General features: G+C 39.2%; 58 protein-coding genes and 2 tRNA genes (1 of these 60 only partly in view). 20 read left to right on the top strand and 40 right to left on the bottom strand.

Annotation, left to right across the window (positions count from 1 at the left end; all coding sequences use genetic code 11):
• The 15 genes from pcaF to ACOQO5_RS05195 all read right to left on the bottom strand — a co-directional run.
• Positions 1-295 carry the beginning of a 3-oxoadipyl-CoA thiolase gene (gene pcaF, locus ACOQO5_RS05265; RefSeq protein WP_420580640.1) on the bottom strand. It extends 911 nt beyond the left edge of the window, so only the first 295 of its 1,206 coding nucleotides appear in the window; it begins with the start codon at positions 293-295; the stop codon falls past the left edge of the window.
• A 3-nt stretch (positions 296-298) separates the two neighbouring features.
• The gene (paaI, locus tag ACOQO5_RS05260) at positions 299-712 is read right to left on the bottom strand and encodes a hydroxyphenylacetyl-CoA thioesterase PaaI (RefSeq protein WP_420580639.1); all 414 of its coding nucleotides are present in this window, start codon (positions 710-712) and stop codon (positions 299-301) included.
• On the bottom strand, positions 712-1,869 hold the full coding sequence (locus ACOQO5_RS05255) for a 3-hydroxyacyl-CoA dehydrogenase NAD-binding domain-containing protein (RefSeq protein ID WP_420580638.1): 1,158 nt from the start codon (positions 1,867-1,869) through the stop codon (positions 712-714). Before ACOQO5_RS05255 ends, paaI begins: the two co-directional genes overlap by 1 nt.
• Before the next feature lie 87 nt (positions 1,870-1,956).
• Positions 1,957-2,316, bottom strand: a complete 360-nt coding sequence (locus ACOQO5_RS05250; protein ID WP_420580637.1) for a four helix bundle protein — start codon at positions 2,314-2,316, stop codon at positions 1,957-1,959.
• 45 nt (positions 2,317-2,361) lie between these two features.
• Complete coding sequence (locus tag ACOQO5_RS05245) at positions 2,362-3,141, bottom strand: enoyl-CoA hydratase-related protein (RefSeq protein ID WP_420580636.1); 780 nt, start codon at positions 3,139-3,141, stop codon at positions 2,362-2,364.
• Positions 3,142-3,163: 22 nt separating this feature from the next.
• On the bottom strand, positions 3,164-3,658 hold the full coding sequence (gene paaD / locus ACOQO5_RS05240; protein ID WP_420580635.1) for a 1,2-phenylacetyl-CoA epoxidase subunit PaaD: 495 nt from the start codon (positions 3,656-3,658) through the stop codon (positions 3,164-3,166).
• Positions 3,652-4,407 (bottom strand): 1,2-phenylacetyl-CoA epoxidase subunit PaaC, encoded by a 756-nt coding sequence (gene paaC / locus ACOQO5_RS05235; RefSeq protein ID WP_420580634.1) that lies wholly within the window; start codon positions 4,405-4,407, stop codon positions 3,652-3,654. Before paaC ends, paaD begins: the two co-directional genes overlap by 7 nt.
• A 4-nt stretch (positions 4,408-4,411) precedes the next feature.
• Entirely contained in the window at positions 4,412-4,702 is a 291-nt protein-coding gene (gene paaB / locus ACOQO5_RS05230; protein ID WP_412071665.1) for a 1,2-phenylacetyl-CoA epoxidase subunit PaaB, read from the bottom strand.
• Between the two features lie 14 nt (positions 4,703-4,716).
• Positions 4,717-5,655, bottom strand: a complete 939-nt coding sequence (gene paaA, locus ACOQO5_RS05225; protein ID WP_420580633.1) for a 1,2-phenylacetyl-CoA epoxidase subunit PaaA — start codon at positions 5,653-5,655, stop codon at positions 4,717-4,719.
• A 50-nt stretch (positions 5,656-5,705) separates the two neighbouring features.
• A complete protein-coding gene (paaE, locus tag ACOQO5_RS05220; protein WP_420580632.1) occupies positions 5,706-6,779 on the bottom strand; it encodes a 1,2-phenylacetyl-CoA epoxidase subunit PaaE in 1,074 nt (357 codons plus the stop codon).
• Between the two features lies 1 nt (position 6,780).
• Positions 6,781-8,124, bottom strand: a complete 1,344-nt coding sequence (locus ACOQO5_RS05215) for an FAD-dependent oxidoreductase (RefSeq protein WP_420580631.1) — start codon at positions 8,122-8,124, stop codon at positions 6,781-6,783.
• The gene (locus ACOQO5_RS05210) at positions 8,121-8,708 is read right to left on the bottom strand and encodes a TetR/AcrR family transcriptional regulator (protein ID WP_420580630.1); all 588 of its coding nucleotides are present in this window, start codon (positions 8,706-8,708) and stop codon (positions 8,121-8,123) included. The genes ACOQO5_RS05215 and ACOQO5_RS05210 overlap by 4 nt, the downstream gene beginning before the upstream one ends.
• Positions 8,709-8,792: 84 nt before the next feature.
• Positions 8,793-9,338, bottom strand: a complete 546-nt coding sequence (locus tag ACOQO5_RS05205) for a YfiT family bacillithiol transferase (protein ID WP_420580629.1) — start codon at positions 9,336-9,338, stop codon at positions 8,793-8,795.
• Positions 9,339-9,432: 94 nt separating this feature from the next.
• Positions 9,433-9,729 carry an SCP2 sterol-binding domain-containing protein gene (locus ACOQO5_RS05200; RefSeq protein WP_420580628.1) on the bottom strand — a complete coding sequence of 99 codons (297 nt, stop codon included), beginning with the start codon at positions 9,727-9,729 and terminating at the stop codon, positions 9,433-9,435.
• Position 9,730: 1 nt separating this feature from the next.
• Positions 9,731-10,804 (bottom strand): glutaminyl-peptide cyclotransferase, encoded by a 1,074-nt coding sequence (locus ACOQO5_RS05195; protein ID WP_420580627.1) that lies wholly within the window; start codon positions 10,802-10,804, stop codon positions 9,731-9,733.
• A gap of 144 nt (positions 10,805-10,948) precedes the next feature.
• Here ACOQO5_RS05195 and ACOQO5_RS05190 point away from each other — a divergent pair, with 144 nt between their 5' ends.
• Positions 10,949-11,788, top strand: coding sequence for a universal stress protein (locus ACOQO5_RS05190; protein ID WP_420580626.1), 840 nt, complete (start codon positions 10,949-10,951; stop codon positions 11,786-11,788).
• A 2-nt stretch (positions 11,789-11,790) separates the two neighbouring features.
• On the opposite strand, the gene ACOQO5_RS05185 is transcribed toward ACOQO5_RS05190, so the two are convergent.
• On the bottom strand, positions 11,791-13,041 hold the full coding sequence (locus ACOQO5_RS05185; RefSeq protein ID WP_420580625.1) for a cation:proton antiporter: 1,251 nt from the start codon (positions 13,039-13,041) through the stop codon (positions 11,791-11,793).
• Positions 13,042-13,284: 243 nt separating this feature from the next.
• On the opposite strand from ACOQO5_RS05185, the gene ACOQO5_RS05180 reads away from it, so the two are divergent.
• Both ACOQO5_RS05180 and ACOQO5_RS05175 read left to right on the top strand, forming a co-directional pair.
• Positions 13,285-13,830, top strand: coding sequence for a DinB family protein (locus tag ACOQO5_RS05180; protein WP_420580624.1), 546 nt, complete (start codon positions 13,285-13,287; stop codon positions 13,828-13,830).
• A gap of 252 nt (positions 13,831-14,082) precedes the next feature.
• Positions 14,083-14,517 carry a hypothetical protein gene (locus ACOQO5_RS05175; RefSeq protein ID WP_420580623.1) on the top strand — a complete coding sequence of 145 codons (435 nt, stop codon included), beginning with the start codon at positions 14,083-14,085 and terminating at the stop codon, positions 14,515-14,517.
• Here ACOQO5_RS05175 and ACOQO5_RS05170 read toward each other — a convergent pair.
• The 3 genes from ACOQO5_RS05170 to ACOQO5_RS05160 are packed head-to-tail and all read right to left on the bottom strand — an operon-like array spanning position 14,514 to position 16,124.
• A complete protein-coding gene (locus ACOQO5_RS05170) occupies positions 14,514-14,939 on the bottom strand; it encodes a c-type cytochrome (RefSeq protein WP_420580622.1) in 426 nt (141 codons plus the stop codon). The two genes, ACOQO5_RS05175 and ACOQO5_RS05170, sit on opposite strands and share 4 nt — an antisense overlap.
• Positions 14,939-15,601, bottom strand: a complete 663-nt coding sequence (locus ACOQO5_RS05165) for an SCO family protein (RefSeq protein WP_420580621.1) — start codon at positions 15,599-15,601, stop codon at positions 14,939-14,941. Before ACOQO5_RS05165 ends, ACOQO5_RS05170 begins: the two co-directional genes overlap by 1 nt.
• A complete protein-coding gene (locus tag ACOQO5_RS05160; RefSeq protein ID WP_420580620.1) occupies positions 15,594-16,124 on the bottom strand; it encodes a CopD family protein in 531 nt (176 codons plus the stop codon). Before ACOQO5_RS05160 ends, ACOQO5_RS05165 begins: the two co-directional genes overlap by 8 nt.
• A gap of 150 nt (positions 16,125-16,274) precedes the next feature.
• Between ACOQO5_RS05160 and ACOQO5_RS05155 the strand changes: the two genes are divergently transcribed.
• Positions 16,275-16,919, top strand: a complete 645-nt coding sequence (locus ACOQO5_RS05155; RefSeq protein ID WP_420580619.1) for a Crp/Fnr family transcriptional regulator — start codon at positions 16,275-16,277, stop codon at positions 16,917-16,919.
• Positions 16,920-16,925: 6 nt separating this feature from the next.
• Here the strand turns inward: ACOQO5_RS05155 and topA are convergent, their stop codons facing one another.
• A complete protein-coding gene (gene topA / locus ACOQO5_RS05150) occupies positions 16,926-19,445 on the bottom strand; it encodes a type I DNA topoisomerase (RefSeq protein WP_420580618.1) in 2,520 nt (839 codons plus the stop codon).
• Between the two features lie 115 nt (positions 19,446-19,560).
• On the opposite strand from topA, the gene ACOQO5_RS05145 reads away from it, so the two are divergent.
• Together ACOQO5_RS05145 and ACOQO5_RS05140 are read left to right on the top strand one after the other, a co-directional pair.
• The gene (locus ACOQO5_RS05145; RefSeq protein WP_420580617.1) at positions 19,561-20,061 is read left to right on the top strand and encodes a SixA phosphatase family protein; all 501 of its coding nucleotides are present in this window, start codon (positions 19,561-19,563) and stop codon (positions 20,059-20,061) included.
• 2 nt (positions 20,062-20,063) lie between these two features.
• Entirely contained in the window at positions 20,064-21,083 is a 1,020-nt protein-coding gene (locus ACOQO5_RS05140) for an agmatinase family protein (RefSeq protein ID WP_420580616.1), read from the top strand.
• Between the two features lie 3 nt (positions 21,084-21,086).
• Here ACOQO5_RS05140 and ACOQO5_RS05135 read toward each other — a convergent pair whose 3' ends face one another.
• The 4 genes from ACOQO5_RS05135 to der form a co-directional block, all read right to left on the bottom strand.
• Positions 21,087-21,254 carry a hypothetical protein gene (locus ACOQO5_RS05135; protein WP_420580615.1) on the bottom strand — a complete coding sequence of 56 codons (168 nt, stop codon included), beginning with the start codon at positions 21,252-21,254 and terminating at the stop codon, positions 21,087-21,089.
• Between the two features lie 208 nt (positions 21,255-21,462).
• The gene (locus ACOQO5_RS05130) at positions 21,463-22,128 is read right to left on the bottom strand and encodes a hypothetical protein (protein ID WP_420580614.1); all 666 of its coding nucleotides are present in this window, start codon (positions 22,126-22,128) and stop codon (positions 21,463-21,465) included.
• 136 nt (positions 22,129-22,264) lie between these two features.
• Positions 22,265-22,879 (bottom strand): SprT-like domain-containing protein, encoded by a 615-nt coding sequence (locus ACOQO5_RS05125; RefSeq protein ID WP_420580613.1) that lies wholly within the window; start codon positions 22,877-22,879, stop codon positions 22,265-22,267.
• 2 nt (positions 22,880-22,881) lie between these two features.
• Positions 22,882-24,198 (bottom strand): ribosome biogenesis GTPase Der, encoded by a 1,317-nt coding sequence (gene der, locus ACOQO5_RS05120; RefSeq protein ID WP_420580612.1) that lies wholly within the window; start codon positions 24,196-24,198, stop codon positions 22,882-22,884.
• Between the two features lie 319 nt (positions 24,199-24,517).
• Here der and ligA point away from each other — a divergent pair, with 319 nt between their 5' ends.
• From ligA to dapA, 3 genes are read left to right on the top strand one after another with little or no spacing between them, the layout of a single operon-like run.
• A complete protein-coding gene (gene ligA, locus ACOQO5_RS05115; RefSeq protein ID WP_420580611.1) occupies positions 24,518-26,527 on the top strand; it encodes an NAD-dependent DNA ligase LigA in 2,010 nt (669 codons plus the stop codon).
• A gap of 10 nt (positions 26,528-26,537) precedes the next feature.
• Positions 26,538-27,056, top strand: coding sequence for a DUF6913 domain-containing protein (locus ACOQO5_RS05110; protein ID WP_420580610.1), 519 nt, complete (start codon positions 26,538-26,540; stop codon positions 27,054-27,056).
• Complete coding sequence (gene dapA / locus ACOQO5_RS05105; protein ID WP_420580609.1) at positions 27,049-27,942, top strand: 4-hydroxy-tetrahydrodipicolinate synthase; 894 nt, start codon at positions 27,049-27,051, stop codon at positions 27,940-27,942. Before ACOQO5_RS05110 ends, dapA begins: the two co-directional genes overlap by 8 nt.
• A gap of 32 nt (positions 27,943-27,974) precedes the next feature.
• Here the strand turns inward: dapA and ACOQO5_RS05100 are convergent, their stop codons facing one another.
• Together ACOQO5_RS05100 and ACOQO5_RS05095 are read right to left on the bottom strand one after the other, a co-directional pair.
• On the bottom strand, positions 27,975-28,151 hold the full coding sequence (locus ACOQO5_RS05100) for a histone H1 (protein ID WP_318171512.1): 177 nt from the start codon (positions 28,149-28,151) through the stop codon (positions 27,975-27,977).
• Positions 28,152-28,257: 106 nt separating this feature from the next.
• On the bottom strand, positions 28,258-29,505 hold the full coding sequence (locus ACOQO5_RS05095) for an aminotransferase class I/II-fold pyridoxal phosphate-dependent enzyme (RefSeq protein WP_420580608.1): 1,248 nt from the start codon (positions 29,503-29,505) through the stop codon (positions 28,258-28,260).
• A 169-nt stretch (positions 29,506-29,674) separates the two neighbouring features.
• Here ACOQO5_RS05095 and accC point away from each other — a divergent pair, with 169 nt between their 5' ends.
• Genes accC through ACOQO5_RS05080 form a run of 3 tightly spaced genes read left to right on the top strand, consistent with a single transcriptional unit; the run spans position 29,675 to position 33,032 of the window.
• The gene (gene accC, locus ACOQO5_RS05090) at positions 29,675-31,162 is read left to right on the top strand and encodes an acetyl-CoA carboxylase biotin carboxylase subunit (protein ID WP_420580607.1); all 1,488 of its coding nucleotides are present in this window, start codon (positions 29,675-29,677) and stop codon (positions 31,160-31,162) included.
• 18 nt (positions 31,163-31,180) lie between these two features.
• The gene (locus tag ACOQO5_RS05085) at positions 31,181-32,482 is read left to right on the top strand and encodes a DUF1015 domain-containing protein (protein ID WP_420580606.1); all 1,302 of its coding nucleotides are present in this window, start codon (positions 31,181-31,183) and stop codon (positions 32,480-32,482) included.
• Complete coding sequence (locus ACOQO5_RS05080; RefSeq protein WP_420580605.1) at positions 32,457-33,032, top strand: Maf family protein; 576 nt, start codon at positions 32,457-32,459, stop codon at positions 33,030-33,032. Before ACOQO5_RS05085 ends, ACOQO5_RS05080 begins: the two co-directional genes overlap by 26 nt.
• Positions 33,033-33,159: 127 nt before the next feature.
• Here ACOQO5_RS05080 and ACOQO5_RS05075 read toward each other — a convergent pair whose 3' ends face one another.
• From ACOQO5_RS05075 to ACOQO5_RS05060, 4 genes are all read right to left on the bottom strand, one after another.
• Complete coding sequence (locus ACOQO5_RS05075) at positions 33,160-33,612, bottom strand: hypothetical protein (protein ID WP_420580604.1); 453 nt, start codon at positions 33,610-33,612, stop codon at positions 33,160-33,162.
• A 94-nt stretch (positions 33,613-33,706) separates the two neighbouring features.
• The gene (locus ACOQO5_RS05070) at positions 33,707-34,996 is read right to left on the bottom strand and encodes a citrate synthase (protein ID WP_420580603.1); all 1,290 of its coding nucleotides are present in this window, start codon (positions 34,994-34,996) and stop codon (positions 33,707-33,709) included.
• A gap of 75 nt (positions 34,997-35,071) precedes the next feature.
• Positions 35,072-35,899, bottom strand: coding sequence for a prohibitin family protein (locus ACOQO5_RS05065; RefSeq protein WP_420580602.1), 828 nt, complete (start codon positions 35,897-35,899; stop codon positions 35,072-35,074).
• A gap of 90 nt (positions 35,900-35,989) precedes the next feature.
• Entirely contained in the window at positions 35,990-37,246 is a 1,257-nt protein-coding gene (locus ACOQO5_RS05060) for an asparagine synthetase B (protein ID WP_420580601.1), read from the bottom strand.
• Positions 37,247-37,368: 122 nt separating this feature from the next.
• On the opposite strand from ACOQO5_RS05060, the gene ACOQO5_RS05055 reads away from it, so the two are divergent.
• Both ACOQO5_RS05055 and ACOQO5_RS05050 read left to right on the top strand, forming a co-directional pair.
• A complete protein-coding gene (locus ACOQO5_RS05055; RefSeq protein WP_420580600.1) occupies positions 37,369-38,598 on the top strand; it encodes an ABC transporter permease in 1,230 nt (409 codons plus the stop codon).
• A 76-nt stretch (positions 38,599-38,674) separates the two neighbouring features.
• Positions 38,675-39,445: a hypothetical protein gene (locus tag ACOQO5_RS05050; protein ID WP_420580599.1), complete on the top strand. Its 771-nt coding sequence runs from the start codon at positions 38,675-38,677 to the stop codon at positions 39,443-39,445.
• 84 nt (positions 39,446-39,529) lie between these two features.
• Here ACOQO5_RS05050 and ACOQO5_RS05045 read toward each other — a convergent pair whose 3' ends face one another.
• The gene (locus ACOQO5_RS05045; RefSeq protein ID WP_420580598.1) at positions 39,530-40,921 is read right to left on the bottom strand and encodes a sodium-dependent transporter; all 1,392 of its coding nucleotides are present in this window, start codon (positions 40,919-40,921) and stop codon (positions 39,530-39,532) included.
• A 158-nt stretch (positions 40,922-41,079) separates the two neighbouring features.
• The gene (locus tag ACOQO5_RS05040; protein ID WP_420580597.1) at positions 41,080-42,495 is read right to left on the bottom strand and encodes a TonB-dependent receptor; all 1,416 of its coding nucleotides are present in this window, start codon (positions 42,493-42,495) and stop codon (positions 41,080-41,082) included.
• Positions 42,496-42,668: 173 nt separating this feature from the next.
• On the opposite strand from ACOQO5_RS05040, the gene ACOQO5_RS05035 reads away from it, so the two are divergent.
• Entirely contained in the window at positions 42,669-43,202 is a 534-nt protein-coding gene (locus ACOQO5_RS05035) for a hypothetical protein (protein ID WP_420580596.1), read from the top strand.
• 49 nt (positions 43,203-43,251) lie between these two features.
• Here the strand turns inward: ACOQO5_RS05035 and ACOQO5_RS05030 are convergent, their stop codons facing one another.
• Positions 43,252-44,133, bottom strand: a complete 882-nt coding sequence (locus ACOQO5_RS05030; protein WP_420580595.1) for a YncE family protein — start codon at positions 44,131-44,133, stop codon at positions 43,252-43,254.
• 94 nt (positions 44,134-44,227) lie between these two features.
• On the bottom strand, positions 44,228-44,662 hold the full coding sequence (locus tag ACOQO5_RS05025; protein WP_420580952.1) for a peptidylprolyl isomerase: 435 nt from the start codon (positions 44,660-44,662) through the stop codon (positions 44,228-44,230).
• A 97-nt stretch (positions 44,663-44,759) separates the two neighbouring features.
• Here ACOQO5_RS05025 and ACOQO5_RS05020 point away from each other — a divergent pair, with 97 nt between their 5' ends.
• On the top strand, positions 44,760-45,764 hold the full coding sequence (locus ACOQO5_RS05020; RefSeq protein ID WP_420580594.1) for an amidohydrolase family protein: 1,005 nt from the start codon (positions 44,760-44,762) through the stop codon (positions 45,762-45,764).
• A gap of 106 nt (positions 45,765-45,870) precedes the next feature.
• Here the strand turns inward: ACOQO5_RS05020 and ACOQO5_RS05015 are convergent, their stop codons facing one another.
• Together ACOQO5_RS05015 and ACOQO5_RS05010 are read right to left on the bottom strand one after the other, a co-directional pair.
• Complete coding sequence (locus ACOQO5_RS05015) at positions 45,871-46,713, bottom strand: universal stress protein (protein ID WP_420580593.1); 843 nt, start codon at positions 46,711-46,713, stop codon at positions 45,871-45,873.
• Positions 46,714-46,814: 101 nt separating this feature from the next.
• The gene (locus ACOQO5_RS05010) at positions 46,815-47,324 is read right to left on the bottom strand and encodes a pathogenesis-related family 1 protein (RefSeq protein ID WP_420580592.1); all 510 of its coding nucleotides are present in this window, start codon (positions 47,322-47,324) and stop codon (positions 46,815-46,817) included.
• A 455-nt stretch (positions 47,325-47,779) separates the two neighbouring features.
• On the opposite strand from ACOQO5_RS05010, the gene ACOQO5_RS05005 reads away from it, so the two are divergent.
• On the top strand, positions 47,780-48,376 hold the full coding sequence (locus ACOQO5_RS05005; RefSeq protein WP_420580591.1) for an EF-hand domain-containing protein: 597 nt from the start codon (positions 47,780-47,782) through the stop codon (positions 48,374-48,376).
• Between the two features lie 228 nt (positions 48,377-48,604).
• Here ACOQO5_RS05005 and ACOQO5_RS05000 read toward each other — a convergent pair.
• Both ACOQO5_RS05000 and ACOQO5_RS04995 read right to left on the bottom strand, forming a co-directional pair.
• Positions 48,605-48,677: transfer RNA gene (locus tag ACOQO5_RS05000), tRNA-Lys, on the bottom strand.
• A 137-nt stretch (positions 48,678-48,814) separates the two neighbouring features.
• Positions 48,815-48,887, bottom strand: a tRNA-Lys gene (locus ACOQO5_RS04995).
• Between the two features lie 74 nt (positions 48,888-48,961).
• On the opposite strand from ACOQO5_RS04995, the gene ACOQO5_RS04990 reads away from it, so the two are divergent.
• Positions 48,962-49,708 (top strand): SH3 domain-containing protein, encoded by a 747-nt coding sequence (locus ACOQO5_RS04990; RefSeq protein ID WP_420580590.1) that lies wholly within the window; start codon positions 48,962-48,964, stop codon positions 49,706-49,708.
• Here ACOQO5_RS04990 and ACOQO5_RS04985 read toward each other — a convergent pair.
• The gene (locus ACOQO5_RS04985; protein ID WP_420580589.1) at positions 49,701-50,522 is read right to left on the bottom strand and encodes an SDR family oxidoreductase; all 822 of its coding nucleotides are present in this window, start codon (positions 50,520-50,522) and stop codon (positions 49,701-49,703) included. The genes ACOQO5_RS04990 and ACOQO5_RS04985 overlap by 8 nt on opposite strands.
• A 125-nt stretch (positions 50,523-50,647) precedes the next feature.
• Here ACOQO5_RS04985 and ACOQO5_RS04980 point away from each other — a divergent pair, with 125 nt between their 5' ends.
• Complete coding sequence (locus tag ACOQO5_RS04980; RefSeq protein ID WP_420580588.1) at positions 50,648-53,128, top strand: DUF5686 and carboxypeptidase regulatory-like domain-containing protein; 2,481 nt, start codon at positions 50,648-50,650, stop codon at positions 53,126-53,128.
• Here ACOQO5_RS04980 and ACOQO5_RS04975 read toward each other — a convergent pair whose 3' ends face one another.
• Complete coding sequence (locus tag ACOQO5_RS04975) at positions 53,129-55,705, bottom strand: gliding motility-associated C-terminal domain-containing protein (protein ID WP_420580587.1); 2,577 nt, start codon at positions 55,703-55,705, stop codon at positions 53,129-53,131.
• A gap of 158 nt (positions 55,706-55,863) precedes the next feature.
• Here ACOQO5_RS04975 and ACOQO5_RS04970 point away from each other — a divergent pair.
• A partial coding sequence (locus ACOQO5_RS04970) for a TRAM domain-containing protein (protein WP_420580586.1) occupies positions 55,864-56,784 on the top strand: 921 nt, incomplete at its 3' end.

The following is a 56,784-nucleotide window of genomic DNA, read 5'->3' as shown; positions in this document are numbered from 1 at the left end:
GAATGATGGATGATAAGCCCGAGGAGCATAGCCTATTTACGGTTTCGCCAGGGACAGAGTAAGGTAGGCCGGCCAACAGTCCGGCCATCCGTGCTACATTTCTATTGTCTTCTCCCGCTTGATTGGCACAGCCTAGGATACAATCATCAATAAGTGCTGGTTCAAGTGATTCATTTCTAGCCATTAATTCACGAATGACATGAGCAGCCAAGTCATCTGTCCTTACTGGGCTTAACGCCCCTCCAAATTTTCCAATCGGCGTTCTAACGCCATCTATGATATACGCTTCTTTCATATATTAATTACCCCATGGGGTATCTTTTCTAAATACTGTTCCTTTAAATAAGGCCACCACTTCATTGTTTTGATTGGTGACTGTGATGCTGTAAATACCCAGACGATTGGACAAATTGTCCTCTTTTGCTATAGCAGTCAACTGATCTCCTTCATTCACCGCTTTGGTGTGAGATATAGAAGTCTCTATTGAAACCGCATGTCGTCCCTGGGAATTGGATGCAAAAGCAAAGGCACTATCGGCTAAAGAATAAGTAATTCCACCGTGTGCTATACCAAATCCATTGAGCATATTACTTTTTACAGTCATGCTGATTTGCGCAAAACCTTGCTCAATTTTCTCCACAGTAATTCCCATCCATTGACTAAAAGTGTCATGGGCATACATTTCATCCACTATGGCTTTTGGAGTAATCATTAATAAAAAGTCCTTTTATCTCTCACCATTCTACGGAGTAATGGGCTGCAACGGTATCTGTCTTCCAGATATTCGTCGTACAGTTGATCCATTAGCTTCACGCAATCATCAATCCCAAATTCGTCCCCCCAGCGTAACAACCCAGCAGGATAATTTACTCCTTTCGTCATAGCCAAGTCAATGTCCTCTTTACTAGCAATATTCCAGAAAAGTGCATCAGCAGCTTCATTGATCAGCATGACTAATATTCTATTGAAAATCTGAGTACCTAGCGTTTTATCGAAGTAAGGTTCTGGTTTGGTGGCACCTTCGGAATAATCATAATAACCTTTACCTGATTTTCTACCTAAATATCCAGCTTCAGCTAGTCGTTTTTGCGTAAAGGCGGGTTTATATCTAGGGTCATAGAAAAAAGATTTGAACACTGTCTCTGTGACGGTATAATTGATGTCATTGCCAATGAAGTCCATCAAAGTAAAAGGCCCCATCCGGAAACCACCGATTTCGGTCATTGCCCAGTCGATCGTAGCCACATCGGCAATGCCTTCTTCTAATATCCTAAGGGCTTCACCATAAAAAGGTCTAGCCACTCTATTGACGATAAAGCCTGGTGTGTCTTTGGCTAGTACGGTGATTTTGCCCCAGCTATCAATGATCGATCTAGCTTCCTTTAACACAGTTTCATCCGTTTGAACTGCGGGTATGATTTCTACTAAGGGCATCAATGGAGCCGGGTTAAAAAAGTGGATACCTAACACTCTTTTTGGATTGTCACAAGCGCTTGCAATAGCTGAAACAGATAGGGAAGAAGTATTCGTGGCAATTATGCAGTTGGTGCCAACAATACTTTCCAGCTCTCTGAAGATTTGTTTTTTGATGTTTAAATCCTCTATGATAGCCTCTATTATAAGTTCACAAGAACTAAACTCCTTTAATTGATCAGTAAACTGAATGCGATCGAGAATGTCTCCGGCTTCAGATGTCGTTAATATGCCCTTTTCGGCCATACGGTCCAATATCTTCTTTAGACTCTTTTGTGCCTTTTCGAGCATGGGCTTGCTACTATCCAGCAATATGACTTCGTGACCAGCTGTAGCTGCTACTTGTGCGATGCCGCTTCCCATAGAGCCGGCGCCGATGATTCCGATTACTTTCATTTTATAGAGTCAAGATTTTAGATGTTAGATTCAAGACTTTCATGTTTTAAATTCCAAAATTCAAAAGACAAGCTCCAAAGGTTACTTCTAGTCTTTTGAGTTTCTAATCATTGCTGAGAAAATTTTTTTAAGTTCTATTGCTTCTTGATGAAGTTTTTCAACTTTATTTTGATTTTTGAGGTCATCCGTTTCAAACAATAGTTTTAGCCAATAGGCTGATTCCTTTGCTTCTTTCCTACAAATTTTTGCTCTGAACCTAAAGTCTTTGGGACTGAGCCCTTCATTGGCTTCAATGTAATTGGCGCCTACTGATCCAGAAGCACGAAGAACTTGCTTTATATCGTCCATGTTGTAGATGCTTGTTTTGATATTCCTCATTTCAAATCTGACCTTTTTTGCAAACTCATAGGTTCTGTCTTCCAGATCATATTTTTTAATTTCGGTCATGGTTGGTTTTTGTTTTTTGGAATTTGTTTTTTGAGATTTTCCCAGTTACCTCCCCACAAACTCTGGTTTTCGTTTTTCTAAAAAGGCATTCACGCCCTCTTTGTAATCTTCTGTTTTTCCTGCTTTGGATTGATATATTTCTTCCTGGTCTAATTGCTCATTGAGGTTGTTGGTAAATCCAGCATTTAAAAGTTTTTTGGTGTACACCAATCCTTTCGTTGGCATTTTGGCAATAGTCTGTGCGATCTTCAATGATTCTTCCTCAAACTCTTCTGGATTGAATACTTTATAGAGCATGCCTAATTGTTCGGCAACAGCAGCGGATACTTTATCTCCCATCATCATCAGGGCGCTTGCTTTTTGGAATCCGATGAGTTTGGGAAGAAAATAGGTTCCACCGCTATCTGGTATTAATCCAATTTTACTGAATGCCTGAATGAATGAGGCTGTTTCTACTGCAACGACTATATCGCAAGCCAAAGCCAAATTTGCACCAGCTCCAGCTGCCACACCGTTTACCGCGCAGATAATCGGTTTCTCGATTTCACGTAGACGACGAACAATAGGGTTGTAGTGCTCTGCTACTATGTTTTCGATGAAAGGAGCATCAGATGCAGTGACTTCAGCTAAATCCTGACCTGCACAAAACGCTTTGCCATTTCCGGTAAGGTAAATGGCTCTGACTGCATCATTTTGACCGCATTGGTCTAATAGCTCCTGAAAACCAAGGGCCATCTCTCGATTGAAACTGTTGAAGACATCTGGCCGGTTGAATCGGATGAATGCGATGCCATCTTTGATTTCGTGCTGAAGTGTTGGGGTCATTATTGTTTGTTTCTTTTTTGGGTTAAATACATTTAAAGTAATCGAAGGGTTCCAGGCAATCTTTGCATTTGTACTGGGCCTTGCAAGCGGTTGAGCCAAATTCGCTGATTAGCTCAGTATTTTCGGAATTGCATTGTGGACAGGGTACGATTTCGTCCTCCAAAAACAGCGCTCGTTTGGATGTGCTTCCCTGTGGTGGTGCAATGCCATAAGCTTTAAGTTGCTCCCTGCCATTTTCTGTTAGCCAATCCGTAGTCCATGCTGGCTGCAATACGGTTTTTACCTCAACATCCTGATAGCCTTCATTTAGCAGACATTTTTTGATATCTGCCTCAATGGTATTCATGGCCGGGCATCCGGAATAGGTGGGGGTGATCGTAACTACCAAATGATCAGTTACTTCAATTTTTCTGATCACTCCCATGTCTACTACAGACAATACAGGTATTTCAGGGTCCATCACCTGGCGCAGACTTTCAAGAACCTGCTCGGATGATATGGTTTTGGTTTTTACCATTCAGCGCCTGGATAAGCTCTTTGTAAGTGCTGCATTTCTGCTAATAAATAACCTAAATGTTCGGAGTGCATACCATTTTTACCTCCTGTTTGATTCCAGGTACTTTCCGGTATTGTCAAAGTAGCTTCACGCAAATGGGATTCGATTTCTTTCTTAACCGGTTCCGAAATTTTTATTAAATCAGCCCCGATGCCTGCGTCTGCCATTTGTGTATCTAATTCATCCATGGTAATGCTTTCGTAGGCATATGACCAAAAATGATTCAGGGCCATCTGTATTTTTTCATGACTCACGTCTGTGCCATCACCCAGTCTTAACACCCACTGACCACTCCATCTTTTGTGATATGTGACTTCTTTGATGCTTTTTTGAGCGACAGACGCAATGCCTTCATCCTTGCTAGATGCTAACTCATTCAATAAATGAAAATGAAAAACATCGAACAGATATTGTCGCATAATGGTATATGCAAAATCGGTGTTCGGTTGTTCTACCAATAGCAGGTTTTTGTACTCCCTGTCGTTTCTTAGGAATGCGATATCGTCTTCAGACTTTTCCCCTTCAGTCAAATCAGAAGCATATTGATAGTAGTTTCTGGCTTGACCGATCAGGTCAAGGGATATATTGGTCAGCGCAATGTCCTGTTCTAAAACAGGGCCATGTCCGCACCATTCGGCTAGTCGCTGCCCAAGAATCAGGCAATTATCTGCTAATCGTAGGACGTAGTTATATGTATTTTGATCTTTCATCTGCCTACATGTTTTTTAGTTCTTCCGGCAAATTGTAGAATGTTGGGTGGCGGTAAACCTTGCTTTGTGCAGGCTCGAATAGTTCTGCGCCTTCTTCAGGGTCTGAAGCGGTGATTTCACTAGAAGGCACTACCCAAATGCTAACACCTTCACTGCGACGTGTATAAACATCTCTGGCATTCTCTACTGCCATTTCAGCATCAGCGGCGTGAAGGCTGCCAACATGTTTATGATTGATACCTGACTTGCTTCTTATAAATATTTCCCAAAGGGGCCAATTCTTGTTGCTCATGATTTTCGATTTTGGGGTTATGCTGCTGATTTTTTCTTTCTTTTCTCTGAATAGGCTAGTGCTGCTTCTCGCACCCAATCGCCATCTTCATAGGCTTTTTTTCTAGTAGCCAGCCTTTCTTTATTACAAGGGCCATTGCCTTTTACCACTGACCAGAATTCGTCCCAGTCTATAGGGCCGAAGTCATAGTGCCCTTTTTCTTCGTTCCATTTCAAATCTGGATCTGGAATAGAGATGCCAAGTATATCCGCTTGCGGCGCAGTGGCGTCTATGAATTTTTGTCTCAATTCATCATTAGTGAACCTTTTAATCTTCCAGTTCATGGACTGTGCCGTATGCGGAGAGTCGGCGTCGTTGGGGCCAAACATCATGATCGAAGGCCACCACCATCTGTTGAGGGCATCTTGTGCCATGGCTTTTTGCTCCGGTGTTCCATTACACAGCTTCAGCATGATTTCATAACCTTGTCGCTGATGGAAGCTTTCTTCTTTACATACACGTACCATCGCTCTGGCATAAGGTCCGTATGAACACCGGCAAAGTGGCACCTGATTCATAATAGCCGCACCATCCACTAGCCAGCCAATGGCTCCCATATCAGCCCAGGTGAGGGTAGGGTAGTTGAAAATGGAGGAATACTTCGCTTTGCCAGTATGTAGTTGGTCCAATAGATCGTCTCTTTCTACGCCTAAAGTTTCGCAGGCACTGTAGAGATACAATCCATGTCCCGCTTCGTCCTGCACTTTGGCCAAAGCTGCTACTTTTCTTCTGAGGGAAGGAGCACGGGTGAGCCAGTTGCCTTCCGGCAGCATGCCTACGATCTCCGAATGGGCATGCTGAGAGATTTGTCTGATCAATGTTTTTCGATAGTCATCGGGCATCCAATCTTTGGGCTCGATTTTCTCCTCGGCGTCTAGCTTGCGCTGAAATTCTTTTTCTAAATCTATGGTACTCATCTTTTTGGGCTTTCTATAAATTTACTCAATATCCTGTCGTAATTCAACGTCTAATTTTCGTCGAAACTTAAGACCACTTTGTCTGTCTTAGGATGCGCCTGACAACTCAGGATATATCCTCTCTCAATCTCGTCTTCTTCCAAAGCATAGTTTACTGCCATGTCGACTTCTCCTTCGAGAAGTTTGGCCTTGCAAGTACAGCAAACGCCTCCTTTGCAAGCGTAGGGGAGGTCGGCTCCTTTTTTAGCGGCTGCGTCCAAAATAGAATCGTTGCTGTTGTAGTCAAAATCCATCTTGACGCCGTCTATCTGAATAGTGACCTTACACTTCACTTTTTCGTATGATTCTTTTTTCTGGCCTGAGCTAGTTCCTAACTTTCCTACTGGGCTGGTGAACAATTCGATGTGAACTTTTGATTTGTCTACACCTAGTTCAACAAGTGCTGCCTGTATGCCAAGCATCATAGGTTCAGGTCCACAGATAAAGAATTCGTCTATCAACTTCAGATCAAAAATGGTTTTTGAAAAAGCAGTCACTTTCTCTTGATCCACAAACCCTTCAAATAGCGGAAATTCTGTATGCTCTTCACTAAACACATGAAAGATGTTTAATCGTTCCATGTAGGTGTTTTTCAGGCCTTCAATTTCTTCTTTGAACACAATGGAGTCCGTACCTCTATTGGCATAAATCAAAGTGAACTCACTATTTGGTTCGGTATCCATGACTGATTTTAGAATGGAGATAATTGGGGTAATTCCACTCCCTCCAGCAAAACCAACATAATTTTTGACATGCTCTTCTTTTAGCTCTGTATTGAAGCTGCCTGATGGTGGCATGACTTCCAACTCTTCACCTTCTTCTAGTTTGTCATTGGCATAAGTGGAAAATGCACCGCCGTCTACCTTCTTGATTGCAACTTTCAGCCTATTTTCTTTCGGACTGGTACAAATCGAATAGGATCGTCGAACATCCTCGCCGTCGATAATTTTTTTAAGAGTTACATGTTGACCTTGCTTATAACTGAACAGGGGTTTATGCTCTTTAGGTACATCAAACTCCAAAGAAACACAGTCGTTGGTTTCTTTGATCAGCTTCGATATTTTGAGTGGATAAAAATGATGCATTTTATTGGGTTAATATGTTTTTCGACTCAACGAATGATTTGAATTCGCCTCGATCGATGATGTCAGTAATGTCGTCGTGTTTAATAAGTTCGTCTAGTATCAGGTCTTGTTCATTTCCTTTTTTAACAGCTTGACTGTATGGGGTGTTGGTAAATGAAACCATCGAATATTGCGGAATGAATTGATCTGGAAATGACTCGTAAAGTGCTCGTTCGACTTTCTTTCTTTTCAAGAACCAATCTTGACCAACAAGATCACGCATCTCAATGAAATTCTTCAGTGCCAAGTCTGCTATAGCGTCACCGTCAGGTTTACGTGAATTTTCAAATTCCTTAAATAACTCTTCCCAATTTTCTCCATGTATATCCATCAATTCACTAAGAATTGATACATCTTCAAATCCCGCATTCATACCTTGACCATAAAATGGGACAATGGCATGAGAAGCATCACCAATCAAAGCGACTTTACCATCATAGGTCCATGGAAAGCATTTGATGATAACCAGCGGAGAGGTTGGATTTTCATTGAAAAGTTCAATAAGGTTAGGAATTAATTTCAAAGCATCTGGAAACTTGCTCTCGAAGAAGGTCCGGATCTCTGATTCGGTATTGAGTTTTTCAAATGAATTTTTTCCTTCGTAAGGAAGAAATAGAGTGCAGGTGAAACTTCCATCAGGGTTTGGTAAGGCAATCAACATATGACTCCCTCGGGGCCAGATGTGCAAGGAGTGCTTATCCATTTGAAAATCCCCATCCTTAGCCTCAATACTCAGTTCTTTGTAATCATGGCTAATGTACTCTTGAGAGAAATTGAAATGCTTCAATTTTTGCATCACTGATCGGACAGCTGAAAAGGCACCATCTGTGCCAAAAATCAGATCAGAATCGCTTGTTTTTATGTCTCCGTCAGGTAGTTCGAAAGCAGCTAATGGTGTGTCTAAATCCACTTCTATACATTTGTGATCGAAGTTGAAATTGACGTTATCATATTGGTCAGCGTGGTTGATAAGAATTTGATTCAATCCTGCTCTTGAGATAGAATATATAGCTTCTCCTTCCTTACCATAAGGTTGAAAAGTCAATGATTCGTCAGTACCATGCATCATACGACCATTCATTGCAATGGCGGCTTCACGAACTTTGTCTCCAGCGCCAACGAGATCCAGTGCCTTCCAGCCACGAGTAGAACAAGCCATGTTGATAGACTTGCCAGCAGAAATATTGGCATTTCGAATATCTGGTCTTCTTTCGAAAACTTCTACTGAATAACCTCGCTTGCCAAGGAGTGCCGCTAATAGTGAGCCAACTAATCCTGCGCCAACAATTGTGATGCGTTTGCTCATTTCTTTTCTATTCCGTTCATTAACAAACCGATAATTGTTGCCTTTATACCTTCAACATCCATATCTCTATTGGCATGATACCAATGTTGCAACCATCGAATAGAAGAGAGCATAGTGTATAGTGCAATTTTTGAATCTTCGACCACTACAGAACCATCTTTCATTCCTTCTTCAATAATAGTCAGGAAGTGATTTTCATAATTGCGTCTTTGATTCAGGAATTCACTTTTCTCAGGTTCGGTCAGATGGCGCCATTCGTCGTTCATCACACTTGCGAGTGGAGAACTCATGGCATTTATTTCTAAATGGAGCAATAAAAGCTCCTTTATTTTATTGATAGGAGACTCCTTGGCGTCTTTGATCAGGTTTATTTTGGTTGTGTAGGTGTCTGCGAGAGAAAAACAAATTTTGGAAAGAATCTGTTCTTTTGATTTAATATGATTGTATAGACTAGCAGCTTCTACGCCAACTTTTCCTGCGATATCTCGCATAGTCGTAGCTGAATATCCTTTTTCTCTAAAGAGTGTAGCAGCTTCTTCTAAGATGATCTGCTTCTTGGTCTTTTTTGTGTCAGTTTTAGGCATTTTTTCAAAACTAACAAATGTTAGTTAATCCAAGAAGAAATTTGATAACATTAAGTGAAAAAGACTAGGGCAGACAGTACCAAGTCATGTCCAATTCATTCTTTCAGTCAAATTCAAAATATGAGCTAAATGATGGTTGCAATGCCAGGCGTATAGTGAAATGTTTTCATGAAGCTTAATCTTTTTTCCATTTTGAGGATGCACAAAAGCTTTTTTCAATTCTTCTTCTGAAAGGTTGTTAAGTAAATTATTCCATTTCAGGTGGAGAGCTGTCAATAGAAGAAGAGAAGGTTCAATGGCATCATATTTAGCGTCACTAAGTTCTGCCCAAGCTTTTTCATTATAAGCTTTTATAGTCGGTTCTTGCTCAGTTATCGTCCACTTGAATCGTATATAGCTATTCATGTGGCTGTCTGCGAGGTGATGAACGACTTGCCGGACTGTCCAGCCGTCGGGCCGGTATGGAGTGTTTAATTGTTCATCAGATAAGTATTGAACTGTCTCACGCAGCACTTGTGGAAAATGACAGATGATGTGAATGTTATTTTCAATTTCAGTTTTAGAAAAAGATGTCGGAAACTGAAATTTGCCGATTGGATATTTTAGATCTTCTAGTTCTTGTGTGCTCATGATTAAATTTTATTTAAAGTAAGCTCACAGCAATGAAATGTACTATATAACAGGTTGAGAAGAACTAATAGGTTAGATTAGTTTATTGCAACGGCTAAAAGAGGTTTGATAGTTTCATAGCAATAGACATATCACCATCAACTTTGATTTTACCCATCATAAAAGCACCCATAGCATTCATATCTCCTGACATTAATTTGTTGAAATTTGACAAACTAACACGCACGGTACAGTCGGCATATTCGTCATCATTGGAGACCACTGTTGGAGAAGCAGTATCATCCAGAAATATGACACCCTCGTCAAACTGAAATTTGATTTTGGAGCCGATTGCTCCTCCTTTTTTTGATGCCAAGTCTTGCACTTTGGCTGTTGTTTCTTCTAAAGTCATATTATATGTTGTTTGCAGCTATAAGCTGGATTTCAAATAATTTAGGCCACCACTTACCTGTGATGTAGTACCTGTCTGTTTTTTCGTTGTAAGCAATTCCATTGAGCACATCTATTCGTTTACCATACAATGAATAATCAAAAATCCCTTCCAGATCAAGAATGCCTCTTACTTTTCCTGTATCTGGATCTATGATATATATGAGTTCAGTTTGCCAACGCACCGCATACAAGTTTCCATCAACGTATTCTAATTCATTCAAATAATCAATTGGCCCATTTTGGTCATAAACTTTGATCTGTTTGGCTTCTGAGAAACTTTCAGGTTCCATAAATCTGATAATGTAAGTGCCATCACTCATGATCAAGGTATCGTCTTTGGTTGTCATACCCCAGCCTTCAGTAGGATAAGAAAATTGCCTGATCTGTTCAAAACTGTTTTTATCAAAAACGAACCCTGTTCGTTCTTTCCAAGACAACATGAAGATTTCGTCACCCACGAGCCCAATACCTTCTCCAAAATACTGAGAGGAGATGTCTACAGATTGAAGAACTTTTCCTGATGTTAAATCCACTTTTCTTAGCGTCGATTGTCCTTTTTCTCCTGTACTCTCATATAATTGACCATTGTCCATCAAAAGGCCTTGTGTAAAGGCGTCCGGGTCATGGGCAAAAGTGTTAGTTACTCTATAGGTATATCGAATGGGTTCGATGTCAGATAGGAGTGTGATTGAGTGTCTTTTCTTTTCAACTGTACCATTACTCAAAAAAACCGATATGGTTAAATCTTTTTTACCTGGAGTTTCTGTATTAGTATCCCAAATCAATTGACGATTCGTAACCGATTGTCCATTGTTTAATATTTGAACAGAGTCTATGGTTATATCATTATTGTTCGAGGTGACCTCGAATGCTATGGAGTCTCCAATAGTTTTACGAATGCCATTTCTTGGTTCAGCAATTTTGCTCAAGCTTTTTACCCTTGGGCTTGCTTTCTTTTTATTCTCCTTTGATGGGTCACATGAAACTAATACCAGGAGTATTGCTACGAAAAAGAGTGATTTAATTTGATTCATTTTTTTATTCGGACTAAGCACGGCAATATTATTACGATTGAACTGCTTACAAAAATGAATTCTAACTAAATATCTTTTCTTCCGACACGGATTCATTAAATTTATGAAGAACCTAAAAAAATAAATATTAATAAATCTAATTTCATGAAACGAATACTTGTACCTATTGATTTTTCTGAAGAGTCCATGAATGCGCTCAATGCCGCACATTCACTAGCTGTAAATACTGATTCAAATGTTTTATTGTTGCATATAGTGGAGGATCCCAATATTGAAACCATGAAAATTTCAGGGGAGACGCATTATGATCCAATGGATAATTTATTTGTTAAGTTGTTGCTGGATAAAACCAAGGAAAAACTTGAAGCTATAGTAAATGATCCAAAAAATAGTGATCTCAACATTAGCTATAAAATAGAAATAGGGAATCCATATTCATCTATTTCGGAAAATATTGCTAGCCATGATGCTAGCCTGATTGTCATGGGCTCTAGTGGAGCCTCCGGCTTACAAGAGATTCTTGTTGGCTCTGTGGCTGATAAGACAGTCAGGCATGCCATATGCCCGGTTATTGTTGTGAAAGGAGAATGCTCACTGACAGATATAAAGCACATTGTTTTTGCCACAGATCTTCAGAATGATCAATCACAAATCGTAGGAGACCTTAAGGAGCTACAGTCTTTTTATGATGCCAACTTGCATATTATCAAGATTTATAATTCAGAATGGACTACCTCAGAGGATGTGCAACAACGTCTGAAAGCTTTTGTTTCGGAGTATGCAATCGAAAACTGCTCTACAGTAGCCAAAAATTCAGAAGATTTTGCAGAAGCTATTTTAGACTATGCTAAGGATATCGATGCAGGCATGATTGCGATAGGTACTCATGATCGACACGGCATATTACACCTTATCGCTAGTCATGTGTCTAAAAATGTGTTGAATCATTCACCACTGCCTATATGGACAAAGGCCATAAGGTAAAGTTACTTTCTTGGGAATGTGATCCTCATCAACTTAGGAATTGTTAGCCCTTGATAAAGCACAGAGCAAACGACCACCGTATAAGTCATGGTGATGATCACTTCCTTTCCTTCGAATTCTGGAAGGGATAAAGAAAGAGCAATAGGAATACCTCCTCTCAATCCACCCCATGCTAAAACATGGATGGTATTTTTCTCAAAACTTCTATAGGTACTCATGGCAGCGATGGGTAAACTAACACTTACATACCGAGCGAATAGTACAATATTGAAAGCAAACAGACCTGCTGCAAAATAATCTAGACGCCAAGGAATAATCAGCATTTCCAATCCTATCAACACAAAAAGCATGGCATTGAGCGTTTCTTCGATCAGGTGCCAAAATTTGAATACATAGTCACCTGCCGCACTGGTCACATGTCCACTTTTTCCTTCATTGCCAATGACCAGTCCCATGATCACTACCGCTTGTTTTGCGGATACATGAGCAAATTCAGCAAGTTGTGTTCCTGCCATCACCAATGCTAAAGTCATCAGTACTTCTACTTCAACTTCGTCATTGTCGATGTATTTTAACAAACGGTAGCCTAGATACCCTAAGAAAAGACCAATCACGATACCGCCAGTTATGTCCGTGCCAAAAACCCAAACAATATCTACAAAGCCCAGAAAGTGATCTTCGCCAGCGTGCGCCAAATCCAGTAAAGTCAATGCAATTACAACGGCCATTCCGTCATTGAATAATGATTCGCCAGCAATTCGGGTTTCAAGGTTTTTTGATAAGCTATATTTTTTAATTGTAGCTGTTACGGCTATAGGGTCCGTCGGTGAGATCAATGCACCGAAAACCAAACAGTACATAAAGTCAAGAGGTATGCCTATCCAAATCAGTAAATAGTAAACAAATCCACCAATAATGAATGTAGATATAAGTACGCCTAAAAGTGCCAGTATAAGTACAGGCGTACGTTCTTCGGCTAATTTTTTAAAATCGATTTGTAACGCACCAGCAAAGAGCATAAAACTCAATACGAGCTGATAAAGGACCTCATGGTAGTCGTAGTCTTGTAGGATTCTTTCTGTTCCTAGTTTGAATTCTGGGATTATCTGCTCGATGACCAACAATGCAAATGAAAGACCCAAAGCCAAAATCATGAGGCCTACAGATGAGGGTAGTTTCAAATAGTAAGTGTTGACGTAGATAAAGATGCCCGCTAAGCATATAAATAGGGCTAAAATATCTAAAATGTGCATGCTGTTGTATTAAAATGTCCTGATTTAAAGTGGTGGTCTTTAATTTTCCGTTACAATATTAATACAAATCGTAGTGTAATTTCACCGCTATATTAATGAAAAATATATAAAAAATTCAATATTTCTTATGAAATATAGGGCACTCAGTTGCCCATGGTATTTGAAAAATACAAATATTACGTATTCGAATTTTTTAGATTTTAATGATTTTACGACTATAATTTTGCCAGTTAATTAATGATCATGGATAAAAGAAGTAGAATATTGGAGGCTTTCGATTCTCTTGAGTTTCGTAGGGTGCAATTAGAAGCGCGGTTGGATAAAATGGAAAATGACTTATTATTTATTCCTGAAAGCGAGGGTAAATGGTCCATCAATCAGGTATTGGCTCATTTATCAAACTCTGAGTATGGTACACTGAAGTATATTCGAAAAAAGATGCTTGGAATAGATTCAGCAAGTAAGGCCGCACTGGGAGCTACACTAAGGTCAAAGTTGCTGAAACTCTTACTTGATTCTGGATTCCGATTCAAAATGCCTCAGCTACTTTCAGAACCCTCCATAGAAATTGACTACGAAGAGCTGAAGAAACAATTTGCAAAAAACAGAATAGCTTTTAAAGAGTTGATTGAATCTTTTCCTGAAGAGGCATTAGAGAAATTGATTTTTAGACATCCATTTGCCGGACGATTTTCTCTGTATCAAACCGTTCGCTTTTTAGAAGATCATTACAATCATCACGTCCAACAAATTGATAGAATAATAAAGGCGGTTGAGAATAGGGGATGAAGAGCTTTTTTACTGCATTAGTTATTGTGCTCTTTTTTTAAAATTGTTTTGTATCGGTAATAACAAACACCCAATATCCCAATAGAGAAGAATAATAGAATAGAAACCATAGCTAGTAATTTTTATTTACCATCAATTTAATGATTAATCCGTAGGAATCAAAATTCGAATACTTCTAGGGTATTGTATATTGAAGCTCACCGAAAATGATACTTTTGTGTTTTTATAGACTCAACAAATCAATAATATATTATGAATTTTCAATATAGAAACCTTCTGATTCTATTCGCATTCATGTCGATTGCGCTTGGTTGTAATTCTAACAAAAAAGAACAGCAGGCATTGTTCGAAGAGGTGATGTTGGTTCATGATGAAGTGATGCCTAAAATGGGCAGCTTAAGAGCGTTGTCTTCAGAACTTACTCAAAAAGCTGATTCATTAATGTTAGATTCTTTGACTGACCATTCCTCTAAGATTAATGAGATGAGAGATTTGTCTAAAAAACTAAAAGATGCCAATGAAGGTATGATGGAATGGATGAGACAGTTTGATCAAGTAGAGGAAGGAACTCCTCATGGAGAAGTAATTCAATATCTAAATGAGCAACGCAAGCAAATCCAAAAAGTCAGAGATGATATGATCAACTCAAAAGAGGAAGCAGAAAAGTATCTATTGGATAACAACTAGTCCGCACAATTCTTCAATATTTTACTGACTTCTGTAGTTTTAGTTATTCCATATGCATTGCCCCAGGAGTTGCTGATGTAGGTCATGAGTTCTGCAATTTCAAGTGGAGTCAATCTAGCGTTGCCTGGCATAACTCCTTGATAAGTAATACCATTGATAGTAATAGGGCCTTCTAATCCATGCTTGATTCCGCAGATAGACAATTCTTTCTGTTTAGAAACAAAATCGGTCGAAAGAGGCGGGATCAATTTGCCTAATCCTGAGCCATCTTTTTGATGACAATTGATACAGTGAGCTATGTATAGCTGCTCTCCCTGAAACATGTATTGATCAAATTTGATAGCCTCGCTGCCAGAGTATCGACTTTCGGGTCTACAGTTGATTAGTGTAATAAGTACTAATCCTAAAACGACAAATCTCATTATTTTCTACGTTCTAACTCTTTGAGTAAAATGTCAATATCTGACAATAAAATATCAACTTGCTCTTCCATGGTTCCGTCGTAAACTCCTCTGATGCGTTTTTGATCATCCACTAACAAAAATGCACCACTATGAATATATCCCCCTGGCGCCTGATTGTCTTCACCAGCAGTGACCATATAGCTCTTCTCACCTATATGATAGATCACATCTTCATCTCCTGTTACAAAATGCCATTTAGAGCTTTTCACACCAAGTGCCTCTGCGTATTCATTTAGTACTTTTACGTTGTCGTGGGTGGGATCTATAGAATGAGAAAGTATGGCTACCTCGGGAGTTTCTTCATACTTCTCATATATCCGTAGCATCTGCTTTTTCATTTTAGGACAGATCGTTGGACAAGAAGTGAAGAAAAAGTCCGATACATAAATCTGATTTTTAAAAGTCTCGTTCGTGATTAAAGTACTGTCTTGATCGTAGAAGGCAAAGTCTGCAATCATATGATCAAGAGTATCAATAACTATTTTCCCTTCTACTTCCTTTTCTACAATTTTTTTTCGCCCCATGATTGGCAACTCGTTTTTACCGTATGGCTGGCTACAGTAGGTAGTAAGCATAGTTGTGATGACAAAAATGAGTGCGGGTAATATGTTTTTAATCATTTCTAAGTTTTTTATAAATCTTAATGCCAAGCATCAGTAAAATTCCGATAAGGATAATTCCAACGACTCCCCAGATCCAGCTTAATGTGCTTTTTAAAACCACTATAAAAACGATGGCAAATAGAAATAAAGTGGCCACTTCATTCCAGATTCGTAATTGGGTGGAAGAATATTTGAATACTTCTCTTTTCATTTGACTATGTAATTTTTGACAAATGAAATGATAGAGAAAAAGTCCAAATACGAACAGCAGTTTTAAGTGAAACCAAGGTGTAGTCCAATAGCCACTTTCAATAGCTAACCATGTGCCAATAACTAAGGTAATGATGGCTGAAGGCCAAGAAATAATGTACCACAATCTACTTTGCATCAGTAGCAACTGATTTAAGAGAATTGACTTTTCTGGTTCACCTTTCTGGGATGCTTCGGTTGTATATATAAATAGCCTGACCATATAGAATAGTCCTGCAAACCAGGTAACTACAAAAATGATGTGGAGGGCTTTTAGATATAAATAGGTCATCGTAATAATATGAGCAAATATAAATGCGATGTGCAGAATCCCAATGCTTACTAGAAATTAAAGAAATTTCTTCGTGCTAATGAAGTAGTGGTAATTGTTCGGGTGGGTGTTAATGTAATTAGTTGGTCAAAAAAATAACACCTCAAGGATATGAAGAATATTGGATCAGACATACTTCTAGAATACGGGGAGAAAGTACTTTCCTCAAGTCAAATCGTTTATCAAAAAGATGATTATATCTTTAAAATAAATGAGCCTTCAGATTTAATATATTTTATTGAAAAAGGAAGCGTAAAATTGGCAAAAGAAGATGAGTCTGGTCATGAGGTAGTGAAATCTATCCTGAGCGAAGGAAGCATATTCGGAGAAATGGCATTGGTAGAACAGGAAAAGAGAGAGGAGTATGCTCGCGTCCTTTCCAATGACACCACTGTTCGTGTTCTAGTGGTAAGAGAGCTTTTGGATGCTGCAAAGACAGATCAGTCTTTGTTCTCGAGAGTACTGTGTCTTATGGGAAGAAAGATTGAGAAATTGGACAAGCGCATAGAATCGATAACATCGAAAGATTCTAGAACCAGAATTGTTGATTTTCTCAAGGAATTGGCTGTTGAAAGCGGTCAGAAGGTTGGTTTTGAAACTTTGATTCAAAATAACTTTACACATAAAGATATTGCGAACCTAACCGGAACCTCTAGACAAACTGTAACCACCACGTTGAATCAACTCAAAGAAAAAAATGTAATCAACTTCGACAGAAGAAGGATATTGATTAGAGATGTGGATTTACTAGTGTAGCAAATCCTACTTCTTTTTGGCTTTCGTAGCCTTCTTTTTAGTTGTTGCTTTTTTCTTTTTAGCAGGTGCATTCTTCTCAATGATCGCCTGCACTTCATCCAAACTCAATGCTGCTGCATCTACTGTTTTTGGAAGCTCGATCTTAACTCTGTCTTTTTTGATCACAGATCGTCCCCAGCGCGCTTTTTCTACTACAATTCCTTCTTCTTCCCAGTTGTGGATGACTTTGTCGATTTCCTTTTGTTTTTTCTCCTTAATTAATGCAACAATATCATCCTGGGTAAGATTATCAAAATCATATCTTTTGTTCACGTTGATAAACATTCCGTTCCATTTAATGAACGGGCCAAATCGACCGACACCTTTTTGAACAGGAAGGTCATCATAATGTGCAATTGGAGCATCGGCTTTTTGTTTGGCTATGATTAGTTCTATTGCACGATCCAAACTTAGAGTCAGTGGGTCTTCATCCTTTCCAATGGAGATGAATTTTTCGTCATGTTTGATGTAAGGGCCAAATCTGCCAATCGCTATACTGATCACTTTACCTTCATATTCACCAACATCACGTGGTAACTTAAAAAGCTCTAAGGCATCCTCTAAAGTAATATTATCAAGAAATTGACCTTTTTTTAGACTTGCATATTTAGGTTTTTCAGCATTTTCGTCTTCACTGGTTTCACCCATTTGTACCATCGCGCCAAATCGTCCCATTCGGGCAATGATTGGTTTGCCAGTTTCTGGGTCATTGCCCAGTTCTCTTACTTTGCCTATTTCTGAACGTTCTACTTGCTCGGTATCTTCTACCGTCTTGTGAAAACCTCCATAGAAAGCTTCGATCATCGCATTCCACGTTTTCTGACCATGTGCGATCTCGTCAAATTCTTTTTCTACATTGGCCGTAAAAGAGTAATCAATAACATTTGGGAAATAGTCCACTAAGAAGTCATTCACAATCATGGCGATGTTCGTCGGGAAGAGTTTATTCTTTTCCGCACCAGTGATTTCAGTTTTTTCACTGATTACCACTTCACCATCTTCCAAAATGATCTCTGTATACTTTCTCTCGTGTCCATCACGACCTTCTTTCACTACATATTCTCTTTTCTGGATGGTAGAGATGGTAGGTGCGTAAGTAGACGGACGTCCGATGCCCATCTCCTCTAGTTTTTTTACCAAGCTTGCTTCTGTATACCTCGCAGCATGTCGACTAAAACCTTCGCGTGCTTTGAGTTGTTTTAGATCTAATGCTTGCCCGATAGAAAGTGGAGGTAGCATGCCTTTGCTTTCTTCTTCGCCGTTCTCATCGTCGGTAGACTCTGTGTATACTTTCAGAAATCCCTCGAATTTCACCACTTCGCCAGAAGCTGTAAGATTTTCGTCACGAGTAGAGATGCCAATGGTGGCCACTGTTTTTTCAATTTCAGCTTCCGCCATTTGAGAAGCTATGGCTCTTTTCCAGATCAACTCATAGAGTCTTCTTTCGCTTTCATCATTGCCCGCATGTTTCTCAGAAAAATTAGTTGGTCTTATGGCTTCGTGAGCTTCTTGGGCTGAAGCGTTTTTGGTTTTGAATTTTCTTGTTTTAACGAAATTGTCACCATAGCTAGATGAAATTTCCTTTTTTGCTCCAGCTATCGCTTCATCAGATAGATTCAAAGAATCTGTTCTCATGTATGAGATCTTACCCGCTTCGTAAAGCTTCTGCGCTACACTCATCGTACGCGAAACTGAGAATCCAATTTTTCTACTTGCTTCTTGCTGAAGGGTAGAAGTAGTAAATGGAGGTGCAGGAGATTTTTTACCTGGTTTTTTTTCCAGATTTTTAATGTCGTATGAGGCATTCACACAATCACTTACGAAGGCCTCTGCTTCCTCTTTTGTTTTGAATTTAGAAGGCAATTCAGCATTCAGTATTTTTCCTTTTTCAAGAGAAAACTCGGCAGTGACCTTAAAGGTAGAAACTGCTTTGTGCGCTGCGATTTCTCGTTCTCTATCTACTACAAGTCTTACAGCTACTGATTGTACCCTGCCAGCGGATAGACCCGTTTTAATTTTTTTCCATAGGATAGGAGAAAGTTCAAAACCTACCAGGCGATCCAAAACCCTTCGTGCTTGTTGGGCATTGACCAAATCTACATTGAGCATCCTCGGGTTATTGATGGCATTGCTGATCGCATTTTTTGTAATCTCGTGGAAGACAATTCTCTTGGTTTTGGATTCATCCAGTTTCAAGGCTTCCTGAAGGTGCCATGAAATCGCCTCTCCTTCGCGGTCATCATCACTCGCGAGGTAGATGGTCTCTGCATCCTTGGCTAGTTTTTTTAGGTCTCGAATGACTTCTTTTTTGTCCTTCGAAACTTCATAGGTGGGTTCGAATCCGTTTTCTATGTCTATGGCGTTGTTACCTTTTTGCAGGTCTCGGACGTGTCCATAGCTCGATGCTACTTTATAGTCTTTACCCAAATACCCCTCAATCGTTTTCGCCTTGGCGGGCGACTCCACTATTACCAGATTCTTCGACATAGAATTTGAAATTAATTCCTAAAAGCGTCAAAGATGACTAAAAAAAATTGATTTTAGCAAATACGAAATTTAGATTTCTAAATAAATTGCTCAATTGTAATAGGGATTACATCACATGAACAAAGAACTTTTTCTAGTAAGACACGCAGAAGCGGACTCCACAAATTTCGATATCAAGGATATTGAAAGACCGTTGACATCGGACGGTGAGATAGATGCATCGAAACTGGGTAAAACCATGGCTGAGCTATTAGGAACGCCGGATTTGATCCTTTCTAGCACAGCCATCCGGACACGGACAACTACCGCCTTGCTTGCGGAGCAATTAGGTTATGATCCTGTGAATGTGGATTTTCTTGAAGATCTTTATGAGTCATCTACCCGAATTTTGTTGAGAGTCATTAATGAGCTAGATGAAAAAAATAGCAAAGTGGTTATTGTTGCACACAATCCGGCTATAACATATTTGGCAGAGTATGTGAGTGGTGCGGTGATCGGAAATGTATCTCCGGCAGGATTGGTACACCTTACATTCAAAGGGTCGTGGGCTGAAGTCTCAGAAAAAAATATGGATTTGGTAAAATATCATCAGCCTGTCCGTCCTACACAGAGCTAATCATGTCAGTTCAGCAAAACAATTATGATCCGAGTGCCGTAGGCGTGAAAGGTTCGATCTTCGGGTTGCCTTTTGGGGAGGAAGACTCGAAAATTGTAATTGTGCCTGTGCCTTGGGATGCTACAGTATCGTATGCTGCAGGTACAGCCGATGGCCCTCAGGCAATTCTGGATGCTTCTACGCAATTGGATTTGGAAGTGGTTGGAAAAGATGCACCGTGGAAACAGGGCATTTGGATGGAGCCAATCGATAGAGATACCAGAGCCAAGAGCCAAAAATTAAGACTTTCAGTTGAGCCTTACATAGAGGCGTTAGAGGCAGGTGAAGAATACCCAAACGCCAAGGAAGTAATTAGTGCCATAGATGAAGGCACAACAGCAATCAAAAGCCAACTGAAAAGAAAAATTCTGGGCTACCTTAATAAAGGTAAAGTAGTTGGTCTATTAGGCGGAGACCACAGTACGTCACTAGGGTACCTGGAAGCACTGAGTGAAAAGCATGAAGACTTTGGGATTCTTCAGATTGATGCGCACATGGATTTGCGTAGAGCGTATGAAGGGTTTGAGCACTCGCATGCTTCGATTATGTACAATGTTTTGAAATTATCTTCGATTTCTAAATTAGTGCAAGTAGGTATTCGTGATTTTTGTGAGGAGGAAGTGTCTGTGACCAAGTCCGACTCAAGAGTGGCTGTGTATTTCGATCAGGAACTAAAGTGGCAGCAGTTTGAAGGCACCACATGGCAATTCTTGTGCAACGAAATAGTTGCTCAACTACCAGACAAGGTCTATGTCAGTTTTGATATAGATGGACTGCAGCCTTCGCTTTGTCCAGGAACTGGTACGCCTGTGCCAGGTGGTTTAAGTTTTGAAGAATCAGTTTATTTGATCAATCAAGTCAAGTCTTCAGGCAGAGAAATCATTGGCTTTGATCTCTGCGAAATAGCTCCGCAAGCTAAAGACAAAGAATGGAATGCAAATGTGGGAGCGAGGGTATTGTATGCGCTTTGTGGGGTGGTTTGAACATTACATTGTTTTTATCCATTTCAAGTTAAGTTCACTTTTAGGTTTATTCGTTGCTCTCACCCACCATTTTTCGATTTCATCCTTGTTGTTAGAGACTTCCTCGATGCGATAATATTCTTTTCTAGATGGTATGCCAAAATGGGCGTAATTTCCAATTCGTATTTTCATTTCAAAAGGACAGTTTGACCAATCACTGGAAGTTGGGTTTGTTAATTTAATAGGAGTTAGGCCCTTCTGCCATGCACTATGAATGATTTTCTGATTTGTTTGTTTTATTCGTTTGAGTTCACTTCGATAAGAACTGAAGAAAAATAGAATGAATGAGATAGTAACTATAAATAAGGTTAAATAGGCCATGATGGAAATCATATAAAATCTATAGTGGTTTATCTAAATAAGTCTTCAAAGAATCCACATAAACCTTATTCCTCAAATGGGTCTTTTCCTTTATCGTATTTATTGATTCTTCATACAAAGAAATGAGCACCAACTCATGGCCATACAACTGTGACATTTGAAGATGGAATACCATTGTGGTTAATTCAATTTCTTCCATTCTGTGTGAGTCCTTACTAAAATAAGTGTCCATTATTTTAGGAACAGTATTGTCAGTAAGTGCTTTCTGAAAATCATAAGTTCTTGTAATAGATTGAAGGATTTCATAATCAAATTCAGAAAATATACCTGTCTCCTTAGCTGTTTCCCATGCACTTCTAATGAGCATTGAATTGATTAATCCACTTTTATCCAGTAGTGGTCTTAAATCAAAAAAATCTGCTTGTTTCAATTCTTGCTCTAACTCAGGTTTTAACCCATAGTTGAGGCTGTCAAGTCTATTAATAACGGCTAGATGATCCTTGTTCCATTGTTTTATGGTCCAATAATTTCGATAAAGCTCTTTGTGTATGCTTTCAATAGCAATCTCTTTCTTTTGATTGGTTTTATAATTCTCTGCGGTCTTATTGATAAAAAGTGCGAACAAAACGCTGAAAATGATTAGAACCCCTTCTCTAATGTGTTTACCAAAGTGGATTTTAGCCAAAACGATTAAGTAGTTAGTTGGAAGTTAAAAGTAGGAAAAATTCACGAAATCCATAAGGGTTACCTGAAAGGGACTCTGATGTTTCGTGAAGACACGAAACAAAGCAAAAAGAGACACTGAGTGTGTTGTACTTTCCTTAATTCTTAAACACCTGCACTGGAGCCGTTTCCGAAATCAAGTATTTCTTTTGATTAGTGGTGAGCTCGCACAGGCTTCGCGTGCGTCTTACTTCTAGCTTTCTGTAGACTTTTTTGTTGAATAGAAACTTTGCTCCGGTCTCTACTTCCCTGAGTAGTAGACCTGATTGGTTTTCGTCATAATTACGCAAAGCCAGAAACAAAGCCTTGTCTGAAGTGCTGGTGGCTTTTGGGTTTTTCATGTGTCTGGCGAGAGGACCGAGCACATCCATTGGAAAAATATCCTCTCGTAGCATGGGTAGCATAAGTTTCTTAAACTGCAATTTCCATTCTTGCCCGTGAGGAGATACACTTCGTTGGTGTTTTTCGAAGGTAAACAAGTGAGCCACCTCATGAATGTAAGTCACCAGAAATGCATACGGATTGAGGTCATGATTGACCGAGATTGTGTGTGAGTTGGTCACAGGATCATAGCGATAATCCCCATATTTGGATTGCCTTTTTTTTGTGATTCGGAAATTAAACCCCAATTCACTCCATAGTGAGTAGCAATAGTCCACCGCTTTTTCTGGCAGGTGGTTTTCAAAAAACCGACGATGCTTGGCTTCTGACAATCTTATTTCTGTCTAAAGTAGATTTTGATAGGGACTCCTCTAAAATCAAAATGCGAACGCAGCTTATTTGTTAAGAACCTTTCGTAAGGCTCCTTGATGTATTGCGGCAGATTACAGAAAAAGGCAAAGGACGGCGTACGAGTAGGCAACTGCGTCACATACTTGATTTTGATATGCTTGCCTTTGAGTGCTGGTGGTGGATAGTGCTCGATTTCAGTCAGCATCGCGTCATTCAGTTCTGATGTCGTGATTCTTCGGGTTCTATTGGTGTTCACTTCAATCGCCAATTCTATCGCCTGGAAGATTCTTTGTTTTTCGATTACAGAAGCGAAAATAATTGGAATATAGGAAAGCGGATTACCTAGCTTTTCTTGAATTTCTTTTCTGAACTTATCGGCCGTCTTGCTGTCTTTGTCTTCGATCAAGTCCCACTTGTTGACCATGATCATGATACCTTTTTTATACTTGTCGGCCAGCGTAATGATATTCATATCCTGAGCCTCAAAACCACGCTCAGCATCGATCATGACGATGCAAACATCACTATCTTGAAGCGATTGAATAGCCCGAAGTACAGAGTAAAATTCAATGTCTTCTTTGACTTTGGATTTCTTTCGAATTCCTGCCGTATCTGTAAGGATAAAGTCTTTGCCAAACAACTTGTATCTTGTATTGATGGCATCTCTCGTGGTGCCAGCCACATCAGTTACAATCGATCGGTCTTTACCCAGAAGTGCATTCAAAAAAGATGACTTTCCTGCATTTGGTCTCCCTAAAATAGAAATTCTAGGTACGCCTTCTTCAGGATTCTCTACATCACTATCTTCGAAATGTTCAACTACTGCATCCAACAAGTCACCTGTACCAGAACCACTGGTGGAAGCAATGACATGAATGTCACTTTCCAAGCCGAGGCCATAAAATTCATTTGACATCAAGGTCAAATCGGGGTTGTCAGCTTTGTTCGCTACTACGAAAACAGGCTTTTTCAATTCCCTTAGAATATTGGCAAAATCCTTGTCCATATCGGTCATGCCGTCGTGACAATCTACCATAAACAAGATAACACTCGCTTCATCTAGCGCCAGTTTGACCTGGTCTCTTATCGCCTCCTCGAAAATATCGTCAGATCCAGTCACATAACCGCCAGTATCGATTACAGTGAAATACTTGCCGTTCCATTGACCAAAACCATAGTGGCGATCGCGTGTGACCCCACTTTCGTCATCCATGATGGCCTTTTTTCTCTCTACGAGTCTATTAAAAAGAGTAGATTTTCCTACGTTGGGGCGTCCTGTTATTGCTAGTATATTCGACAAAGCGATGTGATTTTTTTGAAGTCGCAAATTTAGACATAATAAGATATAAGTGACAAAGTATCAGGGATATTCGATGGCAATATTTAAAGCCTCAGAGTAGCTAAAATTATGATTCTAGATTTTCGGATTACGATTGTTTTGGACAAGTCAACATTTTTAATATTTCTAAATCGTATTTCGTTAATCGTGAAATCGTCAATCCATTAACAATTATTATCAATTGAGTTAATATTTTAAAATCTATGTTTATAATTCAACAGAACTCGATTTGAAAAGCCAAAGTCTTTATAGATTTGTCATATTAGAATAGTGAAAATCCATGTCGGTAGAAGAGGCAAAAAAAGAAATAGAATCCCTTAGCGAACAGATCAATTATCATAACCAGAAATACTATCAAGAGAGTGTTTCTGAGATTTCTGATTATGACTTTGATCAATTGCTCAATCGGCTGATTCAACTGGAAATTGAATATCCTCATCTAAAAAAAGCGGACTCGCCTTCACAACGGGTAGGAGGTACAATCACAAAAAACTTTAAAACAGTAGCTCACAAGTACCCGATGCTTTCTTTGGCCAACACTTATTCACCAGAAGAATTGAAAGAGTTTGATGCCAGAGTAAGCAAAGGCCTAGAAGGAGAGGCTTATGAATATGTTTGTGAATTGAAGTTTGATGGAGTAGCCTTGAGCTTGACTTATGAAAATGGAGCACTTCTGAGGGCAGTGACAAGAGGAGATGGTGCTAAGGGGGATAACGTAACCGCTAATGCCAAGACCATTAGATCTATACCATTGAAGCTTGCAGGATCTGGTTTTCCAGAAAGCTTTGAAGTAAGAGGAGAGGTTTTTATGCCCAATGCAGTTTTTGCCGAGATCAACAAGCAAAAAGAAGCTGATGGCGAAGAGCTATTGGCCAACCCAAGAAATACAGCCTCTGGTACGCTGAAGATGCAGGATTCGTCAGTGGTGGCTGCTAGAAAACTAGACTGTTATCTCTATAGTTTGATGACCGATCGAAACGCCGTGCCTACCCATTTTGATGCTATAGAATCACTGAGCAAATGGGGGTTTAACGTATCGCCAACTTATAAGAAATGCAAGGGTATTGATGAAGTCCTGAAATACATAGCACATTGGGAAGAGAAACGCCATGAGCTTCCTGTCGAAACTGATGGCATAGTTATCAAAGTCAATAGTCTCAAGCAGCAGAGTGATTTAGGCTTTACTGCCAAAAATCCTAGATGGGCAATTGCCTATAAATACAAGGCTGAGAGTGCTACTACTCGCTTAAATGGAGTGACTTATCAGGTCGGTCGTACTGGATCAGTTACTCCAGTGGCAGAATTAGAACCAGTACTTTTAGCCGGAACAACAGTAAAAAGGGCTTCCTTGCACAACGCCAATGAAATCGAACGATTAGGTGTTAGAATAGGTGATCAGGTGCATGTAGAAAAAGGTGGCGAGATCATTCCTAAAATCACTGGTGTTGATTTGACACTTCGCCCTAAAGACTCAGAGGAGCTGCAATACATTGAGAACTGTCCTGAGTGTGAGACGCCATTAGTCAGGTATGAAGGAGAAGCAAATCATTACTGCCCAAACATAGCGGGCTGTCCGCCACAGATCAAAGGACGTATCGAACATTTCATTCATCGAAAAGCTATGGATATAGATTCCATGGGAGAACAGACGATAAAAGTGCTGTTTGAAAAAGGGTTGCTCAATAATATTTCAGATTTATACGACTTGAAGTATGAAGACCTGATCGATCTGGAAGGCTTTCAAGATTTGAGTGTTAAGAATCTGTTGAAAGGAATTGAGGAGTCTAAGCTGGTACCTTTCGAGCAAGTATTGTTTGGTATGGGTATTCGATTTGTTGGCAAAACCGTGGCGGAAAAATTGGCTATTCATTTTAAAACTATGGATGGTTTGATGGCTGCCGACTTTGAGTCATTAATTGCTGTGCCAGAAATTGGTGATCGTATTGCTGAAAGTTTGACTCAGTACTTTGCCAAAGAGGAAAATCAGGCTTTGATACAAAAGTTGAAATTAGCTGGGCTCAATTTCGAAGTCGATGAAAGTCAATTCGAAACTAGTAGTGATGTGCTAGGCGGGAAAACATTCGTTATTTCAGGAGTATTTGAAAAATATGGTCGAGATGAACTCAAAGGCATCATCAAAGATCACGGTGGAAAAGTGGTGAGTGCTATTTCTGGCAAATTGGACTATTTGCTTGCTGGTGACAAGATGGGACCCGCCAAATTGGAAAAAGCCCAAAAACTCAACATCAACATCATATCAGAGTTAGATTTTGAGGGAATGATCAATTGATATCCAGAAAATGATAAGAAAATTATTATTAAAAATAAAGACTGCGTTGGCATTGAAAAAGAATGACGCCATTCGTGTGTCAGATGCATATAAGGAAGCCAAAAAAATTGGGTTGTTGTACACGTTGGATGATAATCGTTCTGACGAAACTTTAGCTGAAATTATTACAAAATTTGAGTCCGATCAAAAGGAAGTAAGTACAATGACTTTTGTACCAAAGGCTGCTAAGCGACCGGATCCTGATTATGCTTTTTTCAATGAAAAGGATTTGAATGCAAAAGGAAATTGGTCTAAAGTCGCAGTTTCTGATTTTAAGAATGAACCGTTTGATTTTTTGGTTAGTTTGGATTGGAATCAGAATAAATACACACAGAATATTTTGGCTGGGTCAAAAGCTAAATGTAGGGTAGGAAGGTATGAGGAAGGTAAAGATCAATATTTCGAAATGATGATAATTCCCGAAGATGATAAATATGCGTCATATCTCACGCAAGTGTATCACTATTTAACAAATGTAAGAAATGGATAAATTTAGAGGGACAGGAGTGGCGTTAGTAACGCCTTTTAATGAGGATTTGAGTGTAGACTACGTTGCACTCGAAAAGTTGGTTAATCATGTGAGTGAGGGAGGAGTAGACTACCTGGTAGTGATGGGTACAACAGCTGAGTCTCCTACTTTGACTGGGAAGGAAAAATTAGAAGTTCTAAAATTTGTCATTTCTAAGAATGCTAAGAAATTGCCGATTGTCTATGGTTTGGGTGGTAATGACACGCAAGCCCTGGTGACTAAATTCAAGAATTTCGATATTGAAGTGGATGCTTTTTTAGTGGTTTGCCCTTTTTACAACAAACCTTCACAAAGAGGATTGCAATTGCACTTTGAAGCGATAGCAGATGTCTCTCCAAAGCCTATCATTTTATACAATGTGCCTAAAAGGACTTCTGTGAATATGGTTACCAAAACAGTGATCGCATTGGCTCAACATCCTAATATTATTGGAATAAAGGAGGCCTCAGGGGATACTGTTGTTCAAGCGGAAGAAATCGCAAGAAAAATGCCCGATGATTTTATTTTGACCTCTGGCGATGATGATTTAATTACTCCATTCATTAAATGTGGAGGAATCGGTGTGATATCAGTTATTGCTAATGCATTACCAGGACATACTTCAGATCTAGTGAATGCGGCATTGGCTGGAGATTATTCCAAGTCTAAAGTAATGGCAAATGATATGGAGAATATGCTCAAATTGATATTCTCAGAAGGTAACCCCACGGGTGTGAAAGCACTTTTACGGCAAATGGGTATAGGCAATGCAAAACTCAGGCTTCCTTTGGTGGAAGCAAGTGATACGCTTGATGCGCAAATTGCTGATGAATATAAAATATTGGATACAAAAAAAGGGATGATATAATCATCCCTTTTTGTTTCTTATTAATCAGTGGATTAACCTTGGTTCTTGATATCTTGAACTTCGATTCTGATTTCTTGAGCAAGATTTTTAAGTTCTTGCATTCCTTTTCTTACTCTCGTACCAGCAGCTTGATTCTTTTTATCGTAGAATTTTTCGAAATCTCCCTCTAAAGAAGCGATAAGGTCTCTAACTTCATTAAATCTTTTCATATTGTTTTACTATTTAAGGTTATTGAATATTAAACAAGAGTTGGCAATTTATACTAAAAAACCATAAATCAATGGCGTAGGCCATGTTTTTTAATAATTTTTTAAGTTATGCCAATTGTGTAATTTCTGCGTCTCTATAAACTCCAGTATCGAGCTTTTCTTTGATCGCTTCGAATACGCTAATTGTTTCCTTCACGTCTTCCAAACTATGAGCAGCTGTAGGAATAATTCTGAGCATGATAACACCCTTAGGTACAACTGGATACACAATCATAGAACAGAAAATATTGTAATTATTTCTGAGGTCCGTGATCATGTTAGCACCTTCTTTCCAACCACCATTCAATAGAACTGGCGTTACTGGAGATTGAGTTTTACCCAAATTAAATCCTTTGTCTCTTAGGCCTTGCTGAACCGCGTTAACAATAGTCCAGAGTTTATCTTTCATCTCAGGTCTTGTTTTCAAAAGCTCCAATCTTTTTAATGCACCGATAACTAATGGCATTGGAAGAGATTTTGCAAAAATCTGAGATCTGACATTATACTTTAAGAATTCAATCACATTCTTGTCACCCGCAACAAAGGCACCAATACTCGCCATAGATTTTGCGAATGTAGAGAAGTAAAGATCAATGCCGTCCTGGCAATTTTGTTCTTCACCAGTTCCAGCTCCAGTTTTACCCATTGTGCCGAATCCGTGAGCATCATCTACAAGAAGTCTGAATTCAAATTTCTTCTTAAGCTCTATTACGCCTTTAAGATTACCCATGCTGCCAGACATACCGAATACACCTTCAGTAATAACTAAGACACCACCGCCATTCTCTTTGGCTAATTTTTCAGCTCTTACTAGTTGCTTTTCTAAGCTCTCCATGTCATTATGGAGATATACAAATCTTTTACCCACGTGAAGTCTCAATCCATCAATGATTGATGCATGACATTCAGCGTCGTAAACAACAACGTCTTTTCTGTTTACCACAGCATCAATGATAGACATGATGCCTTGGTAACCGTAGTTAAGCAATTGACAAGACTCCTTCATAACAAAGTCACCAAGTTCTTTTTCTAATTGCTCATGAAATTTTGTGTTACCAGTCATCATTCTGGCACCCATAGGATAGGCTAATCCCCAATCTTCAGTAGCTTTAGTATCAGCTTCTCTTACCTCCGGCATATTTCCTAACCCAAGGTAGTTGTTTAAACTCCAGGTTAAGACCTCTTTACCTCTGAACTGCATGCGAGGAGCGATTGGTCCTTCCAACTTTGGAAACATGTAAAAGTTTGTGTTATCCATGTCGGAGTGCTGACCTAGAGGGCCTCTATCCTCATTAAATTTTTCAAATAAATCCATTAATTTGCTTTGATTTAATGCAACAATGCTGTTTTAAAAACGAGTGCAAAGTTAACATTTCTGCTAACATTTATGCAATAAAATTTGATATTCCCGATAGCAAATTCTTTGCCAATATTTCATCTATATTCGCTACCAGATAATTGATTCGAACAATACTTTACCCCAAATGAAGAATATTAAGAAGATATTAATCGCCAACAGAGGAGAGATAGCCATTAGAGTAATTCGTTCTGCCAAGGAAATGGGTATCGCTACAGTTTCAGTTTTTAGTGAAGCTGATCGATTGGCCCCACATGTGAAACTTGCTGACGAAGCAGTTTGTATAGGCCCAGCTGCATCATCGCAGTCCTATTTGGTCATTGACAAGATTATTAAAGTATGTAAAGATTTGAATGTGGATGCTGTTCATCCCGGATATGGATTCTTGTCTGAAAACGCAGAATTCGCCAGGCAACTCAAAAAATCTGACATTATTCTAATAGGCCCGTCAGCCGAATCCATGGAGGTGATGGGAGATAAGCTTGCTGCTAAACAAGCTGTTGCTACTTATGATATCCCGATGGTACCAGGAATAAACGAGGCTATTGAGGATTTAGAATTGGCTAAAAAAGTAGCAAATGAAATTGGTTATCCTGTCCTTATTAAAGCAAGTGCAGGTGGAGGTGGTAAAGGTATGCGAGTCGTAGAAGAACCCAACGGTCTCGAAGAAGGAATGACCCGTGCGATAAGTGAAGCTAAATCTGCTTTTGGCGATGGCTCTGTATTTATTGAGAAATATATTGGCTCACCCAGACATATTGAAGTGCAAGTATTAGGAGATGAGCATGGAAATATCTTACACCTTTTCGAGAGAGAGTGTAGCATTCAGCGGCGTCATCAAAAAGTTATAGAAGAGGCTCCTTCTTCTATATTCAATGAGGATAAAAGAAAGGCAATAGGTGAAACAGCAATCAATGTAGCTCGTGCCTGTAATTATGTTGGAGCAGGAACAGTAGAATTTATCGTGGATGAAAATCATGATTTCTTCTTTTTAGAAATGAATACCAGGCTCCAAGTAGAGCACTGCGTTACCGAAGAAATCACAGGTATAGATTTGGTAAAAGAGCAAATTAAAGTAGCCAGAGGTGAGCAAATCAGTTTTACTCAAGAAGACTTGAGTATTAATGGTCATGCGTTGGAGGTTCGTGTATATGCGGAAAATCCAAAGAATAATTTCCTTCCAGATATTGGTAAGCTGATTACTTATAAAAGACCTCAGGGTCCGGGTGTACGGGTTGATGATGGTTATGAAGAAGGAATGGATATTCCAATCCACTATGATCCAATGATTGGAAAACTCATCACCAAAGGGGCCACCAGAAAGGAGGCTATTGATCGTATGACCCGTGCGATTGATGAGTTTCAAATCAATGGCATTGAAACTACTTTGTCATTTTGTAAATATGCCATCAATCATGAGGCGTTCGTAAGTGGCAACTTCGATACTAAGTTTGTGGATAACCATTTTACTCCAGACGTACTAGATGGTCAAAGTGAGGAAGAGGAAAAAATTGCTGCGATAATGGCAGTCATGGCTTTGGCTGAAACAAACCCTTCGACAAAGAGTACCAATAAGAGTTCAAAACAATGGAAGGCTAGAAGTAGCTACCGTTAAAAAATTGTCTAGTACGCTATGGCGGAAATAAAACCATTGCGCGCCTGGCGCTATAATGAGAAGTTAGGAGAGGGTATCGACGAGTTGACCTCTCCTTTGTTTGATGTGGTATCTGAAAAGTATCGCGAAAAACTATATCAAAACGAATTGAATAGTATTCATATCTCAGTTCCGAAAGAAGGGCCCGATGGTGAATTGTTGGATCGAAGAATTGAAAACTGGAAATCCAAAGGGGTAATCGTTCAAGATAAGACACCTGCTATATATGTCTACTATCAATACTTCAAGCTACCTGGAGACGATAAAGAGCATTGTCGAAAAGGCTTTATTTGCAATATCAGACTTTACGACTGGGAAGAAAAAGTGATACTCAGACATGAGGATACCATGCCGCATTCTGTGGATGATCGTAAGAAGCTGCTAGAACATACCCAGCTTCATGTGAGTCCTACACACGGACTGTATACAGATCCAGAGCATAGCATAGAAAACTACATGGATGATGCAGTTTCTTCACCTGTGTATGATTGTGAGGATTATCAGGGTGTGAGGGACGTATTGGGTGTAATTCATGATTATAAGGTAATTCAGGAGATTATTGCTCTTCTCAAAGACAAGCAAGTGGTCTTAGCAGATGGGCACCATAGGTACCAAGGAGCCTTGGCCTATCTTCATGAACAAAGGGAAAACAACCCTTCGCATACCGGAGAAGAGCTTTATAATTTCCATACCATGTATCTGACCAATATGGAGTCAGATGACCTTCGGATATTTCCAACACATCGTTTGATTAGAAAAATCAAAAAGTTTAACCCTGAGGATTTTTTAGAAAAACTCTCTGAGTATTTTCTGATTCGGTCACTTGATAATGAAGAGGATGTGTCGGAAGTTATTTCTGGTAAAAAATGGGCTTTTGGATTGATGATGGGAGAGGAAGTATATAAAATCCGTTTGCGACAGGAGAAGTATTATGATATAGAATGGGAGATACCAGATGTGGTGAAACAATTAGATGTTACCATCCTTCATTACTTTATTATGGGGAAGGTTTTGGGTATCAAAAAAGAAAAGCAACCAAGTTCAAAAAAAATTCGATTTGAGCGAAGTATGTCTACCTGCATCAAAAAAGCGATTTCAGAAAAAGTACAGGCTGCGATCATTACACAAGAGATACCAATGCAAACTGTAAAGGATGTTTGCTTCTCTGGTTATACTTTGCCCCAAAAGTCTACGTATTTTTATCCTAAAGTCATTTGTGGCTATCTATTTGGCTCTATAAAACCAGAAGACAATAATGCAAAAATTGATAGTAGCTTCTAATTCTGCCCGTCGACAACAGTTGATGAAAGACGCAGGGTTTCATTTTGAGGTACATGTATTGGATGTAGATGAAACGCTTGGCGAAGATGTTTCAAATGAAATGGCTGCTGAATATTTAGCAGAAAAAAAGAATAAGGCCTACCGTGCTATTTTTAAGGATGAAGTAATCCTTACCTCTGATACTGTGGTTATCTCGAATAGAGAAATTTTAGGCAAACCTTTAGATGAAAAAGACGCCTTCAGAATGATTGCTTCGATGTCTGGAAAATCTCATGAAGTGGTTTCTGGTGTATGTATTTCTAGCCCCGAACATAAAGTGAGTTTTAGTGAGGTTACCAAAGTTCAATTCGAAGATCTTGCTCCGGCAGAAATAGAGCACTATATAAAAAACTACCAGCCTTTTGATAAAGCTGGTAGCTATGGTATACAAGAGTGGATAGGAATGATTGGAATTCAATCTATCCAAGGCTCTTTTTATAATGTCATGGGTTTACCTATCAATCGAGTATATCAAACACTAAGGACAGAATTTGGAATTTCACCTTTGTAGATAGTGTGATCAAGGATATTGCTCAATTCAGAAAAGCTTGTCATTCCGACGTAGGAGGAATCTTATCGTAAAATCATACGAAATGGCGATTAGATTTCTCACTTACCAGGTAAATAATAAGCCCTGATTAAAATCTAAACAATCTGCCAGTCTCTCCCCAAGGGATTCTAGAAAGCATAAGAACAAGTGCTATGGAGAAGAATATCAATTGTGCTTTAAATTTTTCTGGATCTGATTCAGCTCTTTTTGCTTTAGCTTTTCCAATGGATGCTGCTGCGATGGCCAGGATCATTACGAAAGCATGTTCCACAGCCCAAAATCTAAGTGTGGCATTTTTCATGACAGATTCAGACCCGCCAAAGGCTTGATATGCGAATGGGCTTATGAAATATAGTATCAATCCTAAAACGAAAGTCAGGTGTAGACAGCCTACAAAGGCTCCAGCCAACCCTTTTTCTCCTTTTCCATATGGTATTGACCCTTTGTTTCCCACAAAGGATTTGTAGATGTTGATCAGGGCCAGAATTAATACTACCCATCTCAACCAGGAGTGAGTAAATAATAGTACGTCGTACATCATAATGTTGATTTTCTAGTGAAGTTGCTAAGGTAATACAGGCATAAAAAAACCCTGACGATTTTGACAGGGTTTCTTTCTTTAGGAGATAAATAAATTATCTCTTATTAATATTTGTGTATGGTCTTTCGGTTTCGCCCACATAAACTTGACGTGGTCTACCGATAGGCTCATTATTTTCTCTCATTTCTTTCCACTGAGCAATCCAGCCTGGTAGTCTACCTAATGCGAACATTACAGTAAACATTTCACTTGGAATACCCAATGCTCTGTAAATAATTCCAGAATAGAAATCTACATTAGGGTAAAGTTTTCTTTCAACAAAATAAGGATCGCTAAGCGCTACTTCTTCCAGTCCTTTTGCTATATCGAGCACAGGGTCAGATACGCCTAACTTGGCCAATACATCGTCAGCTGCTTTTTTAATAATTCTGGCTCTAGGATCGAAGTTTTTGTATACTCTGTGACCAAATCCCATCAATCTGAAAGGATCATTTTTGTCCTTAGCTTTATTCATCCACTTCTGAGTGTCTCCTCCGTCTGCCTTGATATTCTCTAGCATTTCGATTACCGCTTGGTTAGCCCCTCCATGCAGCGGTCCCCATAATGCGTTAATTCCTGCAGATAATGAAGCAAACATACTGGCCTGAGAAGAACCTACAATTCTTACAGTTGAAGTAGAACAGTTTTGTTCATGATCAGCATGAAGAATCAATAATTTGTTCAATGCAGCAGAAACAACAGGGTCGATTTCATACTTTTCAGATGGCAGGTTGAACATCATATGAAGGAAATTGCTGCAGTAATCCAATTTGTTGTTAGGATACTCTACAGGGTGTCCCATTTCATTTTTGAAAGCCCAGGCTGCGAATGTTGGCATCTTAGCTATGATCCTAACAATGCTTAGATATACAGCTTCTTTCGATCTGTTTGGATCTAGACTTTCAGGATAGAATGCAGTCAATGCCGTAACCAATGATGACAGTACGCCCATTGGATGCGAGCTAGCTGGAAATCCATCTAGAATTTTCTTAAAGTCCTCATGAACTAATGTATGATGAGTAATATCCGAAGTAAATGTTTCATACTCCGTTGCCGTTGGCAACTCACCATAAATCAACAAATAAGCCACTTCTAAAAAAGTAGAGTTTTCAGCTAAATCCTCTATTGAATATCCACGGTGCCTAAGAATACCTTTTTCGCCATCCAAAAAAGTGATGGCACTTTTGGTCGCTCCAGTGTTTTTGTATCCAGGATCAAGTGTAATTAATCCACTTTGTCCTCTGAGTGCGCCAATGTTTATGGCGGTCTCATTCTCGGTACCCGTTATTAATGGAAGTTCAATGCTTTTATCTCCTACTTTAATTTCTGCGGTTTCTTCTGCCATTGATTTTTAATGATTATGTAAAAGGACTAATTATATTTTACGCGAAAATAATGAATTATTGATTCAATTTAAAGTCTAATTATTGTTTAATATCAAAGGAAGGCCTTCGTCTCCACCCCCAATCACCACTACTTTCGAATTTGGTGACTTTGATAGTTCAATAGTAGCCTCAATTCCTCTCATTTTCAGTAATTGTGGTGTTAAACTTGAGTTAACAATTTTGTTCGCTGCAGCTTCTCCTTCGGCAGCAATTCTTTTTCTTTCCGCCTCACTTTTTTCTTTGTCCAATCGGAATTGATAGGCTAGAGCTTCTTGTTCCTGCTGCAATTTGTTTTCGATGGCCTGCTTGATTTGCGCTGGAAGATTGATCGCTCGTATCAATAGGGCTTTCATTATTACATTGTTTCCTTCATGACTCAATACTTCAGCAGTCTCGCTTTTGATGGCGTCTTCAACCTCAGATCTTTTAGTAGAGTAAATTTCCTCTGCTGTATATCGTCCCATGACTTGTCTTACTGAAGAACGAACTTCTGGAATTACCAACCTGCTGATGTAGTCTTGCTGAAAGGTTTCCTGAATGTAGCCAATTCTTGAAGGCATAGGAGTGAATCTTACAGACACATCTACGCTTAGTGATAATCCGTTTTTATCCAATACGTCCATACCTTCTTCCACTTTGTTTTCAGATACATCAAAAACATATATTTTATTCCATGGGGCTTTTACATGAAAACCAGGACCAATGATATTGTCTTTGTCTAGTTTTTCTGCTCCAAATTTGTAAAATACTACGGCTCTTTCGGCTGGCCCTAAAGTGTAAAAAAGACTCGATGAAAGACCTACTACTACAAAAAGTGTAAAGACTGCAACGACTAATAAGGGTAAGAATTTTCTGTTATCCATTGTGATAAGGAATTTTGGTTATTTGAATTTCAAATGTACGATAAAGTTGGTGGATTAAAGCGGTTACTTGAAGTAACCTCTTTAATAATATCAGGTCTTTTGTTTCTTCTTTTTGGCTGCCGGAAAAAGAATGTTGTTCAATATCAATCGGTAGCCTGGAGAATTAGGATGTAGGTTAAGGTCTGTGGGTTCTTCATTGACCAAATGCTGATAGTCCTCTGGGTCATGGCCACCATAAAATGTCCAGAACCCTTTACCAAATACGCCATGAATATATTTTGCTTCATTGATCGACTTGGTTTCACCGAGTAAAACAACGTCAGATTTGACTAGACGCTTCTTGAATGCTGTCGTCTGCCCCATAAACCCTTTGATGATATGCTCATGATTCTGTGTTAGCATGGTGGGGATTGGATCCCATTTTGCTGAAAATTGAAATAAGGAAAAGTAATCATTGTTTTCAGTTAGTCCTCGTTTGTTTGGTTGAGTGTCGATATTAGAGAATTCGTACTCATATGGGTCGCGTTCAAGCATAAAAGATTTAAACGCTAAAGTTTTGTCATAATTGAGTTTGTTTTGCGCTTGAGGATCTGCTGGATCTCCATCGAACATGCTTTCACAGATATCCACTCCTTCAGCTGCCAAGGCGATATCAAATGTGTCTGTGGCAGAGCACATTGCAAATAGAAAGCCTCCGCTGGCTACATAAGTTTGTATTTTTTTTACAATGCCTAGTTTCAAATGAGAAACCTTTGAAAAACCGTGTTTTCTGGCAGACTCTTCATATTCTCGTTGTTGCTGTTGGTACCAGGGGTAATGTTGGTACACACGATAGAAACGACCATACTGCCCGGTAAAATCTTCGTGGTGAAGGTGTAACCAGTCATACTTAGGCAATTCGTCGTACATGAGTTCGTCATCAAAAACCACATCATAAGGAATTTCAGCATAAGTCAATACCAAGGTTACTGCATCATCCCAAGGCTGCTTGCTTTTCGGTGAGTAGACCGCAATTTTTGGATACTTTTCTAATTTCATAGCATCCATATTGGAAGAAGGACTGGCAATATCACTGAGGATGCCATTGGCCTGGGCATCAGAGATTACCAAATAGCTGACTCCTCTGATAATCAACTCATTTTCAAAATCTTGATAATACTTGAACATAAAAGCACCGCCTTTATAATTCAGCAGCCAGTCTACTTCAATTTCTTTTTGTAGAACCCAATAAGCAATACCGTAAGCTTTAAGGTGGTTGGCTTGCGTATTGTCCATTGGGAGAAGAATATGGGATCCTTTGAGTCCGAATGAAAAAAATAAAAGAATAAATACTAAGCCTTTGCGCATGTGCATGATATTAGATCACGAATTTACTAACTCTTGGTTTTTTTAAACTGAACTTTTAATTAATAGTTGCCATGTTGTAATAAATTGCTTTGACATACGTCTAAATTCAGAAGCGTTTGTCTATGAACCTAATCGAAAACATCCGAGAAGCTATTAAGTCTATTCTGGCGAATAAACTTAGAACAGTATTAACAGCAGCCATTATCGCCATTGGTATTACATCTCTGGTTGGTATCCTCACAGCTATTGATGGTATTCAAAACTCTATCAACGATAGTTTTTCCAATCTGGGATCAAATACTTTTGTTATAGAAGATATACGTCAGGAAAGAGGAAAAAAGGCAGGAAAAGCCCAAAAAAGTTATCCGTCTTTGACATTTGATGCAGTGTCTCAGTTTGTACGGAATTATAAAGTAGGCGAGGTGACTTCGTTATATACCAGGGTCACAGGGAATGCAGAAATCAAGTATCAGTCTGAAGTGACTAATCCTAATTTTTCCATTATCGGAGGAGATTTGAATTACCTATATGTAGAAGGATATGATTTAGAAAGTGGTAGAAGTATATCAGCGTTTGAACATCAGAATGGATCTAACGTCGTGCTGATTGGAAATGAGGTTTTAACCACTCTTTTCAAAGAAAATGAAAATGCCTTAAATAAGTCAATGTCATTTTTGGGGTCTAAGTTTAAAGTAGTCGGTATTTTAGAAAAGCAAGGTTCTGAAGGCGGGAGAGCAGATCGGACGGTTATAGTCCCATTGAATGTTGCCAGGCGTCTGGCAAAAAACAGATCGTTGAAATATCATATAGGGGTATCTGTAAAAGACCCAACTAAAATGGAACATTTGATGGGTGAAGCCACTGGCTTAATGAAGGCCATCAGAAGGGACACGCCAGGAAGTGACGATTCATTCGCTATTCAGGAAAAAAAATCCTTAGCGGAAAGGCTGGGGGAGATCACCGGCTATCTCCAAATAGGAGGGTTTACCATTGGCTTTATCACCTTGCTTGGAGCTTCAATCGGATTGATGAATATTATGTTGGTTTCTGTTACCGAACGGACTAGAGAAATCGGTGTTAGAAAAGCCATGGGCGCTACTCCTAAACGCATTCGACAGCAGTTTTTGATTGAAGCGATAGTGATAACCCAGATTGGAGGATTCGGAGGCGTTGTTTTGGGTTTTATTGTTGGTAATGTTATTTCACATTTTTTGGCAGATACATTTGTTGTTCCATGGCTTTGGATGTTCTTTGGATTTGTGGTCGGTGTGATCGTGGGTTTACTGTCAGGTTACTTACCAGCGCGCAAAGCATCCAAACTAGATCCTATCGTTTCGTTACGTTTCGAATAGAAATTGTATTATTTTGGGATGGAGTTTCGTTAGAAGTAAAAATATTACGAAATTTACCTGATTCCCATAGTGAAAAATGAAGCGTAATTTAATTTTTCTGATATTCTTGATATCTCAGACCTCTTTTGGTCAGGAACTTTTGTTGACAGGTGTCTACAAGGGTGAAGGCTTGTATATTCAAAATCCATATGATGCTGATTCAGGTGAGTTTTGTATCCAGTCCATTTTTGTAAATGGAAAGAAAACAAGAACCAACTTATCACTCACTGCCGTTCGATTGGCCTTTAGAGATGTAGATTTATACACTCCTGTTTCGGTAAAAGTGGTTCATGGGGATAGTTGCAAGCCTCGCATCGTAAATCCTGAAGCGATTTTGTATCATAGTAATTTCAAGTTTGATAGCCTCGTGCTTAATGACTCAATTATGCACTGGTACACCAAAGGAGACCGGAGAGACGGGAAATACAAAATTGAAAAACTAAAAGGCAGCTATTGGGATGTAATCAAAACACTTCGGTCGAAAGGCAGGTTTGCGGGAGCGCAGTATGTGTTTTTTCCAGAGCATACAGACGGAGGAAACAAGTATAGAATTAAATATGAATTGCCTGAAGGTCGATATTTGTATTCCACAGAAATGGAACATTATCATTACCCGGAAAGCGTCACTTTTTCACCAAGATTGGTTACGGATAAGATGACTTTTTCCAGAGAGGCAAGGTATGAGATTCTCAAGGATGGAGATATCATATTGCAAGGCAAGGCTAAAGAAATTCCACTTAAACGTCTGGCGCCAGGTGACTATTCCATAATCATTGAAGGACAAGAAGATACGTTCGTGAAGAAATAGAATAGTGTCAACAACATTTTGTTGGGTATAAAAAAACTCAAGGCTCAATTTTGAACCTTGAGTTTTTTTATGAGTTGATGAATTTTAATTGATAATATCCACCCCAAAGAAGTTGCTTAAAACAACCATGATAAATAGTAAGCCAAGTAATACAGGACATAAATATCTCACTGCGAAACCAATGAATATTTTGACTCTGGAGGTTTCGTATCCTTCATAGCCGATTGCTATTTCTTCATTAAGATTTTCTTTCTTCCATACATAACCTGCAAAGGTCACAATCAAGAATCCGCCTAATAATAACATACAATCAGCGAGGTGTCCAAGAAAGTCCATAAACCCTACAGATTTTTCAGCTCCAACATAGGTCACAAATGAAGTAAACATTTCGCTGTAGCCATTTCCCAACAGGGAAGGTAGGCCTGCTATGAAAATAATTGCTGCTGTAATTGCAGTAGCCTTTGGTCTGCTGATTTTATGCTCGTCAACTACATAAGATACAGGTACCTCCAAAAGTGACACAGTAGAAGTTAGAGCTGCAAATGACAAGAGAAGGAAAAAGAATGCTCCTAATAGGCTTCCCAGGCCAGCTCCCAGCGATTCGAATACACTTGGTAATGCAGCGAAAATCAAGCCTGCTCCTCCTTGTACATTCGACATATCTCCACCTGTGCTGTAGGCTACTAAAGGGAATAGCATCAATCCTGCTAAAAAGGCTATGCCCACATCAAAAAAGGTAACAGATACAGTTGAGCTAATAATATTCTCCTTTTTAGACAAGTAACTACCATATGTGATAATCGTTCCCATTCCTAAGGATAGCGAAAAGAAGGACTGTCTTAAGGCTCCTCCAATAGTTTTTAAATTCAATTCTGAAAACTCTGGAATCAAGTAGTATTTTACACCGGTCATCGCATTAGGTAGCGTGAGTGAATAAGCTAATAACCCCAGGATCATAATAATCAAAGTAGGCATTAATATTTTAGCTCCTTTTTCAATTCCTGCGGAGACACCTCTTGATACTACAAAGGCGGTGAATGCCATGAATATAACTGCGTAGATTCCTGTTGTGCTAATATTGGCTACATAAGAGCCGAATTCTTTTCCTACACTAAAATTCCCTTGTGCCATTTCAAAGAAATAACCCAATGCCCATCCAGCGACAACATTGTAAAATGATAAAATGACAATTCCAGCCAGAATCCCCATTTTTCCAATAATATTCCATTTGTTGTAACCCAATGCATTGAATGCACCGACCGCATTTTTGTTGGTTTTTCTACCTATAGCAATCTCTGTAACCATGACAGGAAAACAAAGTAGAAAACAAAAGACAAGATAAATGAGAACAAATGCAGCTCCACCACCAGCTTCCACCTCGAATGGAAATTTCCAAATATTACCAAGTCCAACCGCCGAACCGGCCGCTGCTAAAATAAAACCTAATCGATTGCTAAAATTTCCTCTTCCTGCCATTTTCTGTTGTTTAGTAAGATTGTCGCGGCGCACAGGTTGATGCGTGATTCTTGCGACAGTCTAAAAAGTTATGCTGTTACATGAAACCACGAATATAAAAGAGGAAATGGAATAACCCACATTTTTTTTAACAAAGGCAGATTATGATGACTGGCGACTTATACAGTGGTAGTTTGTTCGGAATACTTGAACATTTTTTTCTCTTTAATCATATGAGCTACTTTGTAAGGAACAAATGCTTCCCATCCTGGATTGCCATTTTTTATCATATCCAAAACGTTGTCTGATATGATATGTAGGTTTTCCACCTTGGCATTTTTTATATCCTGAATATATTGGTTGGTTCTCAGGTGTTCGTAAAGGTGAGTGAGGTTCTCAGATGGTAGAAAATTATCACTGGTCTGTAACTCATCAGAACGGTCGGTTTTACTTGGATAGACCAACACTTGTTGATTAGCTGCAAATAACTTTCCAAACGCCTCCATGATACCTCCAGGGAGGTTTGCATAATACTCTTCTTCAAATAAGCGCGCCAGGTTGTTAATACCTAAAATAAAGGCAATCTTACCTTTTCTTGTAATTCTACTGAGGTATACGGCCAAACGGTAATGTTCCTGATAATTGGAAATAAGAACTGTTTGTCCTAATGAGTTCAATAGATCCACTCTATCTAAAAAGTCTTGTTCGTCTATTTCTCCGTCATGAGTAAGGTCTTTAAGAGTGAGTTCGGCAATGACATCAAACTTCTCATTGTTTTCTTCTAATTCCTTCTTGAATTGACGTACACCGGCCAGCATCATATCTACATTCACATGCGTAACTGGTCTGAATCTGCCTCTTAGCACACACATGTTTTTCTTGTATAAAAAGGAAGTAGGTTGCTTGACTTCTCCGTGTTGATTGAATATGGCGGCTCGAGTCAATTTGTGCTTGACCAATTTTAAACTCATTAAGCGATTATCAATACCATCAAATGCCGGACCTTCTAATCTAAACATATCAATTTCAATACGGTCTTTACTGAAATTGTCCACAATGGATGTCATCAAATTTTCTGGATCTGCATAATGGTTGAAACACGCATAAATGAGGTTAACGCCAATTTTACCCAGAACCTCTTGCTGCCAGAGCATATCTGGATCCTTCAATACTACATGAATGATGCAGTCATTAGGTTCAGCAAAAGGTGTCAGCTGGAAGCGTACCCCAATCCAGCCATGTCCTTGATTTGTTTTTTGATAATTGATGGTCTCTACTGTATTCGCGAAGGCAAAGAAACGAGTTTCATCGGCCCTGTGATTGAGTCGTTTCGAAAGCAAGTGATACTCCTTATCGAGCATCTTGAGTAACTTTTCTTCACACACATATCGTTTGGTTGCGCCATAGATAGCATCAGAAAACTTCATGTCATATGCAGACATGGTCTTAGCAATGGTTCCGGAAGCTCCGCCAGCCTTGAAAAAATTCGATGCCACCTCTTGTCCTGCTCCAATTTCAGCCAGAGTGCCGTATATGGATTCATTAAGGTTCAGTGAGAGTGCTTTCTCTTTTGTGGTGTGTACGCCTGCTTCCATAATTTCTTTGCTTGTACAAAATTATTCAGAAGGTAGTCGATTTGAAAGGAGGAACCTGCCAAATTTGCTATTTTTGGTTATTATTTTAAATATTTGATTCAAGCGATCAATTTCTTCAAATAATAATCGTTAAGCTCTTAAATATACTATTCAAATTGAATCAATTTCTCCTTTTGTATGAAACAGTAAATCTAGATGAGAAACTCATGTGGGGAGGAATTGTGTTCTTTATTGTGTTTCTCCTTGGAGTAACAGCTGCCTATATCGATTCACTGAATCTATTTTATTACCGCAAGGTGTTTTTTAAAGTAGGTGATATTGAAATTACATATTGGTATAAATGGAAATTACTCACAAGTAAAGGATCTCCATTTTTCATTTGGCGAAAAATGAAAATGAAAAACACCGTGATGAATACCGAGTCCGAGCACATCTTAGATCCAGTAAGCGAAAAAGGTCATATTCTCTATTTCTATTTTGATCATAATTACGAAACGCATACTGGTATGCTATTCGATGCCTTGGTGGTGAGAGATACAGATATTTCTATGGGGTTCGATGTGTATTCTCTTGATTACCTTGGTACACATTACGTCTATGAACGAAGAGAAGAAAAAACGGAATATCTCGGAATGATAGAAAGAGGCAAATTCTACAAGACAGAAGGCATGTTTAGAAATGTAGAAAGTAAGGAATTGAATTATTAAAAAGATAGAAGTCTAAAGTGATTTTGACTTCTATCTTCGGACTTCCAACTTACTTTACCTCATAGGCAGCGACCGTATTGCCAAAAAACGTTGGGATGAGTAACAATCTCTTTTCTGGTATGTAACAAATGTCAGCGGCATTTAGTTCTTCAGCTTTGGTGTCTAAGACTAAGGTTCTATTGCCAAAGTTATCTACAAAATGAACCTCTCCATTCCAGTTGGATACAAAGTAATGATCTTCATAAGCTACAATGCCATCTCCTCCAGGTATGGAATCAGAGATGACTTCTTTCATTTTTGTATTGATGTCTATTCGGGAAAACTCATCTCCGAAATAGGAAGCAACCATAAGATGGCTTCCCTGGTGTAGTAGTCCGTTCGGTCCAACTAAGGTGGTGTCGTTGAGCCAGGTTTTTACTTCGTCATTGTTCAATACATGAATAGTGTTGGTGCCAGTGTCGGAAATAAAGACCTCTTCTCCTTTGCTTATGCTGATGTCGTTCAAAAATGCCCCACCTTCTATGGGATACCTGGCAATAATGACCCCACTTGGAATGTCAATTTCAACTATTTCGTCTATGTTGGTCACAAACAAACTGCTATCCAAAATACCCATGCCTTTAGGGGCTGAGATTTCCGACACCCATTCTCTTTCGATAATCTCACCTTCAGTAGAAAGGATTGAAATAAATCCATCATTGTCCTTTGCTGTGGGAGGTACCGCACTAATATTCGAGACATAAAGAACGTCTCGAAATTCATCATATATAACGGATTCGGGAGTTTTCAAGGTGCTTACCGTTTCCCAAGTTTTGGTTAGGGTAGGTACGGTGAGTTTTTCAGGAGCAGAAACACTCTCTTCTTTCTTTTTGGTTGGTTGACAGGCGGCTGCTAATAGTACAAGGCAAGCCAGAAGTATCTTGGTTCTCATAGTTTTCAGTTTAGATGATTGCTCTAAATTAATAAAATGAGGACATAAAAAAAGCGGCCGAGTGGCCGCTCTACATTCTTAGTAGAATAATGAATTAGTCGTTTACTACCACTTTGTCCATTTTATCTCCTTGATTGATTTGGTCAATTACGTCCAAGCCATCTACTACTTTTCCAAAACAAGTATGGTTTCTGTCCAGGTGAGCCGTGTTGGTTCTACTGTGGCAAATGAAGAACTGAGATCCGCCAGTGTTTCTTCCTGCATGCGCCATAGACAATACACCACGATCATGGAATTGATTGTCACCATCTAGCTCGCAGTCGATTTGGTAACCAGGGCCTCCAGCACCGGTGCCATCAGGACAACCGCCTTGGATCACGAAATCAGGAATCACTCTATGGAAAGTCAAACCATCGTAAAAACCTTTCTTTGCTAAGTCAGTAAAATTTTTTACTGTATTAGGAGCGTCTTTTTCGAAAAACTCCAACTTCATTACACCTTTTGAGGTGTGGATTTCTGCAGTCATAATTTTTTTATTCTAATTTCAAAAAGGCAAATCTAAATGCTTAATTTCGGAAATTGATTGAATCAGCCGATAGATTCAAAAAAGCATTAAACAACGACCCATGAGTAAGAACCTGAAAATTGATATGCACACCCATATCCTTCCCGAAAAATTGCCTGACTTTGCTAAGAAGTTTGGTTATGGAGATTTTATTCATCTGGTGCATAAACGACCTCACTATGCCGATATGATGAAGGGGGGGGAGTTTTTTCGTGAAATCAACGAAAACTGCTGGGATCCTAAAGTACGTATTGAGGAATACGAGAAATTCAACACGAACTATCAAGTAGTTTGCACCATTCCTGTGATGTTCAGTTATTGGGCGAAAGCAGATGATTGTCTGGAATTGTCGGTGTTTTTGAATGATCATATAGCCCAGGTAGTGAATGACTATCCGAAGAATTACATAGGGCTGGGAACGGTGCCGATGCAATCGGCAGAGCATGCGGTAAAGGAACTACATAGGATCAAAGAACTTGGTATGCCAGGCATACAGATCGGTTCGAATATCAATAACAAGAATTTGAATGAGCCAGAGTTTTACCCCATATGGGAAGCTTGTGAGCAGCTCGACTTAGCTGTGATGATACACCCCTGGGAAATGATGGGAAGAGAGCACATGTCCAAATACTGGTTGCCATGGTTGGTAGGTATGCCGGCAGAAACTTCTCGGGCGGCTTGTTCTCTGATTTTTGGTGGAGTGATGGAGAAATTTCCAAAGGTCCGATTTAACTTCTCACATGCTGGCGGTTCATTGTTAGCGACGATCGGTAGGGTAGAGCATGGATTCAATTGTCGCCCAGACTTGGTGGCCATAGATAACCCGATCAACCCTAGAGATTATTTAGGTAAATTCTGGGTGGATTGTATCACGCATGATTTGCCTTACCTCAAGTATATCATTGAGATGATCGGCTCTGAAAAAATCACCTTAGGTACAGATTATCCATTTCCATTGGGCGATTTGGATATAGGAAAGTTTATTGAAGAGAGTGACTTGCCTCAATCCGATAAGGATAATATTATGTATCAGTCTACACTGGATTGGTTGGGGTTGGAATTATGATTTGGAAATATTCTATAACCCCATCAGAGTCACCTGAAAGGGACTCTGATGGGGTTAGTGATCAAACCTATACGATTTTCAAAACCTTATAGGCTTGGTAAGTGCCTTACTCATGAATTGTCAATAGCGGAATTTTTATCTGCATCACTACTTTTTTTGTAGTGCTTCCATGGATCAGCTTGTCCCAGAAACCATGTTGCCGTGGATACATGGCTAGCATATCTAGCTTTTTGTCTTCGGCAAACTCCATGATACCTTCGAGCGGCTCTTCATGGTAGATGGTTGCAAAAGTATGTTTGATGTCCTTTAGTGAGCCTTCGAGAAACATGCGTTCCCGAGCAGCTTCACTAATAGACTCTTCGTCACTTTCTTGAGAGATATGGAAGATGTTGATTTCAGCACCATACATCTTGGCTAGTAAGGACAAGATGCTTAAGCGGTTCATGTTTTCGATTTCATGGAGGTCTGCTGCAAACCCAATATGCTTTAATTCAAATCCGTCTACATTTTCAGGAATAACGAGTACGGGTACTTCCGCAGATTTGATGACCTGAGCACTCATACTTCCGAAAAGATTCTCTACCACATCATGTTCTCCTTTGGTGCCCATTACGATGAGATCAATGTCATCCTGTTCGGTGCACTGATAAATAGCGTCGGCTGTAGGAGCCATAAATACCTTGGTGGAATAGTTCACATCTTTCAATTGCGGGATTGAGTTTGGTAAGGTTTTGAACTCTTCTTTGACTTTTTGTTCCTCCTCCTTCAGTAAAGGTTGATTTACTAAGTCTACGGCCATCACATCCATAGGAGCATAAGATGGTACATGAAAAGCATTGACAATCTCTAATTTAGCCCCTTGTTTGATGGCAATTTCAGTGGCTACTTTAAGTGCGTTGATCGCGCACTTAGAAAAATCTGTTGGTACTAATATTTTGGAAATACGCATGGCTCTTAGAGTTTGATTTACCCAAACTTAGCCTATGACTTGATTAATTATATTGAGCTATGTCTTTGGAAAATCTGATTTTCCTCATGTTGTGGCAGAGGTCAGTATGGCTTCTCTCCTATAAAATTTCCAGGTGGATCGTATTGACACACCCAAATGTCCAGACCATCGCAGGTAGCTACGCCACAACCCACTTTAGACGTTTTTTCCCAAACTATTTGTGTGTAGTGTCCACAGTCCTTGTCGGTTGCGCAAATATTGGAATCATAGTCATAATCATCGATTTCAGACCCCCAGCTTGTGACTACATCTGTAGGAGAGAAGGCACCTTCTGTTCCGGCCCAAATATTCTCACCAAAATCACTATTGGAATGTTTGAACTCACAATCAACAGCCAGTTCTGTAGCCCATGCCTGAGCTGAAGTAGCCAATTCTTCAGACCATGAGATATCTGAGATATTCACATCACTTCGGTAGGCGTTATGTGCTTCCAGAATCTCTTGAATTGTTGTTTCACTAAAGGTAGGAAATGTGTCACTTCCTTCATTGTCGTCAGAACTGCAACGAAATAGTAAAAAGGTAACAATGAAATATAGAAAAGTGTTTTTCATGGTAGTGGTATTGGTTAATAAACAGCTTCATTAACTCATTCCATTAGAATGAATCAATTGTATTATTCATGTTTAGAATTTAAAGTATTCTATTGTAATCTCAAATGGCAACGAAAAAGTGACTTTGTTTAGTTTCTTTCTCAGGCATTAGGTCAAGTAGGAATTGCCTCCATTCCATTTTTACTTTCAATATTAGTCGCTACGATGACGCCAGGCCCGAATAAGATTTCTAATGCTCCTATGAAAATGATTTTCAGTGTTTCTGTTTAGGTGATTCTCGGAGTTTTGATTCAAAGAAATATGAAAAACGAAAGCCAAAGTTGGTAATCAATGTCTTGATCTCCCTCGTCTTTGCTCATACAGTGCTAAATATATAAGGGCTATTTTGGAGATTTTTCATAAAGGACAGTATTTATGAAATAGGAAATAAGCTTATTTTTCCCGTTATTTACCCTATGCTTTCTTCAACTCTTACTCAAAAATTCACCCACCTTTTTAAGATATTAGATTTTGATCATGATGGGTTGCTCATGCAGAGCGATTTTCAAAATCTAGGTGATAATGTAGCTATATTCAGATGTTTGATGCCACCTTCAGCAGTCGAAGATTTTATAACCAAACGAGGTCAGGTCTTTTGGGAGCAGCTTACATCATTTTTGGCCAATCAAGAACCGAGCAGATGTAATTTGACCAACTGGTTAAAATACCTGGAGGCTGTAACTGTCAATCAGCTTTATGGGCCATTCGAAGAAGTTGCTAAGCAAATGGCTGATGATATATTTTTCATCTATGATAAAGACCATAACAATTTCCTTTCTAAGCAGGAGTATATGTGCTTCTTTGTTTCGTTGCGAGTAGAAATCAAGTTTATTGATATCTGTTTCAAAAAATTAGACATCAATGGAGATTTGCAATTGAGTAAGGAAGAATTGGCTTCAGCGCTGGTTGAGTTTTTCACAAGTGATGACACTAAAAAACCTGGAAATCTTCTTTTTGGCAATCCTGAGAGTTATCAATTTGATACAAGGAAAACTGTCTATACCGAAGTGTAAGTTTTGTATATGGTTTTAAGTATCATTTAGGTTCAGATAGGATTTTGGTTAAAAAAATAGTCAGACGAATCTGATCTCAATCTTTTCTAGATGGTTTATTGTTCAGTAGTCTTTTGAATTAGGTTTGGAGAATCACTCGTCAGAACACTGAGCTGTCGCATGACCAAGACAGATTTCTCACCCACATGCTGCAAACAAAAAAACCTCAACTTTCGCTGAGGTTTTAAGTGATTCGTCTGGGGCTCGAACCCAGGACCCACGCCTTAAAAGGGCGTTGCTCTACCAGCTGAGCTAACGAATCGAGTTAGACTATGGACAATAAAAAACTCGGTTGATACCGAGGTCTTTATTTGAAAGTGATTCGTCTGGGGCTTCCCTCATTTGACAGAGTCAATTCGGGATAAACATCTCGCCCACAAAGCAATTCAACTTTCGTAGTGATTCGTCTGGGGCTCGAACCCAGGACCCACGCCTTAAAAGGGCGTTGCTCTACCAGCTGAGCTAACGAATCAAACTTTTTCGCATCGGAAAGTTTCATTTTTCTTGACCCTTCCCTTATTTTGCGGTTGCAAATGTAGGCACGAGATGAGTAAAAAACAAAACAATATCTTCAAATTTATTACAATACTTTTAGTCGGTTTAATGACCACTTCTTTTTCTTCATTGGGGAGGGAAAAAGGTGGACAATTAATCCAAGCAGATTCGTTATTTAAGCTTCAAAAATATACGGAGTCCTTTGATATATATGAGCAGTTGCTGAATAGTAACAATGTAGCTTCTCCACAGATGCTTATGAAGATGGCTTATATTAAGGAGGGTTTAGGGGATTATAGCCAGGCATTGTATTACCTAAACAAGTATTATCAACAGACGTCGGACAAACGAGCTCAGAATAAGATGGAAGAATTGGCTACGGAACATGAAGTTTCCGGCTTTGACTTGTCCGACACAACGCTTTTCAAAGGTCTTGTTCATAAATACTATACAGAATTCAACCTGTTGATATTTAGCATAGCGCTTTTCTTAATAGGAATTGTCTTATATAGAAAATTTAAGTCGGGTTCGAATGCAATACCCTATGCCATTTCTGCAATTGTTGTTTTGTTGTTCTTTTTCTGGCTTACCAATTTTGAACTGAGCGAACCGAGAGGTATTATCACAGAAGATCATGCTTATCTGATGACTGGGCCTTCTGGAGGTGCTGACTTGATTGAAGTCGTAAAGAAGGGGCATCGCCTAAATATACTTGATGAGGAAGGAGTTTGGGTGAAAGTGGATTGGAATGGACGTGAGGCTTACATCCGATCGAAAATGATCAAGAGAATTAGTTAGCTTTTTCTTTTAGTGGTGAATCAGATTCTTTTGCCAATACATTGTAGACAATTTTATCCATCAATCTCGGTACAAAATGGTTGAGGAAATTAAGCCACCAGCAGAGAGGGGTGAGTATGAAATTCCGCGTCTTTTTTTGCTGTCCTTTGTAGATACGAAGTGCTACTTCTTCCGCAGTCATCATTTTGCTTTCATCCTTAGGTGATTCACCTTGTATTTTACCGTCAGCAGTAAGCGCAGCATTTCTGATGTTTGTACCGGTATATCCTGGACTAGCTACTAAAACATGTACGCCACGATACAGCAATTCTGTTCTTAGTGCTTCGAAAAACCCTTCCATGGCAAACTTGGAAGAAGAATATGCAGTGCGTGCAGGGGTACCACGATGTCCGTTTATTGAAGATATACCAATGATCGTTCCTTTCGATTCTAGTAAATGTGGTAAGGCATACTTGACGTAATTTACTGTTCCCATGAAATTGATGTCCATCACTTCCCTAAACACTTTCAGGTCCAGGTCTTCGAACATAGCCCTCATAGAAATTCCCGCATTACAAATCAATACATCCAAAGAACCGAAGGTTTTAATAGTCTGCTCTACCACATCCTTTGCGCCTTTTTCACTGGCTGCATCGGCTTGAACACCTAACGCCTGATGACCAGAAGATTGAAAAGATTGAATAACATTATCTAGTCTTTCTTGATTTCGACCAGTTAATACAAGGTTATATCCTTTGGAAGCATACAGCTCTGCACAGGCTTTGCCTATTCCTGAAGTTCCTCCTGTGATGACAACTGTTTGAGATTTGGGCATTGGTAATTCTAATTCAGCTCGAATTTAATAAGTCTTGAAGTAATACTCGTTTTTGCGATAAATTGTTTCCAGCTTTGGATTCTTTATTAATTTGGTTTTGAATTCGTGATTTGATCGCTTATTTCATGCACTCATTTTTTAAATCACTTTTAGTTGGTCTACTGCTAATAGGTTCCTTTTTTAATGGGGAGGCTGCTGAGCTTTTTGGTACTGTCACAGATCAAAAAGGAGAACCTCTTCCATATGCCACATTATATCTTCAAAACACCACTATAGGAACAACAACTAATATTGAAGGGAAATATAGTATTGAACTGGCGCCGGGGGATTATGTATTGATTTATCAATACGTAGGGTATAAAAAACAAGAGATCCCCTTGAAGGTTGACCATCGTAGGATTTTGTTAAATGTTGTACTGGAACCTGAAGTGTTAGAACTACAGGAAGTGGTTGTTACAGCTACGGGCGAAGATCCGGCATACGCAGTGATTAGAGAAGCCATATCCAAAAGAAAGTATCACTTGGAGGAAGTGGAGGCCTATAATTGCAAAGTTTATATCAAAGGCATGCAGACACTGGATGAAAAGCCAGATCAAGTGTTAGGAGTAAATATTCCGTTGGATACTGGTATTGTATATCTATCCGAATCGGTATCGGAATTGAGTGTGGCGCAACCGGATAAAATCAAGGAAGTTATGATCTCGTCCAAGGTCAGTGGTAGCCATTCGGCTTTTAGTTACAATCAAGGTTCACAGATGTTGATCTCATTTTATGATAACCTATTGACATTCCCAGGGTTATCGGAGAGAGGATTTGTTTCACCTATAGCTAACAATGCCATGATGTTTTATGACTACAAGTTGGAAGGGACGATCATGGAAAGTGAGCATTTGGTTAACAAAATTAAGGTCATTCCGAAAAGAAAAAACGATCCCTCATTTCAAGGCTTTATCTATATCATGGAAGACTCCTGGAGGATTCATAGTGTCGATTTGAAATTGACCAAAGAACACCAGATCGAGTTTATCGATCAAGTCAATGTCTACCAGGTATATGCTCCAGTTCAGAACGAAGTCTGGATGTTGCTTTCCCAAAGGTTCACTTATTATTTAAATGTACTAGGCTTTAGAGGCAATGGGAATTTTGTTGGCATCCATTCCGAATATCAAATACAATTGAATGAAGAAGTTGCTAATTCAAAAGGAGTTTCCAATTCTCAACTTTTTGCAGATGGCTATTTTGATAATGAGGTGCTGAAAATAGAAAAGGAAGCTAATCAAAGAGATAAAGAATATTGGGAAGACGTAAGACCTATTCCTTTAACTAAAATTGAGAAAGTGGACTATTTGTGGAAGGACAGCCTGCAGGTTTTGATGGAATCTAAGTCTTACAAAGATTCAGTTGATAAGTATGCCAATAAGTTCAATATAGAAAATCTCTTAATAGGTGGTTACTTTAGACAGCAATCATTCAAAGAGCAATACTTTAGGTTTCCGACTATTCACGATTTGTTACAATACAATGTGGTGGAAGGAGCGGTAGTAAATTTTAAGACAGTCTTTACCCAGGAAAAGGATGCCATATGGAAGTATAAAATTACACCTACCGTTCGATATGGATTTTCTAGTGATGATTTTTACTACAAAGTCAAGTTTGCTTATCAATTCGATCCAATCAAAAGAACCAGGACTTTTATAGAAGGAGGAAAATTTGTTTCTCAATTTAATGAAGATGCCCCCATCTCACCATTGATTAATTCATTCGAGACATTAGTCAATCGCAGGAGCTATATGAAGCTGTACGAAAAAACATTTGCGAAGCTCTACTATTCCAGTGAAGTAGTGAATGGCATTACCTGGAAGGCAACTTTGGAATACGCTCGAAGGAATGAACTGTTTAATACAGCAGACTATTCTTTCTTTTACAAGGAGGATCGAAATTTCGAACCGAATGCGCCGATGAATGCAGAGTTGTCGAGTACATCTTTCGGTACTTCGGATGCGCTTATTTTGGGAACAAGTTTTTACATCAAGTTTGGGCAAAAGTATATTACTCGACCAGACCAAAAGTTTAATTTGGATACTCCATATCCCACTTTGTTTGTGTATTATCGAAAGGGTATTCCTGTCCTGGGTTCAGACGTTGATTTTGACGAAGTGGCTCTACGAGTTTTTAAGGACGTAAACTATGGATTGTTTGGAAGTGGAAACTACACCGCTTGGGTTGGTGCTTTTCTCAACGACGATGAGTTGACATTTATCGACTACAAACATCACATGGGTAATCAATCTGTTTTTGCCAACTTTGGCAATGATCATAATCAGCTATTGGATTACTATCAATTTAGTACTTCGGGATCTTGGATAGGTTTGCACGCAGATCATCATTTCAATGGTTTCATTTTGAATAAGCTACCTTTTATTGGAAAGAGCAAAGCTCAAGTAGTGGGTACAGCGAGATACCTACATACACCTGCCTCTAGTCATTATTTCGAATATGGTGTTGGATTGGAACACCTTTTCAAAGTACTTAGAGTTGACTTTTATGGAGCTTCACAAGATGGTTCTAGTTATGGGTATGGATTTCGAGTTGGACTTGGGTTTTAATTACCTGACCAAAGTAATGACACCTTTGTAATCCGTATTGAGGTAATCGATGTGAAAATAATAAGTACCAGTATCCGCACCATCACCTGTCCAAACAAACTCCCGGTCACTGGATTGGAAAATCTTTCCCCCAGCTCTATCGAAAATGACAATAGATTGAAATTGATCATCGCAATTATCGGGAGGGAGGTTGTAAAACTCTTCAGAGAGATTACTCAGTGTATAGGTATCGTTGTGCCCATCTCCATTTGGGGAAAATGCATTGGGTGGAGCAAATACATCGTAATCAACCGACAATTCTTCAATTTGAAAATTTACAGTTAAGGTCCTTAATTCAGTGTTTGGACAATTGTCATCGAACACTAAAAAATCCACAGGGTAGGTCTCGGGAGTTCGGTTTTCGCCTAGTAAGCTACATTCTGGTGTCCAAGTAAGTGTAGAGGAGACTGTACCTACTCCAGTGTTTCTCTCAAAGTCAAAACCCTCAGAAGGGGGAGCAGAATTTTCTGATAACAAATCCAGCGTAAGTAAATCTGTGTTATCTCCATCAGACGCAATCACTTCCAGTTCAAATTCCTCATTAACACTCAGTGTATAGAAATCTTCTATTTCAAATAATGGTTTCGTATTTACGGGCACCACTACTTCCACTTGTACAGCCAAGGTGTCCGCATTGGTTTCTTCACAGTAGTCCGTATCTTCAGCTATAAAATAGAGCGTATAATTTGTGGTGCTGTTGATGCCCAAATTGTCGCAGGATAGATCCCAAGCAAATGGTGATTCGACATTTCCGGTACCTTGTGCATCCTCAAAGGAAATACCCACGCTGCTAAAATTAAAAATATTTCCTACGCCAATGAGTTCGATGGGGTCTCCATCGGTATCAGTGGCAATTATATCAGTAGAGGGAAAACTTGATTTTATTGGTTTGGAATACGCTGGGTCAAGTCCGGTTACTTCCGGAGCAGTATTTGGAGGAAGAACCACTTCCAATTCATAAAAGAGGGTGTCACCACTATCAAAGGCGCAGGTATCATAATCCTCAAGTACAATACCTAAATCAAAAGTGTTTTTATCTCCAAAAGGGTAAGATTTACAATCTGTATTCCAATTGAATTTTACTTCTTTTCGTCCATAGATGTCTACTATCGTGTCCAAGGACATACCGTAGTCAATAGGATCGTAATCTTCAGCATAAAAGAAGAATCGCAGCGAATCAAATGGATCATCGTCAATTCCAATGAGTAATTCATCCAGCGCTACACTTTGGCCTTCCGCCTGGGACCTCATCTGAATACTATTCGCATCAGGGCTTAAGTAATAAGGTCTAGTGTTGGGTGGTGGTTCCACGTTGATGGTCATACGAACGGTGTCACGCTGAGGCAGGGGACAGGCATTGTCTGAAGCGATGAGATCAATAATATAGGGTTCGTTTTGGACATATGGGCAGTCAGAAATGCAAACTTCAACTCTAAGCGTGTCTCCAGACGCATTGATCGGCCCCGAAGTGAATTCAAAAACCTCTGATACGTCTGCGTCAAAATTGACTCCTTCAGCTTTGAGGGTGACATTCTCTCCAGCTTTGTCCACAACTAAATATTCAAAACACTTTTCTTCAGAGGCTGAATAGTTAATGATATCTATTTCATTATAGAATTCTGTATCACCTGGTAATCGGACTTGGGCTTGAGGAGGAGTAGGAGGTTCACATCCATCGATGACCAGCATTTGAAAATCGCGCCTCAGTTCTCCAATTTTTTCCTTATTCCTAAATTCTTCCACAAGGACAGAAAATATGTAAAGTCCTGTAGAGCTTGGATTTACTGTTAAGTAACCAGAGGAAGTGATATTCAATGAAGGATTGCCAGGGATAATATTGTTGATATCAGAACCATTCGCATAGATCAACTCTAGGAAAGGCTTTGGCTGAGGAATGGGCAGAGCCACTTGAGAAGTGCTATTATATGGCAATTGCAAAGAGTAAACAATTGAATCTCCATCGGCATCAGTTCCTGCAAAATCTGTATAATAAGTTTGGTTGACGCAGGCATAATCGCTAAGTGGTGGAAACAATTGTGGAGAGGAGTTGATGAATTGCTCTCCATTTTTGACAACTGGAGGAAAGTCTAAAGCATACGTCATGCCTTGCCCACCAGGGTTTACAATATTTGAAATGGATGTATTGCGACAGCATCTTTCCCATACAACGTAATACCCTTCTGGCTCATTAAAAATTTCAGGTTGTAAAGTAATCTCTGCTGAATAAAAAACTCTTGATGTCTGTAAAGAACCAATAGCACATTCAGGATTTGAGTATTCTACTGCTTGTTCAGTACTTAAACTAAGTGTTTCAGTTCTCACCAAGGAATGATCGCTGTTTCTATATATATATACTTGTACTGATAAGTCTGGACCTGGATTATCTGTTTGTGCCTTGTCGAAATATTGGATCAGATTTAGATAATACTGATAGCCCTCAATATGAACCAGTTCCATCTCTCCACCTACAATATGAAAGGCCATCACTTTGAGTTGGAAAAAAACAATTGCCAATAAAGCTAGTATCAGTTTTTTCATGCGTGAACAAGATAAACAGAGGATTGATAAAACGAGAACATATTTCGTTGAATTGACTTGGTCTGTCTTTATTGGTCCAATTTGAGAATCGAATTAATTCCTAAATGTTGAATCTGAATCATTGAATTTTGAGTATCCATTTATCTAGTTTTGCAGGAATGGGAAGAAAAAAACAAAACAAATTTGTCAAGCGCGGGGAGATTCTGGAACTGCAAATTGAGGATTACGCTTTCGGTGGAAAGGGTATAGGGAAAATAAGAAATGAGCATGGCGAATTTGTTGTTTTTGTGCCTAATACCTTGCCTGGGCAATTAGTCAAAGGTCAAGTTAAAAAGGTCAGCAAGACCTATGCGGAATGCAAGCTTTTCGAGGTGTTGAAACCTGCAGAAGGTGAAGTGGAGGTGCCCTACCAGAGTATTCCTGGTGCACCGTACATCAAATTACCCATTGACCAACAGCACGCCTACAAAAAGCAAAGTACCCTGGAGCTTTTTAGACGCATCGGTAAGGTTCAAGAAGTAGAAGCACTGTTTGATGAGTTTGTGGTGTCGCCTAATACTTTTCATTATCGAAATAAAATGGAATATGCCTTTTCTGCGATTGGCTATGACCATGAGTTGAAAACGGACGTTGATGAGTTTACCCTCGGTTTTAAGAAGAGAGGTACCTGGTGGTGTGGAGATGATCTAAAAGGCGATTCCGGTTTGTTTGATCAGCAAGTAGAGGATCAGCTGAAGTTGATCAAAAATTATTGTGAAAAATCAGGTTTGGCACCATGGCATGGCCCAAAAAAGGAAGGCTTTTTTAGGTATTTGGTCGTACGAAAGTCCTTTCATACGGACCAACTTTTGTTCAACCTGGTGACTACATCAACAGATTTATCAAACTTTGATTTGCAGGCGTTTGCCCAATTTTTGGTTGATCTCTTTGGTAACCGACTGGCTGGGCTCATCCATACGATCAACGATGAGGTTGGCGATCGAACCATTGCAACTACAGGTACTACAAAGCTCATCTACGGGGAGGATAAAATAGTCGAGCAATTGTTGGGCTTGAGTTTTGAGATCAGCATGAAAAGC

This window comes from Reichenbachiella sp., from assembly GCF_965223055.1.
GTDB lineage: Bacteria > Bacteroidota > Bacteroidia > Cytophagales > Cyclobacteriaceae > Reichenbachiella.
The sequence above is the reverse complement of the archived record's forward strand: the minus strand, read 5'-3'. Positions and strand labels throughout refer to the sequence as shown.

Bases quoted from the DNA above. Each gene is read 5' to 3' on its own strand.
- ACOQO5_RS05195 (WP_420580627.1), bottom strand. From the start codon at position 10,804: ATGAATCAAATTAAATCACTCTTTTTCGTAGCAATACTCCTGGTATTA.
- ACOQO5_RS05030 (WP_420580595.1), bottom strand. From the start codon at position 44,133: ATGAGAACCAAGATACTTCTGGCTTGCCTTGTACTATTAGCAGCCGCC.
- ACOQO5_RS05145 (WP_420580617.1), top strand. From the start codon at position 19,561: ATGAACAAAGAACTTTTTCTAGTAAGACACGCAGAAGCGGACTCCACA.
- ACOQO5_RS05080 (WP_420580605.1), top strand. From the start codon at position 32,457: ATGCAAAAATTGATAGTAGCTTCTAATTCTGCCCGTCGACAACAGTTG.
- ACOQO5_RS05190 (WP_420580626.1), top strand. From the start codon at position 10,949: ATGAAACGAATACTTGTACCTATTGATTTTTCTGAAGAGTCCATGAAT.
- ACOQO5_RS05070 (WP_420580603.1), bottom strand. From the start codon at position 34,996: ATGGCAGAAGAAACCGCAGAAATTAAAGTAGGAGATAAAAGCATTGAA.
- accC (WP_420580607.1), top strand. From the start codon at position 29,675: ATGAAGAATATTAAGAAGATATTAATCGCCAACAGAGGAGAGATAGCC.
- ACOQO5_RS05205 (WP_420580629.1), bottom strand. From the start codon at position 9,338: ATGAGCACACAAGAACTAGAAGATCTAAAATATCCAATCGGCAAATTT.
- ACOQO5_RS05155 (WP_420580619.1), top strand. From the start codon at position 16,275: ATGAAGAATATTGGATCAGACATACTTCTAGAATACGGGGAGAAAGTA.
- ligA (WP_420580611.1), top strand. From the start codon at position 24,518: ATGTCGGTAGAAGAGGCAAAAAAAGAAATAGAATCCCTTAGCGAACAG.
- paaA (WP_420580633.1), bottom strand. From the start codon at position 5,655: ATGAGTACCATAGATTTAGAAAAAGAATTTCAGCGCAAGCTAGACGCC.
- ACOQO5_RS05015 (WP_420580593.1), bottom strand. From the start codon at position 46,713: ATGCGTATTTCCAAAATATTAGTACCAACAGATTTTTCTAAGTGCGCG.
- ACOQO5_RS05215 (WP_420580631.1), bottom strand. From the start codon at position 8,124: ATGAGCAAACGCATCACAATTGTTGGCGCAGGATTAGTTGGCTCACTA.
- dapA (WP_420580609.1), top strand. From the start codon at position 27,049: ATGGATAAATTTAGAGGGACAGGAGTGGCGTTAGTAACGCCTTTTAAT.
- ACOQO5_RS04985 (WP_420580589.1), bottom strand. From the start codon at position 50,522: ATGCCCAAATCTCAAACAGTTGTCATCACAGGAGGAACTTCAGGAATA.
- ACOQO5_RS05175 (WP_420580623.1), top strand. From the start codon at position 14,083: ATGAATTTTCAATATAGAAACCTTCTGATTCTATTCGCATTCATGTCG.
- topA (WP_420580618.1), bottom strand. From the start codon at position 19,445: ATGTCGAAGAATCTGGTAATAGTGGAGTCGCCCGCCAAGGCGAAAACG.
- ACOQO5_RS05110 (WP_420580610.1), top strand. From the start codon at position 26,538: ATGATAAGAAAATTATTATTAAAAATAAAGACTGCGTTGGCATTGAAA.
- ACOQO5_RS05255 (WP_420580638.1), bottom strand. From the start codon at position 1,869: ATGAAAGTAATCGGAATCATCGGCGCCGGCTCTATGGGAAGCGGCATC.
- ACOQO5_RS05060 (WP_420580601.1), bottom strand. From the start codon at position 37,246: ATGCGCAAAGGCTTAGTATTTATTCTTTTATTTTTTTCATTCGGACTC.
- ACOQO5_RS04975 (WP_420580587.1), bottom strand. From the start codon at position 55,705: ATGAAAAAACTGATACTAGCTTTATTGGCAATTGTTTTTTTCCAACTC.
- ACOQO5_RS05170 (WP_420580622.1), bottom strand. From the start codon at position 14,939: ATGAGATTTGTCGTTTTAGGATTAGTACTTATTACACTAATCAACTGT.
- paaE (WP_420580632.1), bottom strand. From the start codon at position 6,779: ATGCATCATTTTTATCCACTCAAAATATCGAAGCTGATCAAAGAAACC.
- ACOQO5_RS05020 (WP_420580594.1), top strand. From the start codon at position 44,760: ATGAGTAAGAACCTGAAAATTGATATGCACACCCATATCCTTCCCGAA.
- ACOQO5_RS05185 (WP_420580625.1), bottom strand. From the start codon at position 13,041: ATGCACATTTTAGATATTTTAGCCCTATTTATATGCTTAGCGGGCATC.
- ACOQO5_RS05050 (WP_420580599.1), top strand. From the start codon at position 38,675: ATGAAGCGTAATTTAATTTTTCTGATATTCTTGATATCTCAGACCTCT.
- ACOQO5_RS05040 (WP_420580597.1), bottom strand. From the start codon at position 42,495: ATGGAAGCAGGCGTACACACCACAAAAGAGAAAGCACTCTCACTGAAC.
- ACOQO5_RS05010 (WP_420580592.1), bottom strand. From the start codon at position 47,324: ATGAAAAACACTTTTCTATATTTCATTGTTACCTTTTTACTATTTCGT.
- ACOQO5_RS04990 (WP_420580590.1), top strand. From the start codon at position 48,962: ATGAGTAAAAAACAAAACAATATCTTCAAATTTATTACAATACTTTTA.
- ACOQO5_RS05180 (WP_420580624.1), top strand. From the start codon at position 13,285: ATGGATAAAAGAAGTAGAATATTGGAGGCTTTCGATTCTCTTGAGTTT.
- ACOQO5_RS04980 (WP_420580588.1), top strand. From the start codon at position 50,648: ATGCACTCATTTTTTAAATCACTTTTAGTTGGTCTACTGCTAATAGGT.
- ACOQO5_RS05005 (WP_420580591.1), top strand. From the start codon at position 47,780: ATGCTTTCTTCAACTCTTACTCAAAAATTCACCCACCTTTTTAAGATA.
- paaI (WP_420580639.1), bottom strand. From the start codon at position 712: ATGATTACTCCAAAAGCCATAGTGGATGAAATGTATGCCCATGACACT.
- ACOQO5_RS05045 (WP_420580598.1), bottom strand. From the start codon at position 40,921: ATGGCAGGAAGAGGAAATTTTAGCAATCGATTAGGTTTTATTTTAGCA.
- ACOQO5_RS05210 (WP_420580630.1), bottom strand. From the start codon at position 8,708: ATGCCTAAAACTGACACAAAAAAGACCAAGAAGCAGATCATCTTAGAA.
- ACOQO5_RS05140 (WP_420580616.1), top strand. From the start codon at position 20,064: ATGTCAGTTCAGCAAAACAATTATGATCCGAGTGCCGTAGGCGTGAAA.
- ACOQO5_RS05200 (WP_420580628.1), bottom strand. From the start codon at position 9,729: ATGACTTTAGAAGAAACAACAGCCAAAGTGCAAGACTTGGCATCAAAA.
- ACOQO5_RS05100 (WP_318171512.1), bottom strand. From the start codon at position 28,151: ATGAAAAGATTTAATGAAGTTAGAGACCTTATCGCTTCTTTAGAGGGA.
- ACOQO5_RS05135 (WP_420580615.1), bottom strand. From the start codon at position 21,254: ATGAAAATACGAATTGGAAATTACGCCCATTTTGGCATACCATCTAGA.
- ACOQO5_RS05250 (WP_420580637.1), bottom strand. From the start codon at position 2,316: ATGACCGAAATTAAAAAATATGATCTGGAAGACAGAACCTATGAGTTT.
- paaC (WP_420580634.1), bottom strand. From the start codon at position 4,407: ATGAAAGATCAAAATACATATAACTACGTCCTACGATTAGCAGATAAT.
- ACOQO5_RS05055 (WP_420580600.1), top strand. From the start codon at position 37,369: ATGAACCTAATCGAAAACATCCGAGAAGCTATTAAGTCTATTCTGGCG.
- ACOQO5_RS05160 (WP_420580620.1), bottom strand. From the start codon at position 16,124: ATGACCTATTTATATCTAAAAGCCCTCCACATCATTTTTGTAGTTACC.
- ACOQO5_RS05085 (WP_420580606.1), top strand. From the start codon at position 31,181: ATGGCGGAAATAAAACCATTGCGCGCCTGGCGCTATAATGAGAAGTTA.
- ACOQO5_RS05095 (WP_420580608.1), bottom strand. From the start codon at position 29,505: ATGGATTTATTTGAAAAATTTAATGAGGATAGAGGCCCTCTAGGTCAG.
- ACOQO5_RS05165 (WP_420580621.1), bottom strand. From the start codon at position 15,601: ATGATTAAAAACATATTACCCGCACTCATTTTTGTCATCACAACTATG.
- ACOQO5_RS05245 (WP_420580636.1), bottom strand. From the start codon at position 3,141: ATGACCCCAACACTTCAGCACGAAATCAAAGATGGCATCGCATTCATC.
- ACOQO5_RS05075 (WP_420580604.1), bottom strand. From the start codon at position 33,612: ATGATGTACGACGTACTATTATTTACTCACTCCTGGTTGAGATGGGTA.
- paaD (WP_420580635.1), bottom strand. From the start codon at position 3,658: ATGGTAAAAACCAAAACCATATCATCCGAGCAGGTTCTTGAAAGTCTG.
- ACOQO5_RS05065 (WP_420580602.1), bottom strand. From the start codon at position 35,899: ATGGATAACAGAAAATTCTTACCCTTATTAGTCGTTGCAGTCTTTACA.